At 72.6% G+C, this 55,526-nt stretch carries 54 protein-coding genes and 1 riboswitch (2 of these 55 running past the window's edge); of the genes, 13 read left to right on the forward strand and 41 right to left on the reverse strand.

Translation table 11 applies throughout. From position 1 onward, the window contains the following. The 9 genes from ACFY0O_RS28585 to ribD form a co-directional block, all read right to left on the reverse strand. Positions 1-785, reverse strand: partial view of a hemolysin family protein gene (locus ACFY0O_RS28585; RefSeq protein WP_388951771.1) — the 5' portion only. 628 nt of this gene lie to the left of the window's left edge; only the first 785 of its 1,413 coding nucleotides appear in the window; it begins with the start codon at positions 783-785; the stop codon falls past the left edge of the window. Positions 786-985: 200 nt separating this feature from the next. Further along, on the reverse strand, positions 986-1,450 hold the full coding sequence (locus tag ACFY0O_RS28590; protein WP_358894473.1) for a PH domain-containing protein: 465 nt from the start codon (positions 1,448-1,450) through the stop codon (positions 986-988). A 34-nt stretch (positions 1,451-1,484) separates the two neighbouring features. Further along, entirely contained in the window at positions 1,485-2,333 is an 849-nt protein-coding gene (gene hisG, locus ACFY0O_RS28595) for an ATP phosphoribosyltransferase (RefSeq protein WP_358894474.1), read from the reverse strand. Positions 2,334-2,400: 67 nt separating this feature from the next. Further along, entirely contained in the window at positions 2,401-2,673 is a 273-nt protein-coding gene (locus ACFY0O_RS28600; protein WP_344159636.1) for a phosphoribosyl-ATP diphosphatase, read from the reverse strand. A 78-nt stretch (positions 2,674-2,751) separates the two neighbouring features. Further along, positions 2,752-3,237 (reverse strand): 6,7-dimethyl-8-ribityllumazine synthase, encoded by a 486-nt coding sequence (gene ribH / locus ACFY0O_RS28605; RefSeq protein ID WP_042817356.1) that lies wholly within the window; start codon positions 3,235-3,237, stop codon positions 2,752-2,754. 82 nt (positions 3,238-3,319) lie between these two features. Continuing rightward, complete coding sequence (locus ACFY0O_RS28610; protein ID WP_388951774.1) at positions 3,320-4,624, reverse strand: bifunctional 3,4-dihydroxy-2-butanone-4-phosphate synthase/GTP cyclohydrolase II; 1,305 nt, start codon at positions 4,622-4,624, stop codon at positions 3,320-3,322. Continuing rightward, a complete protein-coding gene (locus tag ACFY0O_RS28615; protein ID WP_358894476.1) occupies positions 4,621-5,274 on the reverse strand; it encodes a nicotinamide mononucleotide transporter family protein in 654 nt (217 codons plus the stop codon). Before ACFY0O_RS28615 ends, ACFY0O_RS28610 begins: the two co-directional genes overlap by 4 nt. Further along, a complete protein-coding gene (locus ACFY0O_RS28620) occupies positions 5,271-5,894 on the reverse strand; it encodes a riboflavin synthase (protein ID WP_358894477.1) in 624 nt (207 codons plus the stop codon). The genes ACFY0O_RS28615 and ACFY0O_RS28620 overlap by 4 nt, the downstream gene beginning before the upstream one ends. Next, positions 5,895-7,025: a bifunctional diaminohydroxyphosphoribosylaminopyrimidine deaminase/5-amino-6-(5-phosphoribosylamino)uracil reductase RibD gene (gene ribD / locus ACFY0O_RS28625; protein WP_388951777.1), complete on the reverse strand. Its 1,131-nt coding sequence runs from the start codon at positions 7,023-7,025 to the stop codon at positions 5,895-5,897. A gap of 151 nt (positions 7,026-7,176) precedes the next feature. After that, positions 7,177-7,306, reverse strand: a riboswitch (FMN riboswitch). 306 nt (positions 7,307-7,612) lie between these two features. On the opposite strand from ribD, the gene ACFY0O_RS28630 reads away from it, so the two are divergent. Both ACFY0O_RS28630 and ACFY0O_RS28635 read left to right on the forward strand, forming a co-directional pair. Then, positions 7,613-9,982, forward strand: a complete 2,370-nt coding sequence (locus tag ACFY0O_RS28630; RefSeq protein ID WP_388951779.1) for a chitinase C-terminal domain-containing protein — start codon at positions 7,613-7,615, stop codon at positions 9,980-9,982. A 152-nt stretch (positions 9,983-10,134) separates the two neighbouring features. Continuing rightward, positions 10,135-10,890: an SDR family oxidoreductase gene (locus tag ACFY0O_RS28635; protein ID WP_388951781.1), complete on the forward strand. Its 756-nt coding sequence runs from the start codon at positions 10,135-10,137 to the stop codon at positions 10,888-10,890. 527 nt (positions 10,891-11,417) lie between these two features. On the opposite strand, the gene ACFY0O_RS28640 is transcribed toward ACFY0O_RS28635, so the two are convergent. Further along, positions 11,418-12,503: an ROK family transcriptional regulator gene (locus ACFY0O_RS28640; protein ID WP_388952034.1), complete on the reverse strand. Its 1,086-nt coding sequence runs from the start codon at positions 12,501-12,503 to the stop codon at positions 11,418-11,420. Between the two features lie 172 nt (positions 12,504-12,675). Here ACFY0O_RS28640 and ACFY0O_RS28645 point away from each other — a divergent pair, with 172 nt between their 5' ends. The 4 genes from ACFY0O_RS28645 (at position 12,676) to ACFY0O_RS28660 (ending at position 16,748) form a co-directional block, all read left to right on the forward strand. After that, positions 12,676-13,905, forward strand: a complete 1,230-nt coding sequence (locus ACFY0O_RS28645; protein WP_388951784.1) for an MFS transporter — start codon at positions 12,676-12,678, stop codon at positions 13,903-13,905. Positions 13,906-13,968: 63 nt separating this feature from the next. Further along, on the forward strand, positions 13,969-15,369 hold the full coding sequence (locus ACFY0O_RS28650) for a uracil-xanthine permease family protein (protein ID WP_388952037.1): 1,401 nt from the start codon (positions 13,969-13,971) through the stop codon (positions 15,367-15,369). A 76-nt stretch (positions 15,370-15,445) separates the two neighbouring features. Then, positions 15,446-16,087 carry a DUF5995 family protein gene (locus ACFY0O_RS28655; RefSeq protein ID WP_388951786.1) on the forward strand — a complete coding sequence of 214 codons (642 nt, stop codon included), beginning with the start codon at positions 15,446-15,448 and terminating at the stop codon, positions 16,085-16,087. 43 nt (positions 16,088-16,130) lie between these two features. Further along, positions 16,131-16,748 (forward strand): hypothetical protein, encoded by a 618-nt coding sequence (locus ACFY0O_RS28660; protein WP_388951789.1) that lies wholly within the window; start codon positions 16,131-16,133, stop codon positions 16,746-16,748. A 173-nt stretch (positions 16,749-16,921) separates the two neighbouring features. Here ACFY0O_RS28660 and ACFY0O_RS28665 read toward each other — a convergent pair whose 3' ends face one another. Then, positions 16,922-18,622 (reverse strand): flavin monoamine oxidase family protein, encoded by a 1,701-nt coding sequence (locus ACFY0O_RS28665; RefSeq protein WP_388951791.1) that lies wholly within the window; start codon positions 18,620-18,622, stop codon positions 16,922-16,924. Between the two features lie 58 nt (positions 18,623-18,680). Continuing rightward, positions 18,681-19,481 carry a carbon-nitrogen hydrolase family protein gene (locus ACFY0O_RS28670; RefSeq protein ID WP_388951793.1) on the reverse strand — a complete coding sequence of 267 codons (801 nt, stop codon included), beginning with the start codon at positions 19,479-19,481 and terminating at the stop codon, positions 18,681-18,683. A 297-nt stretch (positions 19,482-19,778) separates the two neighbouring features. On the opposite strand from ACFY0O_RS28670, the gene ACFY0O_RS28675 reads away from it, so the two are divergent. Then, entirely contained in the window at positions 19,779-20,498 is a 720-nt protein-coding gene (locus tag ACFY0O_RS28675) for a GNAT family N-acetyltransferase (RefSeq protein WP_388951795.1), read from the forward strand. 101 nt (positions 20,499-20,599) lie between these two features. On the opposite strand, the gene ACFY0O_RS28680 is transcribed toward ACFY0O_RS28675, so the two are convergent. Beyond that, the gene (locus ACFY0O_RS28680; RefSeq protein ID WP_007262967.1) at positions 20,600-21,055 is read right to left on the reverse strand and encodes an Lrp/AsnC family transcriptional regulator; all 456 of its coding nucleotides are present in this window, start codon (positions 21,053-21,055) and stop codon (positions 20,600-20,602) included. Positions 21,056-21,065: 10 nt separating this feature from the next. Then, positions 21,066-22,544, reverse strand: a complete 1,479-nt coding sequence (locus ACFY0O_RS28685; protein ID WP_388951798.1) for an amino acid permease — start codon at positions 22,542-22,544, stop codon at positions 21,066-21,068. 320 nt (positions 22,545-22,864) lie between these two features. Here ACFY0O_RS28685 and ACFY0O_RS28690 point away from each other — a divergent pair, with 320 nt between their 5' ends. The 6 genes from ACFY0O_RS28690 (at position 22,865) to ACFY0O_RS28715 (ending at position 29,569) form a co-directional block, all read left to right on the forward strand. Next, positions 22,865-23,878 (forward strand): GDSL-type esterase/lipase family protein, encoded by a 1,014-nt coding sequence (locus ACFY0O_RS28690; protein ID WP_388951801.1) that lies wholly within the window; start codon positions 22,865-22,867, stop codon positions 23,876-23,878. Between the two features lie 126 nt (positions 23,879-24,004). Next, positions 24,005-24,940 carry an SCO0930 family lipoprotein gene (locus tag ACFY0O_RS28695; protein ID WP_388951803.1) on the forward strand — a complete coding sequence of 312 codons (936 nt, stop codon included), beginning with the start codon at positions 24,005-24,007 and terminating at the stop codon, positions 24,938-24,940. 76 nt (positions 24,941-25,016) lie between these two features. Continuing rightward, positions 25,017-25,823: a LytR/AlgR family response regulator transcription factor gene (locus tag ACFY0O_RS28700; RefSeq protein ID WP_388951806.1), complete on the forward strand. Its 807-nt coding sequence runs from the start codon at positions 25,017-25,019 to the stop codon at positions 25,821-25,823. Between the two features lie 265 nt (positions 25,824-26,088). After that, positions 26,089-26,364, forward strand: a complete 276-nt coding sequence (locus tag ACFY0O_RS28705) for a hypothetical protein (RefSeq protein WP_358894490.1) — start codon at positions 26,089-26,091, stop codon at positions 26,362-26,364. A 105-nt stretch (positions 26,365-26,469) separates the two neighbouring features. Continuing rightward, the gene (locus ACFY0O_RS28710) at positions 26,470-28,209 is read left to right on the forward strand and encodes a cation acetate symporter (RefSeq protein ID WP_388951809.1); all 1,740 of its coding nucleotides are present in this window, start codon (positions 26,470-26,472) and stop codon (positions 28,207-28,209) included. Positions 28,210-28,297: 88 nt separating this feature from the next. After that, complete coding sequence (locus tag ACFY0O_RS28715; RefSeq protein ID WP_388951812.1) at positions 28,298-29,569, forward strand: sensor histidine kinase; 1,272 nt, start codon at positions 28,298-28,300, stop codon at positions 29,567-29,569. Here ACFY0O_RS28715 and ACFY0O_RS28720 read toward each other — a convergent pair. The 27 genes from ACFY0O_RS28720 to ACFY0O_RS28850 all read right to left on the reverse strand — a co-directional run. Then, positions 29,566-31,008, reverse strand: coding sequence for a GuaB1 family IMP dehydrogenase-related protein (locus tag ACFY0O_RS28720; RefSeq protein WP_388951813.1), 1,443 nt, complete (start codon positions 31,006-31,008; stop codon positions 29,566-29,568). The two genes, ACFY0O_RS28715 and ACFY0O_RS28720, sit on opposite strands and share 4 nt — an antisense overlap. Positions 31,009-31,072: 64 nt before the next feature. After that, entirely contained in the window at positions 31,073-32,299 is a 1,227-nt protein-coding gene (locus ACFY0O_RS28725; RefSeq protein ID WP_388951816.1) for an XdhC family protein, read from the reverse strand. Next, positions 32,299-33,582 carry a transposase gene (locus ACFY0O_RS28730; protein WP_358894495.1) on the reverse strand — a complete coding sequence of 428 codons (1,284 nt, stop codon included), beginning with the start codon at positions 33,580-33,582 and terminating at the stop codon, positions 32,299-32,301. Before ACFY0O_RS28730 ends, ACFY0O_RS28725 begins: the two co-directional genes overlap by 1 nt. 73 nt (positions 33,583-33,655) lie before the next feature. Next, positions 33,656-34,300 carry a TMEM175 family protein gene (locus tag ACFY0O_RS28735; RefSeq protein ID WP_358894496.1) on the reverse strand — a complete coding sequence of 215 codons (645 nt, stop codon included), beginning with the start codon at positions 34,298-34,300 and terminating at the stop codon, positions 33,656-33,658. Between the two features lie 81 nt (positions 34,301-34,381). Further along, entirely contained in the window at positions 34,382-34,723 is a 342-nt protein-coding gene (locus tag ACFY0O_RS28740; protein WP_045946207.1) for a nuclear transport factor 2 family protein, read from the reverse strand. Between the two features lie 49 nt (positions 34,724-34,772). Beyond that, a complete protein-coding gene (locus tag ACFY0O_RS28745) occupies positions 34,773-36,224 on the reverse strand; it encodes an ATP-binding protein (RefSeq protein WP_358894497.1) in 1,452 nt (483 codons plus the stop codon). Next, positions 36,221-37,480, reverse strand: a complete 1,260-nt coding sequence (locus tag ACFY0O_RS28750) for an MFS transporter (protein ID WP_388951821.1) — start codon at positions 37,478-37,480, stop codon at positions 36,221-36,223. Before ACFY0O_RS28750 ends, ACFY0O_RS28745 begins: the two co-directional genes overlap by 4 nt. Before the next feature lie 42 nt (positions 37,481-37,522). Continuing rightward, positions 37,523-38,350, reverse strand: coding sequence for an FAD binding domain-containing protein (locus tag ACFY0O_RS28755; protein WP_388951824.1), 828 nt, complete (start codon positions 38,348-38,350; stop codon positions 37,523-37,525). Continuing rightward, a complete protein-coding gene (locus tag ACFY0O_RS28760) occupies positions 38,347-40,749 on the reverse strand; it encodes a xanthine dehydrogenase family protein molybdopterin-binding subunit (protein WP_388951827.1) in 2,403 nt (800 codons plus the stop codon). Before ACFY0O_RS28760 ends, ACFY0O_RS28755 begins: the two co-directional genes overlap by 4 nt. Positions 40,750-40,754: 5 nt before the next feature. Beyond that, positions 40,755-41,291 (reverse strand): (2Fe-2S)-binding protein, encoded by a 537-nt coding sequence (locus ACFY0O_RS28765; protein ID WP_358894501.1) that lies wholly within the window; start codon positions 41,289-41,291, stop codon positions 40,755-40,757. Continuing rightward, entirely contained in the window at positions 41,282-41,893 is a 612-nt protein-coding gene (locus ACFY0O_RS28770; RefSeq protein ID WP_358894502.1) for an NAD(P)-binding domain-containing protein, read from the reverse strand. Before ACFY0O_RS28770 ends, ACFY0O_RS28765 begins: the two co-directional genes overlap by 10 nt. Before the next feature lie 48 nt (positions 41,894-41,941). Beyond that, positions 41,942-43,426: an aldehyde dehydrogenase family protein gene (locus ACFY0O_RS28775; protein WP_388951831.1), complete on the reverse strand. Its 1,485-nt coding sequence runs from the start codon at positions 43,424-43,426 to the stop codon at positions 41,942-41,944. A gap of 32 nt (positions 43,427-43,458) precedes the next feature. Further along, positions 43,459-44,199, reverse strand: a complete 741-nt coding sequence (locus tag ACFY0O_RS28780) for a type 1 glutamine amidotransferase domain-containing protein (RefSeq protein WP_358894504.1) — start codon at positions 44,197-44,199, stop codon at positions 43,459-43,461. Positions 44,200-44,269: 70 nt separating this feature from the next. Then, positions 44,270-45,016 (reverse strand): AAA family ATPase, encoded by a 747-nt coding sequence (locus tag ACFY0O_RS28785; protein ID WP_388951834.1) that lies wholly within the window; start codon positions 45,014-45,016, stop codon positions 44,270-44,272. Next, positions 45,016-46,275 carry a PP2C family protein-serine/threonine phosphatase gene (locus tag ACFY0O_RS28790; protein WP_388951837.1) on the reverse strand — a complete coding sequence of 420 codons (1,260 nt, stop codon included), beginning with the start codon at positions 46,273-46,275 and terminating at the stop codon, positions 45,016-45,018. Before ACFY0O_RS28790 ends, ACFY0O_RS28785 begins: the two co-directional genes overlap by 1 nt. Continuing rightward, positions 46,257-46,721 carry an ATP-binding protein gene (locus ACFY0O_RS28795; RefSeq protein ID WP_388951839.1) on the reverse strand — a complete coding sequence of 155 codons (465 nt, stop codon included), beginning with the start codon at positions 46,719-46,721 and terminating at the stop codon, positions 46,257-46,259. The genes ACFY0O_RS28790 and ACFY0O_RS28795 overlap by 19 nt, the downstream gene beginning before the upstream one ends. A gap of 32 nt (positions 46,722-46,753) precedes the next feature. Beyond that, on the reverse strand, positions 46,754-47,065 hold the full coding sequence (locus ACFY0O_RS28800; protein WP_358894508.1) for an STAS domain-containing protein: 312 nt from the start codon (positions 47,063-47,065) through the stop codon (positions 46,754-46,756). Between the two features lie 16 nt (positions 47,066-47,081). Then, positions 47,082-49,214 carry a glycogen debranching protein GlgX gene (glgX, locus tag ACFY0O_RS28805; RefSeq protein ID WP_388951842.1) on the reverse strand — a complete coding sequence of 711 codons (2,133 nt, stop codon included), beginning with the start codon at positions 49,212-49,214 and terminating at the stop codon, positions 47,082-47,084. Beyond that, complete coding sequence (locus ACFY0O_RS28810; protein ID WP_358894510.1) at positions 49,211-49,555, reverse strand: STAS domain-containing protein; 345 nt, start codon at positions 49,553-49,555, stop codon at positions 49,211-49,213. The genes glgX and ACFY0O_RS28810 overlap by 4 nt, the downstream gene beginning before the upstream one ends. 40 nt (positions 49,556-49,595) lie before the next feature. Next, positions 49,596-51,419: an AGE family epimerase/isomerase gene (locus tag ACFY0O_RS28815; RefSeq protein WP_388951845.1), complete on the reverse strand. Its 1,824-nt coding sequence runs from the start codon at positions 51,417-51,419 to the stop codon at positions 49,596-49,598. Position 51,420: 1 nt separating this feature from the next. Continuing rightward, a complete protein-coding gene (locus ACFY0O_RS28820; protein ID WP_388951847.1) occupies positions 51,421-51,828 on the reverse strand; it encodes a VOC family protein in 408 nt (135 codons plus the stop codon). Between the two features lie 23 nt (positions 51,829-51,851). Then, positions 51,852-52,457 (reverse strand): DJ-1/PfpI family protein, encoded by a 606-nt coding sequence (locus ACFY0O_RS28825; RefSeq protein WP_388951849.1) that lies wholly within the window; start codon positions 52,455-52,457, stop codon positions 51,852-51,854. Continuing rightward, entirely contained in the window at positions 52,450-54,054 is a 1,605-nt protein-coding gene (locus ACFY0O_RS28830; RefSeq protein WP_388951852.1) for a GMC family oxidoreductase, read from the reverse strand. Before ACFY0O_RS28830 ends, ACFY0O_RS28825 begins: the two co-directional genes overlap by 8 nt. A 13-nt stretch (positions 54,055-54,067) precedes the next feature. Beyond that, positions 54,068-54,439, reverse strand: a complete 372-nt coding sequence (locus ACFY0O_RS28835; RefSeq protein ID WP_388951854.1) for a nuclear transport factor 2 family protein — start codon at positions 54,437-54,439, stop codon at positions 54,068-54,070. 16 nt (positions 54,440-54,455) lie between these two features. After that, positions 54,456-54,911 (reverse strand): nuclear transport factor 2 family protein, encoded by a 456-nt coding sequence (locus ACFY0O_RS28840; protein ID WP_358894516.1) that lies wholly within the window; start codon positions 54,909-54,911, stop codon positions 54,456-54,458. Between the two features lie 13 nt (positions 54,912-54,924). After that, a complete protein-coding gene (locus ACFY0O_RS28845) occupies positions 54,925-55,356 on the reverse strand; it encodes a nuclear transport factor 2 family protein (protein WP_388951856.1) in 432 nt (143 codons plus the stop codon). A 34-nt stretch (positions 55,357-55,390) separates the two neighbouring features. Further along, a protein-coding gene (locus ACFY0O_RS28850; RefSeq protein ID WP_388951859.1) for a thiamine pyrophosphate-binding protein crosses the window boundary here: on the reverse strand, positions 55,391-55,526 show its 3' end. It continues 1,511 nt past the right edge of the window; 136 of the gene's 1,647 nt are visible here — the last part of the coding sequence; its start codon lies beyond the right edge, outside the window; its stop codon occupies positions 55,391-55,393.

Below are 55,526 nucleotides of genomic sequence, written 5' to 3' on the forward strand. Positions count from 1 at the left end.
ATCTCGTCGATGCGCTCGCGGTAGACCGGGAAGCGGGACAGGCCGGTGGCGCGGGTCAGGTTCAGGACGTCGGCCGCGGTGGCCGAGTCCTGGAGGGCGCTGACCTTCACCCGGGGGGTCATGACGTGCTGGGCGGTGAGCTCGCCCAGCGAGAGGGTGCGGACGAAGAGGTCGGCGGTGTCCTGTTCGAGGGCGCCGGCCTGGGCCGAATGGCGGACCAGGGAGACCAGTTCGCCGGGGGTGCGGGCGGAGGCCATCTCCTCGGCGGGTTCGACGCCGAGCGCCCGCACGAGGCGGTTCGCGACGGAGTTGAGACCGGCGATGACGGGCCGCAGGGCCCGGGAGAAGGCCTGCTGCGGGCCGGCCACGACACGGGCGACCTGGAGCGGCTTGGAGACGGCCCAGTTCTTCGGGACGAGCTCGCCGACGACCATCTGGACGGCGGAGGCGAGCAGCATGCCGATGAGGACGGCGGCTCCGGGGACGGCCCCGTCGGGCAGGCCGGTCGCGGCGAGCGGCCTGGACAGCAGCGCGGCGAGGGCCGGTTCGGCGAGCATGCCGACGACGAGGGAGGTGATGGTGATGCCGAGCTGGGTGCCGGAGAGCTGGAAGGACAGCTCCCGCAGGGCTTCGACCACCGTGCGGGCACGGCGGTCGCCGTCGGCTGCGGCCCGTTCCGCCTCGGGCTTCTCGACCGTGACGAGGCCGAACTCGGCCGCCACGAAGAAACCGTTGGCGAGGATCAGGGCGAATGCCGCCACGAGCAGCAGTAGCGGGATGGTCATGCCGCCGCCTCCACGGGGAGGGCGGCGTGGGTACTACCGGACGATCCGTCCATTGCTGGAGGGAGTCACTCCTCTGGTCGTAGGTGCCCACGGGCCACGGGGTCCCGGGGCGGGTGGGTGGGCGCAGTGGTGCGCCGCCCCACCAGGGTAGTCATTGAGATCGTCGCCGCAATGGGACGCAGCGGCCGGGTGTGCCGGGCTCAGTGGCCGGCGGCGCCGGTCCCGCGGGCTTCGGCGAGGGCGCGCAGCGCGCGGGCGTCGCCGATGGCGCGGGCCTTGGCGATGCCGGGCTGGATGCCGAGGGCGGGCAGGCTGGTGCCGTCGTTGAGGTCGAGGAACACCCACGGATCGCCGGGGCGGAGGTTGACGCGCAGGATCTGCGCCCACTCCAGGCGGCGGGTGGTGGTGAGGTTGACCACGGTGACCCCGGCCTCGTCCGCGACCACCTTGGGGCGGCTGAGCAGGACGAGGACGGAGCCCATCAGGACGGCGGTGACCACGAAGCTGGCCCGCTCGCCGGGGCTGAGGTTCTCCAGCAGCAGGGCGATCGCCGTGATGGTGGCGAACATGACGGAGCCGACGCCCAGCAGGACCGCCCGGGTGCGGTTCGGCCGGAAGGTGACCGGCAGGGCGGGCGGTGCGGGCTGGGCGGCGGACTCGCTCATGGTGCGCTGATGCCTTCTGGGACGGGCCGGCCGGTCAGAGGCGGCAGGCGTGGATCGAGGTGGTGAGGATCGCGCGCGCGCCGAGCTCGTACAGGTCGTCCATGATCCGCTGGGCCTCCTTGGCGGGGACCATGGCGCGGACGGCGACCCAGCCCTCGTTGTGGAGGGGGGAGATGGTCGGCGACTCCAGGCCCGGGGTGAGGGCGACCGCGCGCTCCAGGTGCTCGGCGCGGCAGTCGTAGTCCATCATCACGTAGCTGCGGGCCACCAGGACGCCCTGGAGGCGGCGCAGGAACTGCGCGACCTTCGGGTCGTCGTCGCCGGCGCCGGTGCGGCGGATGACGGTCGCCTCGGACTTGAGGATCGGCTCGCCGATGACCTCCAGGCCGGCGTTGCGCAGGCTGGTGCCGGTCTCGACGACGTCGGCGATGATCTGCGCGACGCCGAGCTCGATGGCGGTCTCGACGGCGCCGTCCAGGTGGACGACGGAGGCGTCGACGCCGAGGTCGGCCAGGTGCTTGGCGACGATGCCCTCGTAGGAGGTGGCGATCGTCATGCCGCCGAAGTCCTCGGGGCCCTTGGCCGTGCCGGGCTTGGTGGCGTAGCGGAAGGTGGAGCGGCCGAAGTTCAGCGGAAGGATCTCCTCGGCGTTGGCGCCGGAGTCCAGGAGCAGGTCGCGGCCGGTGATGCCGATGTCGAGCTTGCCCGACGCGACGTAGATCGCGATGTCCTTGGGGCGGAGGTAGAAGAACTCGACCTCGTTGTCGGGGTCGACCGTGACGAGTTCCTTGGACTCCTTGCGCTGGCGGTAGCCGGCCTCATGGAGCATCTCCGACGCCGGTCCGGAGAGCGAACCCTTGTTGGGGACGGCGATGCGCAGCATGGGGCTTCCTTCTGTGCTGGGTGTGTACGGGGTGGGTGGGCGGGGGCCCGCGGCGGAGTGCTCCGGCCTAGAGGTGGGAGTAGACGTCGTCGAGGGAGATCCCGCGCGCCACCATCATCACCTGGACGTGGTAGAGCAGCTGGGAGATCTCCTCGGCGGCGGCTTCCTTGCCCTCGTACTCGGCGGCCATCCAGACCTCGGCGGCCTCCTCGACGATCTTCTTGCCGATGGCATGGACGCCCTTGCCGACGAGCTCGGCGGTGCGGGAGGTGCTGGGGTCGCCGTCGGCGGCCTTGAGCTGGAGCTCGCTGAAGAGCTCTTCGAAGGTCTTGTTCGCCATGATGCCCTTAGGGTACGGGTTCACCCGGCTCCCCCGGTGCCGGGGTTCACTCCGTGGACGGGGGGCCGGACGTGCCCGCTAGCGCCAGGGTTCGCTGACGGTGCGGAGGGTCATGGCGGTGGAGACGGCGGCGGTGACCGCTTCGTGGCCCTTGTCCTCGTTCGAGCCCTCCAGGCCGGCGCGGTCCAGCGCCTGCTCGTCGTTGTCGCAGGTCAGGACGCCGAAGCCGACGGGGACTCCGGTGTCGATGGAGACCTGGACCAGGCCCTGGGTGACGCCCTGGCAGACGTAGTCGAAGTGCGGGGTGCCGCCGCGGATGACCACGCCGAGGGCGACGATGGCGTCGTAGCCGCGTCCGGCGAGGACCTTGGCGACGACCGGGAGCTCGAAGCTGCCCGGGACGCGCAGCAGGGTGGGCTCGTCGATGCCCAGCTCGTGCAGGGCCCGCAGGGCGCCGTCGACCAGGCCGTCCATGACCTTCTCGTGCCACTGGGCCGCGATGACGGCCACCCGGAGGTCGCCGCAGTTCTTCACGCTCAGTACGGGTGCGCCCTTGCCGCTCACAGCTCTGCTCCTCGGGGGGGTTCCGGTCCATTGCCGGGTTGACGGGTGTGGTGGGTGGTGCGGGTGGTGCGGGTGTGCGGGGTTACTGGTTGCCGCAGGCGGAGGTGGGCACGGCCCCCTCCAGCCAGGGGAGGTCGTGGCCCATGCGGTCCCGCTTGGTGCGCAGGTACCGCAGGTTGTGCTCGCCCGCCTGGACGGGCATGGGCTCGCGGCCGGCGACGGAGATGCCGTGGTCCTCCAGGGCGGCGGCCTTGTCGGGGTTGTTGGTCAGCAGCCGGACGGTGCGCACGCCGAGGTCGGCGAGGATCTGCGCGCCGGCGCCGTAGTCGCGGGCGTCGGCGGGCAGGCCCAGCTCCAGGTTGGCGTCCAGGGTGTCGCGGCCGCGCTCCTGGAGCTCGTAGGCGCGCATCTTGGACAGCAGTCCGATGCCGCGGCCCTCGTGTCCGCGCAGGTAGACGATGACCCCGCGGCCCTCGGCCTGCACCCGGGCCATGGCGGCCTGGAGCTGGGGGCCGCAGTCGCAGCGCTGGGACTGGAAGATGTCGCCGGTCAGGCACTCGGAGTGCATCCGGACCAGGACGTCCTCGCCGGTGCCGATCTCGCCGTGGACGAGGGCGACGTGCTCGACCCCGTCCACGGTGGAGCGGTACCCGTACGCGGTGAACTCGCCGGCGGCGGTCGGCAGGCTGACCTCGGCCTCGCGCCGGACGGTGGGCTCGGCGGAACGGCGGTAGGCGATCAGGTCCTCGATGGAGATGATCGTCAGGCCGTGCTTGCGGGCGAAGGGGATCAGCTCGGGGAGCCGCAGCATGACCCCGTCCTCGCCGGCGATCTCCACGATGGCGCCGGCGGGGCGCAGGCCCGCGAGGCGGGCGAGGTCGACGGCGGCCTCGGTGTGGCCGTTGCGGACCAGGACGCCGCCGGGCTTGGCGCGCAGCGGGAAGATGTGGCCGGGGCGGACGAAGTCGCCGGGCTCGGAGGTGCCGCCGGCGAGCAGGCGCAGGGTGGTGGCGCGGTCGGCGGCGGAGATGCCGGTGGTGACGCCGTGCGCGGCGCTCGCGTCGACGGAGACGGTGAAGGCGGTCTTCATCGACTCGGTGTTGTGCTGGACCATCTGCGGGAGTTCCAGGCGGTCGAGCTCGGGGCCCTCCATCGGCGCGCAGATCAGGCCCCGGCACTCGCTCATCATGAACGCGATGATCTCGGGGGTGGCCTTCTCGGCGGCGACGACGAGGTCGCCCTCGTTCTCGCGGTCCTCGTCGTCGACGACGACCACGGGGCGGCCGGCGGCGATGTCGCGGATGGCCTGTTCGACGGGGTCGAGGCGGAAGGACTCCTCGGCGCCGGAGTCGGCCGGGTCGGGCACGGGCTTGAGGAGGGGGGTCATGCCGTTGCTCCTTCGAGGGCCGGGGCGGGGGTGGTGCGCGAGCGCTGGTACCAGTCGTAGGCACCCCAGAGCACGAGGGCTCCGTAGATCACGTAGACGAAGGCGGAGAAGGCGTAGCCGCTGGTGAAGGCGAGGGGCACGCCGACGGCGTCGACGAGCAGCCAGGCGAACCAGAACTCGACGAGCCCCTTGGCCTGGGCGTACATGGCGACGATGGTGCCGACGAAGATGTAGGCGTCCGGCAGCGGGTTCCAGGACATCCACGGGTAGAGGGTGAACAGCCCGGTGACGGCGAGGGTGCCGACGGCGGCGGCGCCGAGCAGCAGGCCGCGCTCGCGCCAGGTGGCGAAGCGGACGGCGAGGGAGGCGTCCTGGGCCTGCCGCTTGCCGCGGGTCCACTGGGCCCAGCCCCACAGGGCGACCAGCATGACCACGATCTGCTTGCCGGCGTTGCCGGAGAGGTGCCCGGCGGCGAAGGCGACGAAGAGGATGACGCCGGAGAGGAACTGGGTCGGCCAGGTCCATATCGAGCGCTTCCAGCCGAGGGCCAGGGCGATCAGGCCCATGGTGTTGCCGATGGCGTCGGACCAGATGATCTTCTGGCCGAAGGCGGTGAAGGCCTCGGAGTTCAGCCAGGTCAGGGCGCTCACTTCTGCCCCTCCTCGGCGTGCAGCGGGTTCACGCCGGCGGCGAGCAGGCGCTCGACGTACTTGGCGAGGACGTCGACCTCCAGGTTGACCGGGTCGCCGGGCTGCTTGATGCCCAGGGTGGTCAGGGCGAGGGTGGTGGGGATGAGGCTGATGGTGAAGTAGTCGGCAGCGGCCTCGACGACGGTGAGGCTGACGCCGTCGACCGTGATGGAGCCCTTCTCCACGACGTAGCGGGCCAGGTGGCCCGGGAGCGCGATCTTGACGAGCTCCCAGTGCTCGGAGGGGGTGCGGGAGAGGATCTCGCCGGTGCCGTCGACGTGGCCCTGGACCAGGTGTCCGCCGAGCCGGCCGCCGAGGGCCATGGGGCGTTCCAGGTTGACCCGGGAGCCCGCGTCGAGGGCGCCGAGGCTGGAGCGGTCAAGGGTCTCCTGCATGACGTCGGCGGTGAACTCGCCGTCGGCGGTCTCCACGACGGTCAGGCAGACGCCGTTGACGGCGATCGAGTCGCCGTGCTTGGCGCCCTCGGTGACGACCGGGCCGCGCAGGCGGAAGCGGGAGGCCTCGGCGAGCTGCTCGACGGCGGTGACCTCGCCCAGTTCTTCGACGATTCCGGTGAACACTCAGTGCTCCTTGGGGGCGTTGGCGGGAACGGCGGTGATGCGCAGATCGGTGCCACTGCGGACGGCCTCGGTGATGTCGAGGCGTACGGCGTGGGCGATGTTCGTGATGCCGGCTCCGGCGAGGGCGGCGGGGCCGGCGCCGAGGAGGGCCGGGGCGAGGTAGCCGACGACGCGGTCGACGGCGCCGGCCTCCAGGAAGGCTCCGGCGAGGGTGGGTCCGCCTTCGAGGAGGACGGAGCGCACCCCGCGGGCGTACAGCTCGGTGAGCAGGGCGGCGACGGGGACGCGGCCGTCCTGGAGGGGCAGGCGCAGGACATCGGCGCCGGGCAGGTGGCGGGTGTCGGCGTCCTCGCCGGTGACGATCAGGGTGGGGCCCGCGTCGTCGAGGATGCGGGCGGTGGGCAGCAGTCCGGCGCGGGTGTCGAGGGCGACGCGCAGCGGCTGGGTGGCGCCCTCGATCCCGCGGACGGCCAGGTGGGGGTCGTCGGCGCGCAGGGTGCCGCCGCCGACGAGGACGGCGTCGGCCTCGGCGCGCAGCCGGTGGACGTCGGCGCGGGACTCGGCGGAGGTGATCCAGCGGCTGCTGCCGTCCTCGGCCGCGCTGCGGCCGTCGAGGGTGGCGGCGTACTTCCAGGTGACGTGGGGGCGGCCGAGGCGGACGGAGGTGAGCCAGGCGGCGTTGCCCTGTTCGGCTTCGTCGGCGAGGAGGCCCGCCTCGGTGGCGATCCCGGCGGCGCGCAGGGTGGCGCCGCCCCCGCTGGCCTGCGGGTTCGGGTCGGAGACGGCGTAGACCACGCGGGCGATGCCGGCGTCGATGAGCGCCTGCGCGCAGGGGCCGGTGCGGCCGGTGTGGTTGCAGGGTTCGAGGGTGACGTAGGCGGTGGCGCCGCGGGCGGCGGCTCCGGCCGCGCGCAGGGCGTGGACCTCGGCGTGCGGGCCGCCGGCCCTCTGGTGCCAGCCCTCGCCGACGACGGCGCCCGTGGGGTCGGTGATGACGCAGCCGACGACCGGGTTGGGGCTGGTGGAGCCGAGTCCGCGGGAGGCCAGCTCGACGGCCCGGCGCATCGCGGTGATGCTCGGGTCGGCTGCTGCCTGCGCGGTGTGTGTCGCCACCGGGTCCTCCTGCCTCATCGGGCACGGACTCCGGGGCCTGTCGGGATACGACAGATGAAGCGGGACGGCACACGCGGGAACGCCGGGGGCCGGAAGAACGGTCCGTCCGACACGTATCCCGGGGGATACGGTGGTGGACCGCCGGCGGCGGCGTACCGGTGACTGCCCGCCGCGCACTGCCTCCCATCCGGACTTTAACCGTCGGTCCAGGAATTTCACCTGGTCAACCGGCCGCTGGCTGCGGACGGGTCGCGGACTATACCGCCGGTTCGGAATTACACCGACCCCGGAGTGCGCTGCTACTGGTACTAGGGCCAGTGTGCCACGGGGGATCGGCGGCCATGCGGGTGAAGCGCTGTGGCCTGGCTCACAAGGGGGCCGTTCCGGGCCGTTCTCGAGCGCTCCTCGTGCGCGGGCGGTGGCGCGGACGCCCCGGATCCGAGGTTGGTCCAGACCTATTGACGGGTTGGTCTAGTCCTCTTAACGTTCCCTTCATCTTCCCGGGAGCCGGCCTGCCGACGTGCGCACGTCACGGGCCAACCAGCGCCACCTCCATGCCTGTTGCCGCACTTGGCCCTGCCATCCTCCCCTCCCCAGGAGGCACCATGCCGTCCCCCACACGCACGAGAGCGATGCTGCTGGCATCCGGCGCCGCGATCGCCGGCCTGCTGGTCGGCGGACTCTCCGCGGGCGTCTCACACGCCGCCGACAACGAAGGCTGTCGCCCCGACGGGCTGTACAAGACGCCCGGAGTGGACGTCCCCTACTGCTCGGTCTACGACTCCGAGGGCCGCGAGAAGATGGGCGCGGACCACCAGCGACGCGTCATCGGCTACTTCACCGGCTGGCGCACGGGCAAGGACGGCACCCCCGCCTACCTGGCCAACAACGTCCCGTGGTCCAAGGTCACCCACCTGAACTACGCCTTCGCCCACGTCGGCCCCGACAACAGGATCTCGGTCGGCTCGGACGGCCCGAACAACGCCGCCACCGGGATGACCTGGCCGGGCGTGGCGGGCGCCGAGATGGACCCGGCCCTCCCCTACAAGGGCCACTTCAACCTGCTGAACAAGTTCAAGAAGCAGTACCCGAACGTGAAGACGCTGATCTCGGTCGGCGGCTGGGCCGAGACGGGCGGCTACTTCGGCGACGACGGCAACCGGGTGGCCTCCGGCGGCTTCTACTCGATGGCCACCAACGCCGACGGCTCCGTCAACCAGGCGGGCATCGACACCTTCGCGGACTCCTCGGTGGACTTCGTCCGCAAGTACGGGTTCAACGGCGTCGACATCGACTACGAGTACCCGACCACCATGAAGGACGCGGGCAACCCGCTGGACTGGCCGCTGTCCAACACCCGCCGGGCCGGCCTGGTCCAGGGCTACGCGGCCCTGATGAAGTCGCTGCGCGAGAAGCTCGACCGCGCGGGCGCCGCCGACGGCAAGCACTACCTGCTCTCCGTCGCCGCCCCCTCCTCCGGCTACCTGCTGCGGGGCATGGAGACGTTCCAGATGCAGAAGTACCTGGACTACGTCAATATCATGTCCTACGACCTGCACGGGGCCTGGAACGAGTACGTCGGCCCCAACGCCTCCCTCTTCGACGACGGCAAGGACGCCGAGCTGGCGGCCGCGGGCGTCTACTCCACCTCCCAGTACGGCGGCGTCGGCTACCTCAACACCGACTGGGCCTACCACTACTTCCGCGGCTCCATGCCGTCGGGCCGGATCAACATCGGCCTGCCGTACTACACCCGCGGCTTCAAGAACGTGCAGGGCGGCACCGACGGCCTGTGGGGCAAGGCGGCGGCCACCAGCTGCCCGGCGGGCGCCGGTCTGACCAAGTGCGGTGACGGTGCGGTCGGCATCGACAACCTTTGGCACGACCTGGACGCGAACGGCGTCGAGTCCCCGGCGGGATCCAACCCGATGTGGCACGCCAAGAACCTGGAGAAGGGCGTCGTCGGCGACTACGTCACGAAGTACGGATTCCCGGCGAACACCACGCTGACCGGCACCTACGCCCGCAAGTACGACTCCACGCTGGTGGCGCCGTGGCTGTGGAACGCGCAGAAGAAGGTCTTCCTGTCCACGGAGGACGAGCAGTCCGTCGCCGCCAAGGCCGACTACGTCGTGAACAAGGGCATCGGCGGCACCATGGTCTGGGAGCTGGCCGGCGACTACTCCTACAACGCGGCCAAGGGCCAGTACGAGATGGGCGACACCCTCACCTCCCTGATGTACGACAGGTTCAAGGCCGCCTCCCCCTACGGGGCGAAGAAGGCCGGGAGCGCCCTGCCCGCCCAGGCGGTGGACATCAAGACCGAGTTCACCGACTTCAAGCTGGGTGACTCCAACTACCCGATCACCCCGAAGCTGAAGATCACCAACAACACGAAGAGCACCCTGCCCGGCGGCACCGAGTTCCAGTTCGACTACGGCACCTCCGCCCCGAACAACGCCTCCGACCAGTCCGGCTTCGGTACGAAGGTGATCAGCAGCGGGCACACCGGCAGCAACGTCGGCGGCCTGAAGGGCGACTTCCAGCGGGTCTCGCTGAAGCTCCCGGCCTGGCAGTCGCTGGCCCCGGGCGCCACGGTCGACCTGGCGTTCAACTACTACCTGCCGGTTTCCACCCCCTCCAACTGGACGGTGAACATCTCCGGCACCGCCTACGCCCTCGCCGGGGACCTGGCGCGCGGCACCACGGTGGCGGAGCCGGGCGGCAGCCAGCCGCCGACCACCCCGCCCACCACGCCTCCCACCACCCCGCCGACCACTCCCCCGACGACGCCGCCGACCACGCCTCCGGGCGGGACCTGCGCCAACCCGGCGTACGTGGCGGGCACGGTCTACAACGGCGGGACCGTCGTCTCGCACAAGGGCCACAACTGGAAGGCCCAGTGGTGGACGCAGAACGAGGAGCCCGGCACCACCGGGCAGTGGGGCGTCTGGCAGGATCTGGGCGCCTGCTGACACCCTGCGGGTGACGTCGACGTGAGGACCCGGTGGCCCGGCGGCCACCGGGTCCTCGCACGTCCGCGGAGGGCCCCCGCGCGCCGGTGTCACATTCCGGGACTCCGGTCTGTCCCCTGGGAACAGGCACTCCCGTGGAAGGACACCCCACCATGAGCACCATCCTCGTCACCGGCGGCACCGGCAACCTCGGCGCCCTCGTCGTCCGCACACTGCGGGAGCGGGGCCACGAGGTCCGGGCGCTGAGCCGCTCCTCCACCGAGTACCCGGTCGACCTGCGCGACGGCAGCGGGCTGGACGCGGCGACGGCGGGCGCGCAGGTGGTCGTCCACTGCGCCAGCTCCCCGCGCGGGGGCGACGACGCGGCCGCCGGGCACCTGATCGACGCGGCCCGGCGGGCCGGTACGGTCACGAACCTCGTCTACATCTCGATCGTCGGGGTGGACGTGGTGCCGTTCGGCTACTACCGGACCAAGCGGCGGGTGGAGCGGATGCTGGAGGACTCCGGGCTCGGGGTCACGATCCTGCGGACCACCCAGTTCCACGACCTGGTGGCCCAGGGGACCGCCTCCCTGGCGAAGCTGCCGGTGGTGCCGCTGCCCAAGGGGGTACCGGTGCAGCCGATCGCGGTGGAGGAGGTCGCGGACCGGCTCGCGGAGCTGGCGGTGCCGGAGCCGGCGGGGCGGGTGGCGGACATGGGCGGGCCGGAGGTCCGCACGCTGGAGGAGTGGGGGCGGGCGTACCTCGCGGCGACGGGCAGCCGGCGGCGGGTCCTGCCGGTCCCGCTCGCGGGGCGGACGTACGCCGCGTTCCGGCGCGGGGGGATCCTGGCCGCGCCCGATCGTGCGGTCGGCCGGATCACCTTCGGCGAGTACCTGGAGCGGCGGCGGGGGGCGGGCCCGCGCTGAGGGCCGCGCCCGGACAGACCGGGGAATGTCAAGGGCCGCAGGCCACAAGGACCGGGGCGGGATCCACGTGACCGGCCGTCACCCGACCGCTACGGAAGGCTGGTTAGGCTCCGTGGGAACGGACGGCGGGACCGTGGCCCGGCCCCCGGGCGGGGCGGTCACGCCCCTCGAGACCCGGACATCCCCGAACGGAACGGACATCTCGTGAGCCTTCGTCAGATCGAGCCCAAACAGTGCGGGTTCCTCATCGTCAACTCCCACCCCGAAGGCGCCGCACGCACCGTCCGCGACCAGTGGGAGTCGATCCCGGCCCGCACCGACGGCCGCCGGCCCGTCGCGCTCGTCCTCGGCCCTGGACGCCGCCCGCTCCGGCGCCGACTGGTTCATGGGCCAGGTCAGGGCCCTGTACGGCTGGGACGTCCCCGGCGTCGACTACGCCCGGCCGGCCGAGACCGACGCCCCCTGGCCCGTACGGCCGTAGGCCGGGCCGGCCGGGCCGCCGTAGGACGGGCCGGGCCGGCGCCGGGTCAGCCGGCGAACAGCTCCGCCTGGGCCGCCTCGCGCGCCGCGAGGCGGGCACCCTCCAGGACCGCCGGGTCGCCCAGCACCGTGGCGCGGACCTCGGTGGGGACGGGGCTCAGGGCGGCGAGGCGGCGGGCGACCCGGGCGGCCAGGGCCTCGCCGCCCGCGCGGCCGAGCCCCCCGCCGAGGACCACGCAGCCCGGGTCCAGGACGGCGGCCACGGCCGCCGCGCCGAGGGCCAGCCGCTGCGCCAGCACCTCAAGGAAGGCCTCCCCGGCGCCGCCCGCGACGGCCTCCTCCACGGAGCCCGCGAAGCCGTGCTCCGCCGCCAGCGCCGCCACCGCCGCCGCACCGGCCAGGGCGTGGAAGCCGGCGCTGCAGTCGGTGGCGGAGGGCAGTCCGGCGGTGCCCGGCACCGGCAGGAAGCCGATCTCTCCCGCACCGCCCGAGGCTCCCCGTCTCAGCCGTCCGTCGAGCACCACCGCGGCCCCGACACCGGCGCCGAGCCACAGCAGGACGAAGGACTCCAGGTCCCGGGCGGCGCCGACCCGCTGTTCGGCCAGGGCCGCCAGGTTGGTCTCGTTCTCCACCACCACCTCGGCGGGCAGCCGCCGCTGGAGGGCGGCCACCAGGTCCCGGTGCCAGGCGGGCAGGCCCGAGGTGTCGCGCAGCTCCCCGGAGGCGGGGGCGACCAGGCCGGGCGCGCCGACGACCACCGTGTGCAGCGCCTGCGCGCCGGCCTCCCGGGCCAGTGCCTCCAGCCGGTCGACGGCCTCGTCCACGGCGTCGACGGGGAGCTCCGCGCGGGCCAGCGGATGCCCGAGGAGGTCCGTGACCACGGCTGTGGCGCTGTCGGTGCGGACGTCCAGGGCGGCCAGGTGGGCCCGGCGGGCGACGATCCCGTAGAGGCGGGCGTTGGGGCCGCGCCGCTGTTCGCCGGACTCCCCCACGACCTCGACCAGCCCGGCGGCACCGAGCCGTTCGAGGAGGTCGGCGACGGAGGGGCGGGAGAGTCCGGTGAGCTGCTTGAGCCGGGTCGCCGTCAGCGGCCCCTCCGACTGGAGGAGTTCGAGCGCGAGCCGGTCGTTCATCGCGCGGGCCGTGCTCGGCGAGGCGGGCGACGGGGCCGGGGCGGCGGCAGGGCCGGGCGCGGCGGGAGCGGCTGGGGGCGCGGCGGGGGACATCGCCTTCACGGGGGTCACGGAGCCCATCCTAGGGAAGAGGTCTTAATTATCAGGCAGGCTCCCTGATAGTTTTGAGCCCATGACGACCGTGACGGCCGGGGACCCCGGCACCGGCCCGGCGCGGCTGCGCCGCGCCCGCTTCTCCATAGCCGCCGTCTTCTGCGCCCACGGGGCCGTGACCGGCTCCTTCGCCACCCGCATCCCGTGGATCCAGGAGCACGCCCAGGCCGGCGCGGGCACCCTGGGCCTGGCCCTGGCCTTCCCCGCCCTCGGCGCGGCCGTCGCCATGCCGCTGGCCGGCCGGGTCAACCACCGCTTCGGCGCCCGCGCGGCCCTGCGCGGGCTGCTCTGCCTGTGGACGCTGTCCCTGGTGCTGCCGGGGCTCGCCCCGAACCTGGCGACCCTGTGCTGCGCCCTCTTCGCCTACGGGGCCGCGTCCGGCATGTCGGACGTGGCCATGAACGCGCTCGGGGTGGAGACCGAGAACCGGCTCGGCCGTTCGATCATGTCCTCGCTGCACGGGATGTGGAGCGTGGGCGCGCTGCTCGGCTCGGCCGCCGGCACGGTCGCCGCGCACACCGGGACCGACGCCCGGCTGCACCACGTGGTGGCCGCCCTCGCCCTGACCGCGGCCGGGCTGGTCGCCGTGCGCGGGGTGCTGGACCTGCGCAGCGAGCCGCAGGAGCAGGCGCCGCCGCGGTTCGCCCGGCCGCCGAGGGCGGCGGTGGTGATCGGGGCCGTGGGCTTCTGCGCGGTGTTCGCCGAGGGGGCGAGCCTGGACTGGTCGGCGGTGTTCCTGCGGGACGTGCTGGGCACCGAGGCCGGTGTGGCGGCCGCCTCCACCACCGCCTTCGCGCTGACCATGGCGGTGGCCCGGCTGGCCGGGGACCGGGTGGTGGACCGGTTCGGGGCGGTGCGCACCGTGCGGGCGGGCGGGGTGCTCGCCACGGCGGGCGGGCTGCTGGTGGTAGCGGTGCGCCAGCCGGCGGCGGCCATGGCCGGGTTCGGGATGATCGGGCTGGGCATCGCGGTGGTGGTGCCGCTGGCCTTCGCGGCGGCGGCGCGCAGCGGGCCGGCCCCGGCGCAGGCCATCGCGGGGGTCGCGACGATCACGTACACGTCGGGGCTGATCGCCCCGTCGGCGATCGGGGCGGTGGCGGACGCGTCCTCGCTGGTGGTCTCGTTCGGCCTGGTCACGCTGTTGGCGTGCGCGCTGGTCGCGGGCGCGGCGGTCCTGCGGCCGAAGCCCGCGCCGGGGGGCGGCGTGCACCCCGTCAATCGGGACGAACCCACTGCTATCCGGCCGTAATATATCGCTGGCCGCCCTGCGGTCATGATCCTTGACCTCTCGGCGGAACGGAAGTGGTGGAACATGGGCTTCGGCCTGCGCTGGACCCTGCACGGAGACGGGCGGACCCCCGCCCCCGGTGCGGTGGTGCGGCCGGACGAGCGGCTTTCGTGGCCGCGCACCGCCGGGCTGGGCGCCCAGCACGTGGTCGCGATGTTCGGGGCGAGCTTCGTCTCCCCGGTGCTCATGGGCCTGGACCCGAACCTGGCCATCATGATGTCGGGCATCGCCACCGCCGTCTTCCTGCTCGCCACGCGTGGGCGGGTCCCCTCCTACCTGGGCTGTTCGCTGTCCTTCGTGGGCGTGGCGGCGGCGATCCGGGCCGGCGGCGGGGACAGCTCGGTGGTCACGGGCGCGGTGTTCGTGGTCGGCGCGGCGCTGTTCCTGGCGGGTCTGGCCGTGCAGCGGTTCGGGGCGCGGATCATCCACGCGGCGATGCCGCCGGTGGTGACGGGCGCGGTGGTGATGCTGATCGGGTTCAACCTGGCTCCGGTGACGGCGGCCACGTACTGGCCGCAGGACCAGTGGACGGCGTTGCTGACGATGCTGTTCACCGGGCTGGCGGTGGTGTGCCTGCGCGGGTTCTGGTCGCGGATCGCGATCTTCCTGGGACTGGTGTTCGGGTACGGGATCTCCTGGGTCTTCGACCTGGTCTTCGGCAAGATCCACTCCCCGGCGGGCGGGACCGGGGCCGTGGACCACTGGCGGCTGGACCTCTCGGGCGTGGGCAAGGCCGACTGGATCGGGCTGCCGTCCCTGCACGGGCCGTCCTTCGAATGGTCGGCGATCCTGATCGCGCTGCCCGTGGTGATCGCGCTGATCGCCGAGAACGCCGGACACATCAAGGCGGTCGGGGAGATGACGGGCGACCCGCTCGACGACAAGCTCGGCACGGCCATCGCCGCCGACGGCGCGGCGTCCATGCTGTCCACGGCGGTCGGCGGCCCCCCGAACACCACGTACTCCGAGAACATCGGGGTCATGGCCGCCACCCGCGTCTACTCCACGGCGGCCTACTGGGCGGCGGCCGGCTTCGCGCTGCTGTTCGGCCTGTGCCCGAAGTTCGGCGCGGTCGTCGCCGCGATCCCGGGCGGGGTGCTGGGCGGCATCACCGTGATCCTGTACGGCATGATCGGCCTGCTCGGCGCGCAGATCTGGCTCAACGGGCGGGTGGACCTGCGCAATCCGCTGAACCTGGTCCCGGCCGCCGCGGGCATCATCATCGGCGTCGGCGGGGTCAAGCTGCACTTCAGCGACAGCTTCGAGCTGGGCGGCATCGCACTGGGCACGCTCGTGGTGATCACCGGCTACCACGCGCTGCGCTACTTCGCGCCGGAGCACCTCAAGCGGCAGGAGCCGCTGCTGGACTCGGGGACCTCGGCGTACGACGACAGCACCGAGGAGCCCGGGGACAAGCGGGGTTGACGGCGTTTCGCCCGAACCGGCGAAGCCTGCGGCCAAGTTCCCCGCCCCGGCCGCCGCGGCTGTGACGCTGTCCTCCATGGAAGCGGTACTCGCGCGGATGCGCGTCCTCGACGAGCGGCTGCCCGCGCAGGACGGCGTGGCCGTCTTCAACCGGGTGTACCTCACCGTCACGCAGAACCTGCACGAGCGGATCGAGCACGGGGCCTTCCCCGAGCCCCGGCGGGCGGAGACGCTGAGCGTGCGGTTCGCGGAGCGGTACCTGTCGGCGGTGGAGTCGGAGCGGGCCCCGGCGTGCTGGCGCCCCCTCCTGCAGTACCGCCGCCACCCCGGGGTGCGCCCGCTCCAGCACGCGCTGGCGGGGATCAACGCCCACATCGGGCACGACCTGGCCCTGGCGGTGGTGTCCACCTGCCGGGTGCTGAACTGCGCCCCGGCGGCCCTGGAGGCCGACTTCCACCGGGTCGGCGACACCCTGGTCTCCCTGGAGGAACGCATCCGGGAGGACCTGATGCCGGGCCCGGACCTGCTGGAGATCGCCGACCCGCTGACCCACCTGCTGGGCTCCTGGAGCCTGGAACGCGCCCGCGCCGGCGCCTGGGCGGCCGCCCGCCTCCTGTGGACCCTGCGCCGCTCCCCCGACCTGGCGGAGGAGTTCGAGGAGTCCCTGGACGCGGGCGTCGGCCTGGTCGGCCGCTGCCTGCTGACCCCGACGGGCTGAAACCCCGGTGCGGGCGGGGCGCCCGCCTTCCTAGGGTGTGCGGATGCCCAGCTTCGCCACGCACCGGCTCCGGGTGCACGACGCCTCGCTCCCGCCCCACCGGCGGCTGTCGGCGCTGCGCACCTGCCTGACGGTGTTCAGCCCGTACGGCTTCTACGCCACCTACCACCACCTGTGCCGCAGCGCCGGGATCCCCCGGGACCTGGGCGAGGATCCGGAGTCACTGGTGCGGGCCGTCGACGAGCTGCACGAGGCACGGCTGCTGTGGCTGGACGCCGCGGCGGTGTGGCGGGTGGGCCGGCGGGCGCAGAAGCGGGCCGGGGTGCGCCGGCCGGAGCCGCCGGAGCCCGCGCAGTGGCTGTTCTGGCCCGACCCGGAGTTCCATCCCGGGGGCCGCCTCGCGGAGGTGCTGCCCGGGGTGATGCGGGGCCGCCCGGACGTCGAGGGCGATCAGCGCCGGGACGGGGTGTGCCCCGTGTGCGCGTGCGACCGGGGGACGGTGGAGTGGGACGGCAGCGGCCACGGCCGGTACACCCTGTGCGCGGGGTGCGGCCTCGGGCTGGGCCGGCGGCCGCACCCGCTGCCGCCCGGCCCGGAGCGCGGCGAGGTCCGCGCGGACTTCCGGCACCGGCGGCGGCTGATCTGGGCGCGGGCCGTGTGAGCCCGCGCGGGGGGCGTACCCCGGCATGAGAACGGGCCGCCGCCGCGTGGGGAACGCGGGGGCGGCCCGTGGTCATGGGGCAGCCGGCGGGCCGACAGCCGGAGGCTGTCGAGGCGGCGCGAAGCCGGGGAGGCCCGCCGGGGCCGAGCCGTGCGAGCGGCCCGTGGAGAGGATCAGTCCTCCGGGAGTTCGACCGGGGCGATCTCGTCGTAGACGTCGCCCGGGCCGGGGTTGGTGGCGTCCGTGGAGCCGCCGAGGTGGTGCATGACGCCCCAGACCGCGTTCAGGGCGGTCTGGACGGCGCCCTCGGCCCAGCCGGCCGTCCAGGAGATGTCGTCGCCCGCGAGGAAGATGCCGCGCTTGTCCTCGGGGAGGCGGTCCTGCATGAAGTGGGTGAACAGGCGCCGCTGGTAGCGGTAGTGGCCCGGCAGGTTGGCCTTGAAGGCGCCCATGAAGTAGGGCTCGTTCTCCCACGACACGGTCACCGGGTTGCCGATGATGTGGCGGCGGATGTCGACCTTGGGGTAGATCTCGCCGAGGGACTTCAGCATGACCTCCATCCGCTCGTTCGCGGACAGCGGCAGCCACTTGAGGCTGTCGTCGCACCAGGTGTACGAGAGGCAGATGACGGCCGGCTGGTCGGGGCCGTTGTCCAGCAGGTAGGTGCCGCGGGTCATGCGGTCGGTGAGGGTCATCGACATGACGTCGCGGCCCGTCTCCTCGTCCTTGTCCAGCCAGAACGGGCGGTCCACGGGGATGAAGAGCTTCGAGCTCTCCATGTAGTGGGTGCGCTCGATCGCAGTCCAGTGGTCGATCGGGAAGAGCGTGTCGTCGCAGGCGATCTTGGACAGCAGCATCCAGGACTGCGCGGTGAAGATCGCGGCGCGGTAGGTGCGGATGTCGCCGTCGGCGTCGGTGACCGTGATGCGGTTGCCGGCGGTGCGGTGCAGGCGGGTCACGGCCGGGCGGGGGGCGCCGTCGTGCAGGGAGGACAGCGAGGTGCCCTGGGCCCAGTGGACGATCTTCTCGGGCTCGCGCTCCCACAGGCGCAGCGGCAGCTGCTGCGAGCCGCCGACGATGCCGCGGTGGTGGTCGTCGGCCTCGGTGTAGACGACGCGCAGGATCTCCAGGATGGAGTTCGGGAAGTCGGTGTCCCAGCCGCCGGTGCCGAAGCCGACCTGGCCGAAGATCTCGCGCTTGCGGAAGGACTGGAAGGCCTCGGACTTGCAGAGGAAGCCGTAGAAGGTCTCGTCGTCGAGCTTCTCGACGAGCTTGGCCCAGATCTCGCGGATGCGCGGGACGTCCCGCTCGCGCATCGCCTGGTTCATGTCGGAGAAGTCGGCGCCCTCGTCGAGGCAGGCGTTCCACGCGGCGGCGACGTCGCGGTAGACCTGCGGGAGGTCGGCGATGGTCTCGGCGTAGTGGGTCTCGCCCTTGAGGTCCACGACCGTCGAGGGGGTGGCCTCGGCGAGCGGGTTCGGGAAGGGCTGGGTCTGCAGGCCCACCAGGTCGATGTAGTGCTGGAGCGCCGTGGAGGAGGGCGGGAAGCGCATGGCGCCCATCTCCGCCGTCAGGCCCTCGGTGCCGGCGCCCTCGAAGCCGACGGTGCGCAGGCGGCCGCCGATCTGGTCCGCCTCGTAGACGACGGGCTTGAGGCCCATCTTCATCAGCTCGTACGCGGAGATGATGCCGGACAGGCCGCCGCCGATGACGGCGACCTCGGTGCCGAACTCGGTCGCCGGTATCTGGCCCAGGCCCGCCGGGTGGGCGAGGAAGTCGTCGTACGCGTACGGGAAGTCCGGGCCGAACATGGTGATCGGCGGGAGCTGTCCGTCGCCGTGCGGGACGGCGGTGGTGGGCACCGTGGACGTCATGGGGGTACGTCTCCTTGCGGCAGAGCAGGCGGGGGAGGGGGTTTGGGCGGGGCGGGGCTCAGACGAGGGAGGCGTAGAGCCCGGGGCGGCGGTCGCGCAGGTACGGGTTGGTCTCGCGCGAGGCCCGCAGGAGCTCGGGGTCGACCTCGCCGAGGACCATCTCCTCGCCGCGGCCGGCGCGGGTGCGGGTGGCCCCGTCCGGGCCGGCGAGGCAGCTGAGGCCGACGAACTCGAACTCGCCCTCGGGGCCGGTCCGGTTGACGTACGCGATGTACATCTGGTTCTCGAAGGCCCGTACCGGGACCAGCTGTTCGGCGACGAACTGGAACGGGTGCATCTGCGCGGTCGGGACCAGGAGGAGGTCGGTCCCGGCGAGCGCGTGGGCGCGTACGTTCTCCGGGAACTCCACGTCGTAGCAGATCATGATGCCGACGCGGAGGCCGTTCAGGTCGGCCTGGACGACGGGGGTGTCGCCGGGGGTGAAGGCCTCCTGCTCGAAGCAGCCGAACAGGTGGGTCTTGCGGTAGTTCGCCAGCCGGGCCCCGTCGGGGCCGACGAGCTGGGCCGAGTTGTAGACCGCGTCGCCGTCGCGCTCGGGGTAGCCGTACAGGACGGCGATCCCGTGGCGGCGGGCGATGCCCCCGATGGCGTGGGCGGACTCGCCGTCGGCCGGCTCGGCCAGGCCCGCGATGTCCCCGGTCTCCAGCGCGTAGCCGGTCAGGTACATCTCCGAGGTCACGAGGAGCCCGGCCCCGCCCTGTGCGGCGCGCGCCGCGGCCTCGTCGAGCCGCTTCAGGTTCTCGGCGGTGTCGCCGAGCCGTCCGGAGCTCTGGAGGAGTGCGGTGCGCAGCGGGGGCATGGGCGTACCTCTGTGACAGGTGGGGTGGGGGTCGTAAAACGGTACGTTCTGGCGTTCGACCGGGACAAGCCGTCAGCGTTGCGCCGCCCTCATCGATTCGTTGCGCTTTCTGCCGCTCGGGCGGCGAATCGTTGCGCGGGGGTCGCTGTGGCGGGTGGGACGGGGGTGGCGGGCCACGCCCGTAAATCCGCTGCTCCCGGCGGCTGCGGGGACATACCCTTCGGCCGTCGCCGCAGTCCCGCGCCCGCCGCGCGGGGAAGCCGAGGGCGGCCGTCTCCGAGGAAGGACCCGTACCGCATGTCCACCGAGAACCCCGCCGCCCCGCTGGACAACCCGGTCTGGGCCGCGCTGACGGGCCCGCACCGCGCCTTCGCCGAGTACTCCGGGCGCGGGGCCGCCCGCTACCTCCCGGCGGCGAACCCGTTCGCGGCCGTCGCCGACCCGGCCGACCCGGCCGCCTGGGCGGACCTGGCCGCGCTGGTGGGGCCGGGCCGGGAGGTGTGGCTGACCGGGCTGCCGACGCCGCCGGCCGGCTGGGAGACGGTGCGGTGCATCCCGGGGGTGCAGCTGGAGGGGTCGGCGGTACGGGCCGAGGCCGCGCCGGAGGCGGTGCGGCTGGGGGCGGCCGACGTGGCGGAGATGACCGCGCTGGTGGAGCTGACCGAGCCGGGCCCCTTCCTGCCGCGCACGGTCGAGCTGGGCACGTATCTGGGGATCCGCCGCGAGGGCCGGCTGGTGGCGATGGCCGGTGAGCGGATGCGGCCGCCGGGCTGGACGGAGATCAGCGCGGTGTGCACCCACCCCGACCACCGCGGCCAGGGGCTGGCGGCGCTGCTGATCCGCGCGGTGGCGGCGGAGATCCGGGAGCGCGGGGACGTCCCGTTCCTGCACGCGGCCGCGGACAACACCCAGGCGATCCGGCTGTACGAGTCGATGGGCTTCACCCTGCGCCGGCAGCCGGTCTTCATCGGTCTGCGCACGCCCGGCGCGCCCGGATCAGGCCGTGACCCGGTTTGACACGCGGTTCACTGAGTGCCGCCCGGGCCTCCCGTAGCGTCGGCCTCCGCCGCCGATACGACGAAGCCCCCGCCGGGTGGGGCGGGGGCTTCGGGGGCGTCCTACGCGGGTGCTCCGGAGGTGAAGCGGCGCAGCAGGGGCGAGAGGACGAGGACGGACTTGGTCCGCTCCACGAAGGGCTCGCCCGCGATGCGCTCCAGGACCCGCTCGAAGTGGCGCATGTCGGAGGCGAAGACCTGGACGAGGGCGTCCGCGTCACCGGTGACGGTCGACGCGGACACCACCTCGGGGTACCGCTCCAGCCCCCGCCGGATGTCGTCCGGCGAGGTGTTGTGGCGGCAGTAGATCTCGATGAAGCCCTCGGTCTCCCAGCCCATGGCCGCCGGGTCCACGCGGACGGTGAATCCGGTGATGGCGCCTTCGGCGCGCAGCCGGTCCACGCGCCGCTTGACGGCGGGGGCGGAGAGGCCGACCTCGGAGCCGATGTCCGCGTAGGAGCGGCGGGCGTCCTCGGCGAGGGCGTGCACGATGCGTTCGTCGAGATCGTTCAGTCGCACTGCGGATGGATCACTTCTCTGCTGTGGCCACTTCTTCTTCGGTTTCCGTGGCCAGACGGGAGCGGCGGATGCCGTAGGTGAAGTAGACCACGAGGCCGACGGCCATCCAGCCACCGAAGACGAGCCAGGTGGGGGTATCGAGGCTGAACATCATGTAACCGCAGGCGAGGAAGCCGAGGATCGGCGTGACCGGGAAGAGGGCCACCTTGAAGGTGCGCGGCATGTCCGGGCGCTTCACGCGCAGGATGATCACGGCGATGTTGACCAGGCCGAAGGCGAAGAGGGTGCCGATGCTGGTGGCGTCGGCGAGCTTGCCGAGCGGGATGAAGGCGGCGAGGACGCCGCAGAAGAGGGAGACGATGACCACGTTGGCGCGGGGGGCGCCGGTCTTCTCGTCGACCTTGGCGAAGACCTTGGGGACGAGTCCGTCGCGGGACATCGCGAAGAGGATGCGGGTCTGGCCGTAGAGGACGGCGAAGACGACGGAGAAGATCGCGATCACGGCGCCGGCGGCGAGGACGACGCCCCAGACGCTGGTGCCGGTGACGTCGGTCATGATCTGGGCGAGCGCGGCCTCGGTGCCCTCGAAGTCCTTCCACGGCATGGCGCCGACGGCGACGAAGGCGACGAGCACGTAGAGGACGGTGACGATGCCCAGCGAGAGCATGATCGCGCGCGGCAGGTCCTTCTTCGGGTTCTTGGCTTCCTCACCGGCGGTGGAGGCGGCGTCGAAGCCGATGTAGGAGAAGAAGAGGGTGGAGGCGGCGGCGCTGATACCGGTGACGCCGAGCGGGGCGAGCGGGGTGTAGTTGCCGGACTTGATGCCCATGACGCCGATGCCGATGAAGAGGAGCAGGGTGACGATCTTCACCGCGACCATGATCGAGTTGACCGTGGCGCTCTCCTTGGCGCCGCGCATCAGGAAGACCATGGAGAGCAGGACGACGACCAGCGCGGGGAGGTTGATGAACCCGCCGTCGCCCAGCGGCGCGGAGACCGAGCCGGGGATGGTGACGCCTATGGTCCCGTCGAGGAGCTCGTTGAGGTACTGGCCCCAGCCGACGGCCACGGCCGCGACGGAGACGGCGTACTCCAGGACCAGGCACCAGCCGCAGATCCAGGCGATGAGCTCGCCCATGGTGGCGTACGCGTAGGAGTACGAGGAGCCGGAGACCGGGACGGAGCCGGCCAGCTCGGCGTAGGAGAGGGCCGAGAACAGGGCGGTCAGGCCCGCGAGGATGAAGGAGATCGTCACGGCGGGGCCGGCCTTGGGGGCGGCGGTGCCGAGGACGACGAAGATGCCGGTGCCCAGGGTGGCACCGATGCTGATCATGGTCAGCTGCCACATGGTGAGCGAGCGGCGCAGCGTGCCGCCCTCGCCCTGCCCGCCCTCGGAGACGAGCCGCTCGACCGGCTTGCGGCGCAGCAGCGGGTTCACGGGCTTGCGCGTCTCCGGGGAGAGCGGGGGTGCCTGGCCCTGATCGAGCACGAGGGGACTCCTTTGACACTGCGGGATGGGGACGGTTCGGGCGTCGACCGCAGCGGTCCGGAGCAGTTGACAGACGGATGGGAGCCCGTCTGGGCATGGGGGGACCGCCGAGCAGGCGGTCCGCGCCACTCCACGTACAGGGGGTGAGCCTACGAGCTGAGTGATACCGCCCGTAATGCACCATCCTTGCACATTGGCGCACGATCGTTGCGCGGATCTGTCCTGGATGGTCCTTTGTTGCACGCGGATGTTCGATCAGTGCGCGACCTCCCTTCACCCCTGTTCTTGACAGCCTGTCAGAATTGCCGCAGCGTGCCGCCATGGACGCCGACAGCAAGGCCACTGCCTGGCTCGATCCGGGCCCCTACCTGCGCGGAATCGCCTGGCTGGACCAGGACCGGCCGGTCCGGGCCGACCCGGACGACACCGAGCGGCTGCCCTGGGACACCGGAGAGCGGGCCACCCTGCCCATCGGGGTCCGCCTGGAGTTCCTCGCCCTGGGGGCGCGGGCGGTGGAGATCCGCTACCGGGCCGCCGTCCCCGGCCCCACGGACGCCCTGCGCGACCTCGCCCACGGCTTCTCGCTGTGGGACCGCCACGGGATGGTCCGCGAGGTCTTCACCGACCCCGCCGCCGAGGCCGTCGTCCGCGTCCCCCTGCCGGGCGGGCCCGGGCCCTTCACCGTCCACCCGCCCGAGGCGCAGTCCCCGCGGTTCCTGGGGGTGCGCGGGATCGGCGGAGACCTCGCCCCGGCCCCGCCCGCCCCGCGCTGGGTGGTGCACGGGGACTCGATCACCGAGGGCTGGTGGTCCACCCGCCCCGCCCACGGCTGGCCCGCCGTCGCCGGGCGGGAGCTCGGCTGGGACACCGTGAACCTCGGGTACGCGGGCGCCGCGCGCGGGGAGCTGGCCACCGCCGAGCAGCTCGCGGCCCTGCCCGCCGACGCCCTCACCCTCGCCTTCGGCACCAACTGCTGGACCCGCGTCCCCTACACCCCCGCCCTGCTGTACGAGACCACCCGCGTCTTCCTCGACCTGGTCCGCCAGGGCCACCCCCGGACCCCGCTGCTGCTGGTCTCCCCCGTGCTGCGCCCGGAGGCCGAACGCACCCCGAACCGGCTCGGCGCCACCCTGGGCGCCCTGCGCGACGCCATGGAGCGCGCCGCCCGCGAGCGGATGGCCGCCGGGGACGGACGCCTGGCCCTGCTGCCCGGCCGGGACCTGCTGGGGCCCGAGCACCTCGCCGACGGGCTCCACCCCAACGACGCCGGACACCGGATCCTCGGCCTCGCTGTGGCCACGGCCCTGCGGCGGGCCGGGTTCGACGGCGGCTGAGTGAAACACGCCATACCGCCCCCGGTGAACGCCGCGCTCCCCCGGGGCCGTGTTCCGCACGAGTTGACGGGTCCGGCGGCGAGCAGCCCCCCGGACCCGGCGGAAACACACACGGGAGAGATCACCATGGGCATCAAGCGCGGAACCACCCTGGCCGCGGTCGCGGTCGTCGTCGTGCTGGCGGCGACCGCCTGCAACGGGGACGACACGGCCGGCAAGGCCGACGCGGCCAAGCCGGCCGGGGCCGCCGCCGCCGCTCCCGCCGCCGACCCCTACGCCGGCGACAAGCCCGCCGGGGATGCCGGGGCCAAGCCCGCGGGCGCACTCGCCGTCTCCACCACCGGCGAGCTCGGGCCGGTGCTCACCGACGGCGCCGGGTTCACCCTGTACCGCTTCGACAAGGACACCGCGAAGCCCCCGGCCTCGAACTGCGACGGGGACTGCGCCAAGGCCTGGCCGGTGGTCCCGGCGGGCGGCGCGAGCGCCGCGGCGGGCATGGACCCCTCCGTGCTGGGCGAGGTGGTCCGCAAGGACGGGACCAAGCAGCTGACGGTGGGCGGCTGGCCCGCGTACCGCTTCGCCAAGGACACCAAGCCCGGCGAGGTCAACGGGCAGGGCGTAGGCGGCACCTGGTTCGCCCTCGCGCCCGACGGCAAGAAGGCGGCCAAGGGTGCGGCCCCCGCCCCGGCCGGGACCCCGGGCCGGGCCGCCGGCGCGCTGACGGTGGCCAAGGACCCCAAGCTCGGCGACCACGTCGTCGACGCCAACGGCATGACCGTCTACCGCTTCAAGCCCGACACCGCCTGGCCGATGGTCTCCAAGTGCACCGGCGACTGCCTCGCCAAGTGGCCGGCCGTCGCCCCGGCGGAGCGGGGCGAGGGGATCGTCGAGAAGAACTACCTGGTCCTCGACCGCCCCGACGGCAAGAAGCAGCAGACCGTCAACTGCTGGCCCGTCTACACCTTCACCGGGGACAAGGCGCCCGGCGAGACCAACGGCCAGGGCGTGGGCGGCACCTGGTACGCCGTCGCCCCCGACGGCAAGCTCATCGGCGCCCAGTAGCCCCCGCCCCCCACGCACGGACCGCACGGCCCCCGCCCTCCTCCCCCCGGGCGGGGGCCGTGCCTAGACTCGGCCCATGCTGCGCGTACTGGCCGTCGACGACGAGTTGCCCCTGCTGGAGGAACTCCTCTACCTGCTGCGCTCCGACGAGCGGGTGCTCAGCGCGGAGGGGGCCTCGGACGCCACCGAGGCGCTGCGCCGGATCACCCGGGCGGTGGAGAGCGGGCCCGACGGCCCCGACGCCATCGACGTGGTCTTCCTGGACATCCAGATGGCCGGGCTGACCGGACTGGACGTCGCCCGGCTGCTGGCCGGGTTCGCGCGGCCGCCGCTGATCGTGTTCGTCACCGCGCACGAGGGCTTCGCCGTCCAGGCCTTCGACCTCAAGGCCGTGGACTACGTGCTCAAGCCGGTGCGTCCGGAGCGGCTGGCCGAGGCCGTCCGGCGGGCCCGGGCCCTGCTCGGCGGCCCGGAGGGGACGGCGGCCCCGGCGGCCGTCCCGGAGCAGCAGCGCGGACCCGCTCCCGAGGGGGGCGCCGCCGAGCGGGCGGCCGAGCAGATAGCCGTCGAACTGGGCGGGGTCACCCGGTTCGTGGCCATCGCGGACATCGCGTACGTGGAGGCCCAGGGCGACTACGCCCGGCTGCACACCGACGAGGGCAGCCATCTCGTCCGCATCCCCCTGTCCACGCTGGAGGAACGTTGGGCGGCCCGCGGGTTCGTCCGCATCCACCGGCGCCATCTGGTGGCGCTGGCCCGGATAGACGAACTCCGCGTGGACGCCGGCACCACCAGCGTCCGCGTCGGCGCGGCCGAACTCCAGGTCAGCCGCCGCCACGCCCGCCAGCTCCGCGACCTCCTGATGCGCCAGGCGACGGGCTGAGCCGCCCGGCGACCGGCTGAGCCGCCCGGCGCGCGTCCGGACCCCTGCGGCGGGTCCGGACGGCCCCTCGCGCCGTGCGCCCGGCCGTGCCACCGGCTCGCGCCCCCGCGGCCGGACGACCGTCCGGCGTACCAAGGCGCCGTTCGTCGCTCGCGGAAGGGCGTACGGCGATCCACCGGGCCCGTCGGCCGCAGCGGCGGACCGTTCGGACCCGCCATCACCCGGCCCGCCGTATCGTGGATCTTCCGGCCCCGGGAGGAGCGATATGTCCGAGATCGAGGCGCTGCTGGAGGCGCTCACCGGACTGCCCCGCACCCGGGCCGCCGGCCCCGCGGAGGCCGAGGCACTGCTGGCCCGGCTGCGCAGCGCGGCCGCCCGCTGGGCGGACGTGCTGGACGAGGCCCGCGAGGGCACCTGCGGGCAGCTGCCGCCGAGCGCGGAGGCCGCCCTGACGCTGGCCTTCCGCCGGGCCGAGGAGTCGTACGTGGAACTGGAGATCGCCCTCCGCGACTGCGCGGAACACCGCGACCCGGCGCTCTGACCACGCACCGACCGGCCAGGTCAGGGGCCGGAACCGGGCTGTCCCGGGAGCGGAGGGGCTGCGTAGACTCCCAAGTCCCCTCCCCCCGCCCGCCGAAGGACCCCCGTGAACCAGACGTACGCGCTGACCGCGGTCACCGTGGTCGTCCTGGCGACGGTGCTCGTCGGCGCGCTCGGACTGCGGATATCCCGGACCACCTCCGACTTCTACGTCGCCTCCCGCACCGTGGGCCCCCGGCTCAACGCGGCCGCCATCGGCGGGGAGTACCTCTCCGCCGCCTCCTTCCTCGGGGTCGCCGGGCTGGTGCTGCTCCAGGGCCCGGAGATGCTCTGGTACCCGGTCGGGTACACCGCCGGCTACCTCGTCCTGCTGGTGTTCGTCGCGGCCCCGCTGCGCCGCTCCGGGGCGTACACCCTGCCCGACTTCGCCGAGGGGCGGCTCGGGTCCCGGGCGGTGCGGCGCATCGCGGTGCTGTTCGTGCTCGGCGTCGGCTGGCTGTACCTGCTGCCGCAGCTCCAGGGGGCCGGGCTGACCCTGGAGGTGCTGACCGGGGCCCCGCCCTGGGCGGGCGGCCTGGTCGTCGCCTGCGTGGTCACGGCGGCGGTCGCGGCGGGCGGGATGCGCAGCATCACCTTCGTGCAGGCCTTCCAGTACTGGCTCAAGCTGACCGCCCTGCTGGTGCCCGCCTTCTTCCTGGTCGCCGCCTGGGCGGGCGACGGCGCGCCCCGCGCCTCCTTCGACGCCCCGGCCGTCTTCCGCGAGCACACCGCCGTCACCGTCGGGGAGGACGTGCGGCTGTCGGTGCGCGAGCCGCTGACCCTGGAGGTGACGGGCCGGGTGGACGGGCGCGCGTATCGGGACGCCCCGCTGACGCTGGAGCCCGGCCGGCACTCCGTCCAGGCCCGCACCCGGCTGGAGTTCACCGCCGGTTCGACCGTCCCCGACTCCCCGGCGGCCGGGACCGTCCGGGACACCCCGGGCTGGTCGAAGCCGCTGTCCGGGGGTGAGCGCGAGCACCGGCTGTACGCCACGTACGGGCTGATCCTGGCCACCTTCCTCGGCACCATGGGGCTGCCGCACGTCGCCGTCCGCTTCTACACCAGCCCCGACGGGCGGGCCGCCCGCCGCACCACCCTGGTCGTGCTCGGACTGCTCGGGGTGTTCTACCTGCTGCCGCAGGTGTACGGGGCCCTGGGCCGGATCTACGCGCCCGAGCTGGCGCTGACCGGGGACGCGGACGCGGCGGTGCTGGTGCTGCCGGAGCGGATGCTGGGCGGGCTGCTCGGGGACCTGTTGGGGGCGCTGCTGGCCGGGGGCGCGTTCGCGGCGTTCCTCTCGACGGCCTCGGGGCTGACGATGGCGGTGGCCGGGGTGCTGCACCAGGACGTGCTGCCGCGGCACGGGGTGGGCAGCTTCCGGGTCGCGGTCGCCGTGGCGATGGCGGTGCCGCTGGCGGGCGGGTTCGTGACCACCCAGGTGCCCGTCGCGGACGCGGTCGGGCTGGCCTTCGCGGTGTCGGCGTCCTCCTTCTGCCCGCTGCTCGTGCTCGGCATCTGGTGGCGGGGGCTGACCCCGCCGGGCGCGGTGGCGGGGCTGCTGACCGGCGGCGGGGCGGCGCTGGGCGCGGTGGTGGCCACCCGCAGCGGGCTGGTCCCGCAGGGGTGGGCGCACGCGCTGCTGGCCTGGCCGGCGGTGTGGTCCGTGCCGCTGGGCTTCCTGACGATGGTGTCGGTGTCGCTGGCCACCCGGTCCCGGGTCCCGGCGGGAGCGGCTGCGGCACTGGCCCGGCTGCACCTGCCCGAGGACGTGGCCGGGGGCCGGCCGGCGGGCGGGGGTGCCCGGTGACCGGCGCGGAACGGGCGCCTGCGCGGCGGCCCGTGGGCCCGGCGGCGGGGGCCGGGCGGACGGACCCCGCGGCAGCCCGGGGTGCCCGGTGACCGGGGCGGCGCAGGCGGTGCTCGGCGCGGCCGGGGCGGTGCTGCTGGTGGGGCTGGGCTGGGCGGGCGGCCGGTGGCAGGCCGGGCGCGGGGAGCGGGCGGCGGGGCTGGGAACCCCGGTGGAACGGGCGACGTTCCACACCCTCCACACCGCCTCGCTGGCGGCGCCCCCGCTGCGCGCCGGGCTGACGCGGGACGCCGCCCGCAAGGCGGCCCGGCGGCTGCGTTCGCTGCTGGGCACGGAGGCGCTGTGCCTGACGGACCGGGAGGCGGTGCTGGCCTGGGACGGTCCGGGCGCCGACCACCACCAGCGGCGGGCGATGGCCCGGGTGGCGGTGATGCTGGAGTCGGGGCGCAGCCAGAGCGTGCGCACGGAGTGCCAGCGGCCGGGCTGCCCGTTGAAGTGGGCGGTGTTCGCCCCGCTGACGGGTGAGGACGGGGTGCTGGGGGCGCTCGTCGCTTACGGGTCGCGGGAGTCGGCGGTGCTGGTGCGGGCGGCGACGGAGGTGGCGCGCTGGGTCTCCGTACAGCTGGAGCTGTCGGAGCTGGACCGGGCGCGGACCCGGCTGATGGAGGCGGAGATCAAGGCGCTGCGGGCGCAGATCTCCCCGCACTTCATCTTCAACTCCCTCGCGGCGATCGCCTCGTTCGTGCGGACCGACCCGGAGCGGGCGCGGGAATTGCTGCTGGAGTTCGCGGACTTCACCCGCTACTCCTTCCGCCGGCACGGGGAGTTCACCACCCTGGCCGAGGAACTGCGTTCCATCGAGCGCTATCTGGCGCTGGCCGGGGCCCGGTTCGGGAACCGGCTGAAGGTGACGTTGCAGGTGGCTCCGGAGGTGCTGCCGGTGGCGCTGCCGTTCCTGTGTCTGCAGCCGCTGGTGGAGAACGCCGTCAAGCACGGGGTGGAGGACTCGGCCGGGGAGTGCCTGATCACGATCGCGGCCCGGGACGCGGGCGCGGAGGCGGTGCTGACCATCGAGGACAACGGGGTGGGCATGGACCCGGCCCTGCTGCGCCGGATCCTGGCCGGGGAGCGGGCGGGTTCCTCGTCGGGCATCGGGCTGCCGAACGTGGACGAGCGGATGCGGCAGGTGTACGGCGACGACTACGGCCTGGTCGTCGAGACGGGCGTGGGCGCGGGCATGAAGGTCACGGTCCGGATCCCGAAGTACCGGGCGGGCGTGCACACGACGACGCCCCGCCCCCCGGCCGGTCCGGCGGGGGACGGGGCGTCGTCGGAAGCCCGGGAGGACTGGGCCGGCTAGCTCCAGCTGGCGTGCAGCGGCTTGCCCTCGGCGTAGCCGGCGGCGGACTGGATGCCGACGACGGCCTTCTCCTCGAACTCGGCCAGGGATCCGGCGCCCGCGTAGGTGCAGGAGGAGCGGACACCGGCGATGATCGAGTCGATCAGGTCCTCGACGCCCGGACGGGCCGGGTCGAGGAACATGCGGGAGGTGGAGATGCCCTCTTCGAACAGCGCCTTGCGGGCGCGGTCGTAGGCGGACTCCTCCGAGGTGCGGTTGCGCACGGCGCGGGCGGAGGCCATGCCGAAGGACTCCTTGTAGGCGCGGCCCTGGGCGTCGTGCTGGAGGTCGCCGGGGGACTCGTACGTGCCGGCGAACCAGGAGCCGATCATGACGTTGGAGGCGCCGGCCGCGAGGGCCATGGCCACGTCGCGCGGGTGGCGGACGCCGCCGTCGGCCCAGACGTGCTTGCCGTACTTCTTCGCCTCGGCGGCGCACTCCAGCACCGCGGAGAACTGCGGGCGGCCCACGCCGGTCATCATGCGGGTGGTGCACATGGCGCCGGGGCCCACGCCGACCTTGATGATGTCGGCGCCGGCGTCGATGAGGTCCTTGACGCCCTCGGCGGCGACGATGTTGCCGGCCACGATCGGGACCTGCGGGTCCAGCGCGCGGACGGCCTTGATCGCGTTGATCATCGACTCCTGGTGGCCGTGGGCCGTGTCGATGACGAGGGTGTCCACGCCGGCGTCGAGGAGCTGCTTGGCCTTGCCGACGAAGTCGCCGTTGATGCCGACGGCGGCGGCGACGCGCAGCTTGCCGTCGGCGTCGGTGGCCGGGGTGTAGAGGGTGGCGCGCAGGGCGGCCTTGCGGGTCAGGATGCCGACCAGCCTGCCGTCCTTGTCGACGGCCGGGGCCAGCTTGCGGTGGCCGGCGTCGAGCTTGTTGAAGGCCTCGCGGGGGTCGATGTCGGCGTCGATGAGCAGCAGCTCCTTCGACATGACCTCGGAGAGCTGGGTGAAGCGGTCCACGCCGGTGAGGTCGTGGTCGGTGACCACGCCGACGGGGCGGTGGTCGGCGTCCACGACGACGCCCGCGCCGTGGGCGCGCTTGGGCAGCAGGGACAGCGCGTCGGCGACGGTCTGGGTGGGCGCCAGCGTGATCGGGGTGTCGAGCACGAGGTGGCGGGTCTTGACCCAGGAGATGACGTCGGTGACGACCTCGATCGGGATGTCCTGCGGGATGACGACGATGCCGCCGCGGCGGGCGACGGTCTCGGCCATGCGCCGGCCGGCGATCGCGGTCATGTTGGCGACCACGAGCGGAATGGTGGTGCCGGTGCCGTCGGGCGAGGAGAGGTCCACGCCCTGGCGGGAGCCGACCGCGGAGCGGCTCGGCACCATGAACACATCGTCGTACGTCAGGTCGTACGGCGGCTTCAGGTCATTGAGGAAACGCACGTGCTGAACATCCCAGTCGATCGGAGGTACCTCGACAGAAGGCAGCCGAGGAAACGCACGTACTTCATTCTCCCACGACCCGGCGTTCATGCCGCCCGGGCTGATCGTCCAGGACATTCCGGGCCGTGTGGTCTTTTCCTACGGAGACCTTGGTCCCGAAAGGCGCGAAAGGGTGGTGCAGGGGGCTCAGGCCCCCGGTGAGCGGGACGGCGCTGGCCCCGTGGCGGACGGCGGTGAGCTCGGCGGCGATGGCGACGGCGGTCTCCTCGGGGGTGCGGCCGCCCAGGTCCAGGCCGATGGGCGATCTGAGGCGGGCCAGCTCGGCCTCGGTCACCCCCTCGGCCCGCAGCCGTCCGGTGCGCTCGGCGTGGGTGCGGCGCGATCCCATGGCCCCGACGTAGGCGAGGGGGAGCCGCAGGGCCAGGGCCAGGACGGGGACGTCGAACTTGGCGTCGTGGGTCAGGACGCACACGGCCGTACGGGGGTCCAGGCGCCCGGCGTCGCGTTCGGCGGCGAGGTGGCGGTGCGGCCAGTCGACGACCACCTCGTCGGCGCCGGGGAAGCGCTCGGGGGTGGCGAAGACGGGCCGGGCGTCGCAGACGGTGACCCGGTGGCCGAGGAAGGCGCCGATCCGGGCCAGGGCGGAGGCGAAGTCGATGGCCCCGTAGACGATCAGCCGGGGCGGTTCCGCGGCGGATTCGACCAGCAGGGTGAGGGGCTCGCCGCACAGCCCTCCGGCGGTGCCCAGCTCGGCGGTGCCGGTGCGGCCGGCGAGCAGCATGGCCCGGACCCGTTCGGCGGCGGCCCGGTCCAGGGCGGCTCCGCCGCCGAGCCCGCCTTCCCAGGAGCCGCCGGCGTGCACGGCGAGGGCCCGGCCGAGCTGGCCGGGCGGTCCGGAGACCACCCGGGCCAGCGCGGCCCGGCCCCCGCCGGCTGCGGCGTCGAGCACCGAGCCGAGGACGGGCCGTACGGGGTCCTGCCCGCGCACCGGGGTGACCAGCACGTCCAGGATCCCGCCGCAGGTCAGGCCCACCGCGAAGGCGTCGTCGTCGCTGTAGCCGAAGCGGTGGACGCCGCCGCGGCCCGAGGCGAGGGCGTCCAGGCAGAGCTCGTGGACGGCGGACTCCACGCAGCCCCCGGAGAGGGAGCCGAGCGCGGTGCCGCCGGCGTCCACGGCCAGGCTGGCGCCCGGGCCCCGGGGTGCGCTGCCGCTGACGGCGACCACGGTGGCCAGGGCGAACTCGCGGCGTTCGGCGCACCAGCCGCGCAGCGGTCCGGCGATGTCGAGCATCAGCGGATGTACGCGCGGCGCGCGGACTGGCCCGGGATCAGGGGCCGCGGCGGGAGGACGGCGGCGGGCCGGCCGGGAGGGCGTCCGCCCGGGTAGCGGGCGGGTGAGGCGAGGGACACGGGGTCGGGGTGCCGTCCGCCGGTGCCCAGGAGCCGGGCCGCGTGGGCCACGCTGGCGAGGGTGGCGTGGTGGTGCCAGCCGCGGAAGGAGCGGCCCTCGAAGTCGCGGATGCCGACGGGTTCGCAGGTCTCGGTGAAGTCCAGGGCGACCCGGTCGGTGAGTTTGGCGAGCAGGAAGAGCTGGGCGAGCGGCCGGTCCCCGATGTTGGTGATCCAGAACTCGGAGGGCAGCAGGGAGGCCTCGGTCCAGGCCCCCATCAGGAGCAGCGGGGCGGGCGCGGGCCGGTCCTCGGCGGGGGTGGCGAGGATGTGGGCCGAGGTGAGCAGGGTGACCGATCCCTCGGCCCGGCCGTGCCGGGTCCATTCGACGACGCGGCGCTGGGAGCGCAGCGAGTCGATCAGTTCGCGGGCGGGTGCGGTGTACGGGCCGGGCTTGTGGCGGCCCGCGCCGCCGAAGGAGACGGGCAGGGAGCCGTCGACCTTCAGGACGAAGGGGATGTCCTGGAGCGTGAAGGCGTCGAGGACGGGAGGGAGATCGGAGTTGGAGACCTCCATGACGACCGGGCGGCGCTGGAGCTGCCAGGTGGCGGCCATGCGCTGGACGGCGTGGACGGCGTCCAGCGCGGGTGTCTGGGAACGTGCGGTGTCCGGGATGCCGGCCCGGCGGCGGCGCAGCAGTTCGCTGGTCCAGGGGCCGGGCAGGGTGAGGGTCCATTCGACGGGGAAGCTGGCCTCGCTGGAGGCGAGCCAGATCCCGCCGGCCTGCTGACAGTTGGCGGTGCGGCCGAGCTGGGGCACGAACTGCCGGCCGACCCCTACGGAGCGGTCGCCGGCCTTCTCGATGACCATGGGCTGCACGACCCAGGCCAGCGGTCGCTGCGCGGTGCGTTCGAGGTGCTGGGCGAGGGACCGGCGTACCGGGGTCCAATCCCAGGGCGACTTGCTGATGAACTGCTGGAGGCTCTGTTCCACGGAACTGGCCCCCGTTCCCGCGATGTTGCGGATCGTTTTCTTCCCGTTGGTCCGCACCAGACCGTCGAGATAAACGCGGGCCCAGTTTCGCTGGTCCCGCCGCGGTAATGACTCGAAGAATAGCGAGATCAATTCGTCGATCAATTCGGAGATTTCCGTGGCGGAATCGTCCGGGAGCACTGCGCGAACCATCTGGAGCCTCCCCCGCGACCAGATCAGACCTTGACCCTACTTGACGGCCGAGAACGGCCGTAGGGCGCTGCGGCTACTTCCTGAGGTCGCTGCCAGATTCGAGCCGCTCCTCTTCTACCACGAGCGGGATGGGGATCTGGTTCGCCGCGTAGTAGAGGGCGATCAGAAAGTGTGCGACGAGAGTGAGTGGTGCGGAGAAGAAGGACAGAATCACGGTCAAGGGGTAGGCGACCGCGCCCAGTCCGAATCGGACGCGGGTGGCCCGCGCCCCGTCCTTGTCCACCGCTTCGTGGAAGAGGTGGCCGACCTTGGTCACGTACCACCAGAAGGCCAGGAATGCGAGGGCGTACACGACGGTCCACGCACTGTAGAGGATCGCCGCCACATTGGCCGAATCCCCGTCCATGAGGTGCTCGGCGAGGATGTTGGTGGTGTAGGGAATCACCGATACCACCATCAGCACCAGCAGATTCAGGAACAACAGGGGCCGGTCGACCCGCTTGAGGTGACTGAAGATGGTGTGGTGGTTCACCCACATCACGCCGATGATGAGAAAACTCACCAGATACGCGGCATAGTGCGGCCATTGCTCCAGGAGTCCGTGCCACAGGGCCGACCCCTGCTCTTCCGGAACCTTTAACTCCAGCACCAGAATGGTGATCACGATGGCGAATACGCCGTCGCTGAACGCTTCCACCCGGTTCGTTTCCTGCTCCATGACCTCCCCTTCGCCATTTCCTCACGTGGGCGGGGAGGGCCGCCCGCGCCCTCCCCGCCCACGCTACCCATGAACGGGCGGTCAGCTGCCGAAGCCGGCCGTCTGGCGCCAGATCCGGCCATCGCGGACGACGAGTGTCCCGAACGCGTGCTCCGGAGCGCCGTTCAGGTTCATGATCGCCCGGTAGAAGATGGTGTCGTCGGTCTCGATGTACTCCTGGAGTTCGACCAGCGTGGGCTTCAGGGTGAGATAGCCGGTGAACGTCTCACGAACGGCCTCGATCCCCACCGAGGCCCCCTCGAAGCGGACCAGGACGGCGTCCTCGGTGTAGTTCTTCATCACCGCCTCGATGTCCAGCGCGGCCAGGGCGTCCATCTGGCGGACGAAGACCGGGTGCAGCGCGGAGATGTCGTACTTGGCCATGTTCGACTTCCTTTCGGTGGGAGTGGGTGACGGCGTACGGGATGACGGCTCAGCCGGCCAGGGGCAGGCGGACGAGCATCCGGGTCTCGCCCGGACGGGAGCGGGCCGAGATCGACCCGCGGTGGCGCTGGGTGACGATCCGGTAGCTGAGGTGCAGCCCCAGACCGGTGCCCTTGCCCACGTCCTTGGTCGTGTAGAAGGGCTCGAAGATGCGCGGCAGGACGTCCTCGGGGATGCCCCGGCCGGTGTCGGTGACCTCCACGACCATGCAGACGCCCTCGGCGTGGCAGCGCAGGGTCAGCGTGCCCGCGCCCTCCATGGCCTCGGCCGCGTTGTCGACCAGGTTGGTCCACACCTGGTTGAGCTCCCCCGGGTAGCCGGTCAGCTCCGGCAGGTCGGGCTCGTAGGCGCGGACGATGGTGATCCCGGCGAGCTTGGAGCGGAGCACGACCAGGGTGTTCTCCAGGCCGTCGGTCACCGCGAACCGCTGCTCGGGAGCCCGGTCGAGGTTGGCGTAGTCCCGGGTGGCCGCGACCAGCTGGGAGATCCGGGGGCCGGCCGCGCGCAGCTCGGCGGCCAGCGAACGGGCCTCCAGCAGCGCCGCCAGGTGGTCCAGGGCGGCGGGCAGGGCGGCCTCGCCGATCCCCTCCAGCCACTCCAGCAGCCGGTCCAGCTCCAGCCCGAGGTCGGAGGCCCCGGAGCCGAGCAGCCCCGGCCGGGCGGCGCCGGCCTCCTCGGCCCAGTCGGTGATCTCCTCCTCGGCGTCGGCCTGGGCCAGCGGATCGGTGGTCTCGGGCGGCGGGAGCCGGTCCAGCTCCCCGGCCAGGCGCTCCAGTACGCCCCGTTCCGCGTCGGTCGCGGCCGCCCCCCACCCGTACGCGGTGGCGGTCAGCCGCTCCAGGGCGGGCACCAGCTCCTGCGCGGCGCGGGCCACGGCGGCGGCCGGGTTGTTGAGCTCGTGCGCGAGGCCGGCGGCCAGGGTGCCGAGGGCCTCGACGGTGGCCCGCTTGCGGGCCTGGACCTCGGAGGACTTGATCCGCCAGGCCAGTACGGGGATCAGGACGGCGGCCACCCCGTTGCAGCGGGTCAGCATCTCGAAGAAGACCGGTTTGGGGTAGGCCACGACGGTGGTCGCCGGGCCGCTGGCGGAGGCCGTGGCGACGTAGGAGCCGTCGGTGAGCAGGGGGAGCTCCCCGGTGAAGCGGTGGGCGGCGGTCGGCTTGCCGTCGTGCTCGTCCGCGGCGGCGCTCTCCTGCTCGGTGGAGTGCCGGGTCAGGACCTCCTCCCGGCCGTCGACGACCTTGGTGACGACCAGCCCGCCGGAGACCAGGACGTGGAAGCAGGTGGCCTCGTCCCCGTCGTGGAAGAGGACCTCCCCGTCGGCCAGGACCCGCAGGTGGGAGACCGAGACCAGCCAGTCCAGCTGGTCCTCGGTGAGGGCCGCGAAGATCTCCAGCCCCTGCAGGGTGGTCCGCAGCTCCTTGGTGCTCACAGTGGTCACAGGGTGCTCCCCTCGGCCCTGGTGCGCGCCGCCAGCCGCAGGGTCGTGAACAGGGCCAGCGCGCACACCGCGGCGACGGCGGCCATGAAGCCGACGGAGGTGCGCTGCAGGCCGTGGATGTTGGTCAGGAGTCCGGCGAGGACCGCCGGGACGCTCATGGCGAGGTACGCGAAGACGTAGACGGCGGCGGTCAGTTCGCCGCGGTGTTCGGGTTCGGCGAGGGTGCTGATCGCGCGGAAGGAGCCGAGGAAGGCCGCTCCCCAGCCGCTGCCGAGGACGGCGGTGGCGACGAGGAACAGGGGCGCCGAGCCCAGGCCGAGGGCCAGCAGCACCAGGGCCAGCCCGGCCAGCAGCCCGAGCAGCCCGAGGACGGCGGTGCGCAGCGGTGCGGTGCGGCCCAGCAGCAGCTGGGCGGCGGTGGCGCAGCCGGCGAGCAGGGCCACGGTGGCCCCGCCGGCCAGGTAGTTGGTGGTGTGGAGCAGGGACAGGGCCAGGTGCGGCCCGAGCGAGAGGTAGAAGCCGCCGACGGTCCAGACGGCCACGATCGTCAGCACCAGCACGGCGAACCTGCGCCGTACGGCGGCCGGGACCCGGATCCGGTGCGGTGCCACCCGTGGCCGTCCCCCGGCCCCGGGCGCGCTCTCGCCCATCCGGACCACGCCGACCAGGGTCACCGCGAAGGCGACGACCAGCAGCAGGTAGCTCAGCACGGTCGGGGCGGGCGCGTACTGGACGAGCAGCCCGGCCCCGAGTCCGCCGAGGCCGATGCCGACGGTCGGTCCCGCGCTGTTGACCTGCGCCCCCAGGGCGGGCCGTGAGCGCGGGCTGAGTTCCAGCAGGGCGGCGCCCATCGCCCCGGTGGCCAGGCCCACCGCCAGCCCCTGTACGGCGCGGGCGGCGAGCAGCAGGCCGAGCCCGCCGGCCGCGGCGAACAGGCCCATGGAGACGATCGCGAGGACCAGCCCGGCCCCGAGGACGGGCCGGCGCCCCAGGGTGTCGGAGAGCGAGCCGAACAGCAGCAGTCCGGCGAGGACGGTGACGGCGTACACGGCGAAGACCACCGTGACGACGCCCGGGGACAGCCCCCAGCGCTGCTGGTAGAGCACGTAGAGGGCGGATGGAACGGAGGAGGAGAGCATCAGCAGGACGAGGACCGCGCCCACCACCCAGAAGCCGGATGGTCTCGGCCCGGCCGCCGCGCGGCCGGCTGGGTGCAGGACGTCTCCCGTGGTCGTCGTCTCGGTCGGTTCGGGCACGCTCGTCAACTCCACTCCCCCGCCCTGCCCCGGCGGGCCGTCTCAGGCGCTGCTGTGGGCCGCCGCCCGGGCCAGCGCGCGGGCGGTGAGCACGCCCGCGAGATGGCCGAGGTACTCGGCCGAGGTACCGCGCCCGGGGACGAACAGCTCCCTGGGCTCGGCGCGGAACGCCGCGAGCACCGCCCCGGTCGTGAACGGGCCCCCGCGCAGCCGGTCCTCGACCCCGCGCAGGCGCAGGGCGCGGGGGGTGGCTCCGGTGACCGCGATCCGCGGTCCGTCGGGGGTGATCCGCACGGCGGCGGCGCACAGCGGGTAGCGGGTGGCCCGGTCGGCGGTCTTCTCGAAGGCGGCCGCCCCTCCGGCGGCGGGCACCAGCAGGGCGGTCAGCACCTCCCCGGCGGGCACCCCGGAGGCGGCCAGCTCCTCGGCCGGGACCGTACGGGTTCCGCCGCGTCCGGCCAGTTCGGCCCGTGCGCCGGCGGCGATGGCGGCGACGGGCAGGTCGGTGGGACGCTCGGTGGCGGCCAGGTTGCCGCCGACGGTGCCGAGGTTGCGCACCTGCGGGTCTCCGTTGGCGCGGGCCGCGGCGGCCAGCTCCGGGGCCCCGGCCAGCACCCGCGGGTCCGCGGCGAGCTCGGCGAGGGTGGTCAGCGCCCCGATCCTCAGCTCCCCGGCGTCCCGTGCGACCCCGCGCAGCCGGGCGAGGTGGCGCACGTCGACCAGCAGGCGGGCCCGGTCGGCTCCGGTGCGCAGGCCGGGCAGCAGGCTCTGGCCGCCGGCCAGCACCCGGGCCCCGTCGGTGCCGGCGAGGAGGGCGAGGGCCTCTTCGAGGGAGTCGGGCCGGACGTAGTCGAAGTCGGCGAGGATCACCGGTCTCCTCCTTCCAGGACGCGCCAGACCTTCTCGGGGGTCAGCGGCATGTCGATGTGCCGGACGCCGAGGTCGGCGAGGGCGTCGACCACGGCGTTGACGACGGCGGCGGCGGGCGGCACGGTGGCGATCTCGCCGGCGCCCTTGGCCCCGAGCGGGTTGTGCGGGGAGGGGGTGACGGTCCGGTCGAGGGTGAAGAAGGGCACGTCGGCGGCGCGCGGCAGGGCGTAGCGGGTCAGGTCGGAGCTGAGGAGGATGCCGTTCTCGTCGTACTCGGCGGCCTCCATCAGGGCCTGGCCCAGGCCGTGCACGATGCTGCCCTCGATCTGGCCGTGGACGATCTTCGGGTTGCCGATGTTCCCGGCGTCGTCGACGGCGGTGTAGCCGACCACCTCGGTCTCGCCGGTGAGTTCGTCCACCTCGACCACCGCGACGTGCGTGCCGAAGGGGTAGTTGAAGTCCGGCGGGTCGAAGTGGGTGGTCTCGTCCAGGGCCGGTTCGATCTCGGGGGGCAGGCCCCAGCCGTACCACATGGCCATGGCCAGCTCGGAGAAGGTCTTGGCGTTCTCCGGATTGCCGGCCTCGTGGACGCCGCCGTTCTCGTAGACGACCTTGTCCTCGGGAACGTTCAGGAAGACGGCCCCCGCCTTGATCAGCTTGGCCTTGATCTTGCGGGCGGTGAGGGCGACGGCGGGGGCGGCCATGCTGTAGGAGCGGGAGCCGTAGGTGCCCTGGCCGTACGGGGCCTTGAGCGTGTCCCCCTCGTACACCTGGACCTGCGCCGGGTCGATGCCGAGTTCGTCGGCGGCGACCATCGCGAAGACGGTGCCGTGGCTCTGGCCGGTGGAGGCGGAGCCGACGGTGACGGCGACCTCGCCGGTGGGGTGGACGCGGATGTTCGCGCTCTCCCAGGTGCCGCCGAGCATGCCCTCCTTGGACATCCGGGTGGAGGGGCCGACCCCGCAGATGGCCACGTAGGTGGCGATGCCGACGCCCAGCCGCTTGCCGCGGGCGCGGGCGGCCGCCTTGCGGGCGGGCAGGTCGGCGTAGCCGGCCAGTTCCAGGGCGCGCTCGAAGTTGGGGGCGTAGTTCCCCGAGTCGTAGGTCCAGCCGAGGCCGTTGTCGTACGGGAACTTCTCCTGGGGCACGAGGTTGCGGCGGCGGACCTCCGCGGGGTCCATGCCGATCTCGGCGGCGTACCGGTCGACGAGGCGCTCCATCAGGAAGGCGGCCTCGGCGCGGCCGCTGCCGCGCTGGGCGCCCAGGGAGACCGTGTTGGTGAAGGCCGCGTAGACCTCGCAGAAGGCGGCGGGGATCTCGTACATGCCGGTGATGGACCGGCCCATCAGGGCGGTGGCGACGCCGGGTCCGATGGTGGAGGGGTAGGCGCCGAGGTTGGCGTAGCTGGTGCAGCGCACGGCGGTGATCCGGCCGTCGCGGGTGCCGGCCAGGGTGACGTGCTGGCGGTGGTCGCGGCCCTGGACGGTGGAGTTCATCAGCCCGGTGCGGGTGTCGACCCATTTGACGGGCCGGCCGAGGGCCTTGGAGAGCAGCAGGACCAGCGCCATGTCGGGGTAGAGGTAGCCCTTGGTGCCGAAGCTCCCGCCGACGGTCGGGGCGATCACCCGCAGCTTGTTGAACGGGATGCCGAGGACCAGCGCGGAGAGCAGGAAGCGGTGGTTGTGCGGGCCCTGGGTGGAGGCGTAGAGGGTGTACTCGCCGGTGGCGGCGTTGTAGTCGCCGACGGCCCCGCGCGGTTCGATGGGGCTGTTGATGGTGCGCTGGTTGACGAGGTCCAGCTCGACGGTGACCTCGGCGCGGGAGATGGCCGCGTCGGTGCGGTCCTTGTCGCCGCAGGTCCAGTACGCGTTGAGGTTGCCGGGGACGGCCTCGTGCAGCTGCGGCGCGCCCTCGGCGAGGGCCTCGTCGGCCCGGGTGACCACGGGCAGCGGCTCGTAGGCCACGTCGATCGCGGCGAGGGCGGCGGCGGCCTGGCGCGGGGTCTCGGCGACGACCACGGCGACGGGGTCGCCGACGTGGCGGACGGCGTCGCCGGTGAGGACCGGGCGGGCGCCGGGCAGTCCGTAGGGGTGGGGCGGGAAGTGGCTCTCCACCCCGCCGGGTATCCAGATGCAGGGCAGCGGCATGACGTCGGTGAAGTCGGCGGCGGTGGCCACCTTCAGGACGCCGGGCATCCGCTCGGCCGCCGAGGTGTCGACGGAGAGGATCCTCGCGTGGGCGACCGGGCTGCCGAGGATGGCCATGTGCGCGGTGCCGGGCAGGTCGATGTCCGCCACGTACACGGCTTCGCCGCGCAGGAGTTGCGGGTCCTCACGGCTGTCGAGCGGCTGTCCGAGGACGCCGCCCGCGGTGGTGCTCTCCCCCGTCACGGTGGTCATCCCCCTCACCGCCCCTCGGCCGCGGGCACGGCGGACTCGGCACCGTCGGACGGCGCGGGCGCGGCGCAGGCGCGCTGCACGCCGCGGACCACGCTGTGGTAGCCGGTGCAGCGGCAGAGGTTTCCGGTGAGCCACTCGCGGATCTCGGGCTCGGTGGGCGCCTGCCCCGGGGCGGTGTTCTCCACGAGCTCACCGAGGGCCATCACCATCCCGGGGGTGCAGAACCCGCACTGGGTGCCGTGCTCCTGGCGCAGGGCCTCCTGGAGGCCGGTCAGCTCACCGCCCCGGTCGGACACCCCTTCGATGGTGGTGACCTCGGAGCCGGCGGCGGAGGCGGTCAGGACCAGGCAGCTCTTGACGGACCTGCCGTCGAGGCGGACCACGCAGGTGCCGCACTGGCCGGTGTCGCAGCCGACCTTGGTGCCGGTCAGCCCGAGTCCGTCGCGGAGCCGCTCCACGAGGAGTTCGCTCGGCCGGGCCGCGAACTCCTCGGGTCTTCCGTTCACGTGGAGGGTCAGGGTGGGGGCGGGTGTCAGATCCATGCGAGCGCCTGCGCTTCCGTGAGCGACCGGTTGAAGAGGGGGCCGCCGGGCTGCTGGAGAATTCCTCCGGAGTGCAGCGGTCCGGTGTCGACGGCGGCGAATCCGAGATCGGTGATGATTCCCGCGACGATTTCCTTCGCCTTCGGGTCGTCGCCCGCCGTGTAATGCGCGAGGCGTTCCCCTGCGGTTTTTCCCGCGACGGCCAGGGTTTCGAAATGCATGGTGTTCAGGGACTTCACGACCCGGGCGCCGGGATACCACTCGGCGACCAGTTCGCTGGAGGTGCGCCCGCCCAGGTCGGCGGGGGTGCCGGGGCCGCTGAACGCGTTGGTGGCGTCCACCAGCACCTTGTCCTGCACGACGTGCGGGGGCAGCAGCCCGCGCACGCTCGGGTACGGCACCATCAGCACCAGGAGGTCGGCCCGTCCGGCGGCCTCGACGGGGCGTGCCGCGGCGGCCGCGGCGGGGCCCAGTTCGGCCAGCAGGGGGGCGAGTGACTCCGGCCCGGTGGCGTTGGCGAGGACCACCTCGTGGCCTGCGGCCACCAGGATCCTCGCGAGGGTCGAGCCGATCCGCCCGGTGCCGATGACGCCTGTCCGCATGGGGGCTCCTTGATCGCTCGGTCCGGCGGCGCCGGACGTCGGGTCCGTTCAGTCCATGCCGATCCAGACCGACTTGGTCTGGGTGTAGCTCTCCAGGGACTCCGGGCCGCACTCGCGGCCGTAGCCGGAGGCCTTGTAGCCGCCGTAGGGGACGGAGGGGTCGTACTGGTTGTAGCAGTTGACCCAGACGGTGCCGGCCTTGATCTGGGAGGCGACCCGGTGGGCCCGGCGCAGGTCCCTGGTGTGGACCCCGGCGGCGAGGCCGTACGCGCTGTCGTTGGCGATGCGCACGGCGTCCTCCTCGGTGTCGAAGGGGATGACCGACAGGACGGGGCCGAAGATCTCCTCCTGGGCGATCCGCATCCCGTTGTCGACGCCGGTGAAGACGGTGGGCAGGAAGTACAGGCCCTGGCTGGAGGCCCCCTCGGGGGTCCAGCCGGTGCCGCCGGTGCGCAGCACCGCACCTTCCTTCTCGCCCACCTCGATGTAGGAGCTGACCTTGTCGAACTGGGCGCGGTGGGCCAGCGGCCCGAAGAGGGTCTCCGGGTCGCGGGGGTCGCCGGGCTTGAGGGCGGCGGCCCGGCGGACCAGGCGTTCGACCAGTTCGTCGTGGATCGGGCGCTGGAGCAGCAGCCGGGAGCCGGCCGTGCAGATCTCGCCCTTGTTGTAGTAGATGCCGAAGAAGGCGAGTTCCTCGGCGGCGTCGAGGTCGGCGTCGGCGAAGACGATGTTGGCGGACTTGCCGCCGAGTTCCATCGTGACCTTCTTCAGGGTGCCGGCCGACTTGCGGATGATCGACTGTCCGACGGCGGTGGAGCCGGTGAAGGCGATCTTGTCGATGCCGGGGTGGCCGGTGAGGGTCTCCCCCAGCTCCACTCCCGGTCCGGTGACCACGTTCAGCACTCCGTCGGGGATCTCCGCCTCCTGGAACAGCTCGGCGATCTTCAGGGCGGTGAGCGGGGTGGCCGGGGAGGGCTTGTGGACGACCGTGTTCCCGGCCGCCAGGGCCGGGGCGATCTTGGTCATCGACAGCAGCAGCGGGAAGTTGAACGGGGTGATGGCGCAGACCACGCCCAGCGGCTCGCGCAGGGTGTAGGCGAGCTGACCGCCGGCGGGAGCCCTGGAGGAGCCGTCGACCCGGGTGACCGCGCCCGCGTAGTAGTGCATCAGCTGGGCGGCCATGGGTGCGTCGACGGTGCTGGAGAAGGCGAACGGCTTGCCCATGTCCACCGTCTCCAGCAGGGCGATCTCCTCCAGGTCCCGTTCGATCAGCTCACCCACGCGGTTGAGCCGCAGCGCGCGCTCCTGGGCGGACAGCCCGCTCCACGGGCCCTCCTCGTACGCCGTGCGGGCGGCCGCGACGGCGGCGTCCGCGTCGGTCGCGGCGGCCTGGGCCACCGGTACGATCTCCTGTCCGTCGATCGGGCTGATGTCCGGTTCCGTACGGCCGTCCCGGGCCGGGACCCACTGGCCGCCGATGAACAGCTTCCCGGGGTGGGCCAGCGGGTGGCCGCTGAGCTCGCGCTTGGTCATGGCTGCACCTTCCGGTGTCGCGGGGAAAGGCCCTACACCTCTTCGAGCTGTCGCAGAAACGTCTCGGCGAGGGCCTTGGACGAATAGGGGTTCTGGCCGGTGGTGAGCTTGCGGTCGACGACGACGTGGGAGTCCCAGATGGCGTCGGCCTTCTCGTAGCGGGCGCCGAGTCTGGTCAGCTCGGCCTCCAGGATCAGCGGGAGCCGGCCGGCCATGTTGGTGACCAGTTCCTCCTCGTGGGAGAACGCCGTCATCCGGTACCCCTCGAAGGGCCAGCGGCCCTCTCCGTCGCGCAGGGCGAGGAGGGAGGTGTGGCCGTGGCAGACGGTGGCGATCGGCTTGTCCTGCGCGATGGCCCAGCGCAGCACCTGCGCCAGTTCGTCGGACTTGGGCAGGTCGCCGATGGCCCCGTGGCCGCCGCTGATGTAGAGGGCGTCGTACCCGGCGACGTCCTTCTCGCCGAGGGACTCGATGGCGAGCGGGCTGCGCAACTGGGGGGCGGACTCGATGACGCGGACGTACTCGGCCGCGTTGGCGGCGTCCTCGTCGGCCGAGCCCGCCGGGCGCACGTACCGCAGGAACTGGGGGTCGATGCTGGTCTGGTCGACCGTGGGGGTGGCGCCCCCGATCGTCGCCACGTCGACGGTGTGGCCGGCGGCCTGGAAGAGGGTGTAGGGGACCACGAATTCCTCGGCCCAGAAGCCCGAGGGGTGCTGCTCCCCGTCCAGGAGGTGGAGGGTGGCCTTTGCCGTCAAGACGACGAGAATCCTCATGATTCTCTCCTTGTTCTGGATTCGGTGCCGATTCAACACGCCACCGGAGGAGGGGCGTAAGGGGGTGACGTCAGGCACGCGATACTTCGTCACGTGCGTCCAACGCCGTGAGGATCGTGCGGAATTCACCGACCAGGGGGTGGTCGGGGAACGCTTCGGCGAATATGCGTTCGCCGTACAGGGCCGCCATTTCCGGTACGTACGGGAGGATTCCGGCCAGGGGGGTGCCGTATACCTCCTCGGCGCGCCGGCGGACGGCTTCGTGGTCGACGCCCGCGGGCGCCATGCTCAGGACCAGGGCGCGCCGGCAGGCCAGCCGCCCGGCGAGGGCGATGGTCTCCTCGACCCCGGAGAGGTCGATCCGGTCGGCCCTCGTCATGATCAGGACGACGTCGGCGCTGCCCATGGCGGTCACCGACTCGTTGTTGAGCCCGGCGTGCGTGTCGAGCAGCAGGACGTCCAGCGCGTGGCTGCGCGCCAGCCGCTCGAAGCCCTCCGGGAGCAGTCCCACGTCGTACCCGGTGGCCATCAGCTCCCGCAGGGCCGCCGTCCCGGTCCGGGCCGGTACGACGTACAGGCCGGGCACCGAGGTCCGCCGGGCGGCGGCCTCGATCTCGCAGCGGCCGAGCAGGTAGTCGGCCAGCGAGCCGGTGCCGGGTGCGACGCCGAACAACAGGTCCAGGGTGGGCGACTGGAGGTCCGTGTCCACCACCCCGACCCGCCGTCCGGCGGCCGCCAGCAGCAGCGCCAGGTTGGCCAGCACCGAGGACTTGCCGGTGCCGCCGCGGTGCGAGTGCACCACGATGGTCCGGGTCATCACGCCACCACCCGGTACGCCGTGCCGTCCGCATGCGGCCCCCGCGCCGCACGTGGCCGGTGCAGGGCCAGCATGGTGACGTCGTCGTGCTGTTCGGCGGTGCCGGTGTGCTCGCGCACCGCCCGGTCCATCAGGTCGACCAGGTCCCGGCCGTTCGCCGGGGGGCCGGCGAGCAGTTCGAGCATCCTGTCGTCACCGAGGAAGTAGCCTTCGGGGCAGCGCGCCTCGGGCACTCCGTCGGTGAACACGAAAAGGGTGTCGCCCGGATCCAGCTGGGCGTAGCCGAGGGTGTAGACGCAGTCGGGCAGGACCCCGACCGCCGGTCCCGTGACCTCCAGGGCCCGGGTTCCGGAGCCGTCGCCGGAGAGCAGCAGCGGCGGGTTGTGGCCGCCGTTGACGTAGACGAGGCTGCCGGTGCGGGGGTCCAGGACGCCGAAGAAGAGAGTGGCGAAGTACCCCTGCCTGAGGTGGTTGCGGGTGAGGTAGCCGTTGGTGGCGGTGACCGCGTTGAGCAGCGGCGTGGCGCCGACCACCGGGGTGCGTCGGCTGCCGCCGGTGCGGCCGGCGGCCATCAGGTGCTGCAGGCCGCTGTTCTCGGCGGTGTGCCGCAGCAGGGAGCGGATGAGCGCCATGAAGAGGGCGGCACCCACCCCCTTGTCGCAGACGTCGGCGACCACGAGGGCCAGTCTGCGGCCCCGGGAGAGCTCGAAGACGTCGTAGAAGTCCCCGGCGACCTGCCGGGCCGGCCGGAAGCGGACGTCGATCTCCCAGCCGGCGGGGACGGGCAGCGATTCGGGCAGGAAGCCGGCCTGGATCTCCCGGCCGATCTCCAGTTCCTTCTCGTAGCCCATGAGTTCGGCGCGGGCGTCGGCCTCCTGCACGGTACGGCCGAGCCCGGCCCGTTCCGTGCAGCTGGTCAGCCGGGCTCCGACGAGGGCGGGCAGGAAGGGTGGGACGAGGTAGTCGTGGCCCAGGCGGACGTGCCGCTCCAGGGCGGCGAAGTCCCCCACGGTCCAGGCGACCACGATCGGGGCCCCGGCCCAGCGGCGCAGCCGGCGCACGACCGAGCGCACGGTGTCGGCGTCGGCTTCGGCGGGGACGAGCAGCACGTCCCCGACGGGCAGCGCGTCCAGGCTGCCGCGCAGCAGGTGCGAGAGGTTCGGGGTGACGAGTTCCGCGTCCATCAGCCGGAGCGATTCGAGCAGTTCGGCCGGCGGCAGCGGTTCCACGTCGAGGATGATCACGGTTGTGGAGGGCATGCGTCCGTCCCCTCGGCCTTGACGGTCAGCGTGCTGATGTTGCGGCCGTCCCGGCGGGCATAGGTGTACGAATCCACACTGGTCAGGGCCAGGTGGATGCCGAGGCCGCCGACCCGCCGCCGCTCCGGGGGGACCCCGGGATCCGGCGGCAGGCGGCCCGCGACGGGGTCGAACGCGGGGGCGGCGTCCTCGATGGTGATCCGCACCCCGTCGGGCCCGGAGCGGCCCAGGACGGTGATCCGTCCCTCGCCGCCCCGGTACCCGTGCATCACGATGTTGGTGGCCAGTTCGTCGACGGCCAGCCGGATCCGGTAGGTCGCCCCGGTGCCGAGGCGGGCCCGGGCGGCGAGCCGCAGGACGAACGCGGCGATCTCGCCCAGTGCCCCCAGCGTCGCGGGCACCTCCAGTACGGCGGGCTTCCTCGCCAGTTCGACCACGTCACCCACCGGCCCGGGCGCCCCGCACGGTCGTCGGCGACTCAGTCATCGGAGAGCTGGATGCTGCGGTCGAGTCCGGCCGTGCGGATGGTCCGTGAGACGGGCTCGATGGCGCCGACCACCCTGATGGTGACGTGGTCCGCCACCTTCTGCTGGGCGAAGACCAGGGAGCGCAGCCCGGCGCTGGCCATGTAGCCGACGCCCGCCATCCGGATCTCGACGGTGCTGGTGCCGTGACCGGCGGCCTTCTCGATGGTCTGGTGGAAGTCCGGTGCGGTCTTGGCGTCCAGCTCGCCCGCCAGTTCGATCACGGTGGTGTCGCCCTCGATGCTCAGGGACACGGAAAGCGGCATGTCAGGTCTCCTTCGGTCACTCGGGGTCGTTGGCGCGGCCGACCAGGATCACGACCGAGCGCGGGCCGATCAGGTACTTGCCGGCGTTGTCGAGCTCCTGCTCCGTGCCCGGCGTGCGGATGTCGTACGGGGCCTCCGCACCGGTGTCGGCGAACAGGTGCCAGCTGCGGCCGTGGGGCAGGGCGGGCAGTTCCAGGTCGTGCGCCTCCCAGTGCGAGTTCATGGCGACGTACACCACGTCCTCGTCGGCGGTGCCGCAGCGGGCCACCGCGATCAGGCGGCTCTCCGGCGACCAGTCGGGCTGCCAGGCCCGCTCTCCGTGCCAGCTGATGTCCGGCAGCCCCAGGCCGTCGCGGAGCTTGCCGGTGGCGTGGGTGGTGGAGCGCAGCTCGCGGTGGCGGCCCCGGAAGGCGATCATCTCGCGGGTGAAGCGGAGCAGTTCGGCGCTGTCGTCGACCTGGTCCCAGTCGAACCAGGACAGCTCGTTGTCCTGGCAGTAGGTGTTGTTGTTGCCCTGCTGGGTGCGGGCGACCTCGTCCCCGGACAGCAGCATCGGGATGCCCTGGCTGGTGAGGAGGATGGCCATGGCGTTCTTCATCTGCCGCAGCCGCAGGGCGTTGACCTCGGGATCGTCCGTGGGGCCCTCGGCCCCGCAGTTCCAGCTGTTGTTGTCGTTGGCCCCGTCGTTGTTGCCCTCGCCGTTGGCCTCGTTGTGCTTGTCGTTGTACGAGACCAGGTCGGCCAGGGTGAAGCCGTCGTGGGCCGTCAGGAAGTTGACGGAGGCGGTGGTGCCGCGGCTGGAGTAGAGGTCGGGCGAGCCCGCGATCCGGGTGGCCAGCTCGCCGGTGACCCCCGGGTCGCCCTTGAGGAAGCGGCGGACGGTGTCGCGGTACTTGCCGTTCCACTCGGCCCAGCGGCCGTAGGCCGGGAAGTTGCCGACCTCGTAGAGGCCGCCGGCGTCCCAGGCCTCGGCGATGAGCTTGGTGTGCCGCAGGACGGGGTCGAAGGCGAGCATCTCCAGCAGCGGCGGGTTGGGCAGCGGGGTGCCGTCCAGGTCCCGGCCGAGGATGGCCGCGAGGTCGAAGCGGAAGCCGTCGACGTGGTAGTCGGCGACCCAGTGGCGCAGGCAGTCGAGCACGTAGTTGCGCACGACGGGGTGGTTGCAGTTGACCGTGTTGCCGGTGCCGCTGAAGTTGAAGTAGTACCCCTCGGGCGTGAGCATGTAGTACGTGGCGTTGTCGAGCCCCTTGAAGGAGATGGTGGGGCCCTGCTCGTTGCCCTCGGCGGTGTGGTTGAAGACGACGTCGAGGATGACCTCGATGCCGGCCGCGTGCAGGTCCTTGATCAGGGTGCGGAACTCGTCGCCCTGCATCCCGTAGCGTCCGGTGGCCGCGTAGCCGGCCTTGGGCGCGAAGAAGGAGACGGTGTTGTAGCCCCAGTAGTCGTAGAGCTTCTCCCCGGTCTCCGGATTGCTGCGCGGGTTGTCGCTCTCGTCGAACTCGAAGACGGGCAGCAGCTCGACGCAGTTGACCCCGAGCTCCTTGAGGTACGGGATCTTCTCCCGCAGCCCCGCGAAGGTGCCGGGGGCGGTGACCTGCGAGGAGGGGTGCCGGGTGAAGCCGCGCACGTGGGCCTCGTACACGACGAGGTCCTCGGCGGGGATCCCCAGCGGGGTGTCGTCGCCCCAGTCGAAGTCCTGGAGGCAGACCCGCGAGCGGTACTGGTAGCCGCGGCTGCGGTCCGGCTCCACGCCCCACACGTCGCGGCCGGCGATCAGCCGGGCGTAGGGGTCGGAGAGGACCTGGCGGGCGTCGAAGCGGTGTCCGGTGACCGGGTCGTAGGGGCCGTCGGCCCGGTAGCCGTACTCGATGTTCTCGTGGTCGAGGCCGAAGACCGTCATGGAGAAGACGCTGCCGGTGCGGAACTCCTCGGGGAATTCCAGCTCGGCCATCGGCTCGGGCTCTCCGCGCTTGTAGAGGACCAGGGTCATGGAGGTGGCCTGGTCGGAGAAGACGGAGAAGCTGACCCCGCCGGGGACCACGTTGGCCCCGAAGGGGAACGGCTTGCCCGCGCGGACGCGGTACCCGCCCACCTCGTGGGTCGGGTACGCGTCCACGCGCAGCACTCGTTCGGAGCGGGCCTCGCTCATCGCACGGCCTTGGCCCGGCCGGCGGCGGCCGCGGCCTCGCCGGTGGAGAAGAAGTCGAGGAATCCGGTGGCCGACATGACGAACCGGACTTCCTCGCTCACCCCGTACAGGGTGACGGCGACGCCGGCGTGCTGGGCCTCGCGGTAGACGACCAGCAGGGTGCGCAGGCCGGCGCTGGAGACGTAGGTGACGGCGGTCAGGTCGATGCGCAGCGGCCGGTCCTCGCGGACGAGCGGCAGCAGGGTCTCCAGCAGGGTGCCGGAGGTCTCGCTGTTGATCTCGCCGGTGGCGACGAGCACGGTGCCCGTCTTGTTCCGGCGTTCCTTCAGGTTCAGGCTCATGTCGTGCTTCCCCTCTGGTTGGGGCGCCCCCCGTTGGGCATTACTTCTGGGCCACCGGCCGGAGCCGGACCTTGACCTTGACCCGCCCCTGGACGTCGGGGAGGTGGACGGTCAGCTCGTCCGCGTCGAACTCCTCGTACGGCTTCTCGTCGATCTCCACGGACGCGATCCGCACCGAGCCCGCGGGCAGCAGGTCGGGCGAGACGCGCAGGGTCCGGCCCGGCAGGTCGGCCGGGTCGGGCTGGAAGTGGAAGTCCATCTCCCGGCCGTTGATGAGCAGGTTGTTGTAGACGGCGGCGAGGTAGCACAGCTCCGCCGAGTGGTACATGGACATCGAGTGGCTGCCCTTGAGCCGCTCGGTGCCGAGCAGGTACGGCGTGCCGCTGGCGAGCACGTTGAAGTACACGGCTCCCTCGTCGTGGTCGAGGAAGAAGGTGTTGTAGAAGGCCTGCGCCTGGCGGGCCTCGCGCAGGTTCGCCTCGCCGCCGACGGTGCCGTGCAGGATGAGGTAGGCGAGGATCGCCTGCTCCTGCTGCCACCAGGCCTTGCGGTCGTGCCAGGCGAAACGGTACGTCTCCTGGTCCCCGTCCTTCACGCGCTCCACGACGTCGTACCAGCCGCCGCGCTGCCGGTCGCTGCCGACGGCCGGCATGATCTCGCCGATCTTGCGGGCGAGCTCCTGGTAGGCGGGCTTGGCCTTCAGCGAGTTCATCCGCATCAGGTTCCAGGCGATCTTCAGGTTGTGCCCGACGACCGCACGGTTCTGCTGCCAGCTGTGCGCGGTGTCGTGGGACCAGTCGCGGAAGAAGCGTTCCTGGACGAACGGGCTGTTCTTGTAGTCCGGGAACTTGTCCGCGATGGTGTCGAAGGTGTACTCGAGGAAGTCGGCGTACTTCTGGTCGCCGGTCGCCAGGTACAGGTTGATCAGGTACGCGGGCGCGTGGTCGCCGACCGAGTTCCAGTTCTTGCGTTCGGCGTTCTCGCCGAGGGACTCGTGGTCGGGGCTGAAGAGGATCGGGTCGATGTGCGAGAAGTATCCGCCCTGCTCCGGGTCGTGGAAGAACTTGTCGAACAGCCGGATGGTGGCGTCGGCGTCGTTCTTGATCCGGACGTCGCCGGTGACCCGGTAGGTCTGGATCGGGCCGGCCAGGGCGTAGATCTGCTCGTACATCGGGATCGCGTCGTAGTCGTCGGAGAACTCCGAGGTGAACAGCTTGCGTTCGCTGTCCCCGTCGACGCTGATGCCGTGGTACCAGTAGACGACGTCTTCCTCGCTGTCGACGACCCGCATGTGCTTGCGCAGGTACTCGGTGCCGCGCTCGGCGATCTCCAGGTACTCGTCCTTGCCGGTCAGCAGGTAGGCCGAGGCCATGCCGTAGACCAGGCGGGAGATGGTGTCGGTCTCCTGGACGTGGCTGGCGGTCTTGTCGCCGCCGAGCCGGATCTCGGTGCGGTACTGGTCGAAGTCCACCGGCCCGTCACCGAACTGGGCGCGCTTGTAGAAGTCGGCGAGGGACTCGATCTGCTTCACCCACCAGCCGGCCTCCTCGAAGCGGAAGTCCTCGGCGCTGCGGCCCAGGAACACCAGCCGCTTGGCGTCGAAGCGCCCGCCCTGCTCGGGGTAGTGGACCCCGTAGGCGAAGAGGAACCGGCCGGCCGAGAGCATCTCGTCGACGTGCCCGGAGGCGTCGACGTACGGCTCGTCCAGGTTGCGCACCAGTTCGGCGCTGGGACCCGAGGCGAGCGAGACGTCGAACTCCCGGTCGTCGGCGGTCCGCAGGCGCAGTGTCCGCGTCGCGGAGTCGAAGCGGACGACGTAGCCCGCGATCGTGTCGGAGAAGGAGAAACCGGGCGTGCCCGCCATGTCATGCACCGTCCTTGTCGTGTGAGCGGTCGTCCTCGAATCCCTGACTGACCTCGACGATCACCCCGTCGGGATCGCGGACCCACACGGTCCGCCAGCCGCAGATGAAGTCGTCGAAGTCCAGCGGCCCCAGGGTCACGTCGGCCGCGTCGCCCAGTTCGGCGAGGAACGCGTCGACGTCGTCCGTCTGGAAGGCCAGGTGCCGGATCCGGCCGGGGGCCGGCGGTCCGTCGTCGTGGGCCGGGCCGGCCGGGCCCACCGGCGACTCGAAGAGTTCCAGGTACGCGTCCCCCTTGCGCAGGAACACGATCCGGGCCTCCCCGAGGTCGACCACCCGGGCCCGGCTGAAGCCGAAGTACCGGGTGTAGAACTCCTCGGTGCTCTTCTGGTCGGCGCAGTTGAGTCCCACGTGCGACCAGACCATCCGCCCCGTCACCGGTTCCCCCGGCCCGCGGCGATCAGCTCGATGATCCGGCGGGCGAAGAGGTGGTGGTGGGCGCCGGTGCGGCCGGTGACCAGGTCGCCGTCGACCACCACGTCCTCGTCGACGTACTCGGCGCCCATGTTGCGGACGTCGCCGATGAGGTTGTTGTGGCAGACCACCTTGCGGCCGCGGACCTTGTCCGGGATGGAGGAGGCCAGCCACATGCCGTGGCAGATGATCCCCTTGAGGACGGTCGGCTCCTCGAAGGCCCGGCGCAGGAACTCGGTCGCGGGCGCCAGCACGTCCACGTCCTCGGTGTAGCGCAGCCGGTCGGCCACCATGCCGGAGGGCACGATGACGGCGGCGTAGCGGCGCAGTTCCTCGTCGCCCAGCCCCTCCAGGGACTTGTCGGCGGTGAACGGCGCCCGGTACTCGTGCCCGGAGAAGGTGATGGAGCCGTTGCCCCACAGCCGGGTCAGGAAGTCGACCTCGGCGCCCTCCTCCGCGAACCGGCGCTGGTAGTAGAAGATCTCCGGCTCGTAGAAGTCGCTCTCGACCAGGACCGCGATCCGGGTCCCGCTCAGCGCGCCCTCGCGCAGTACGGCGTCAGGCACGGGACACCCCCCTCAGGAAGTCCGCCGCGCGCTCGGCGATCATCGCGATGGCGGTGTGGCAGTTGCCCGACGGGACGGCGGGCATGACGCTGGCGTCGACGACGCGCAGGTTCCGTACTCCGTGCACCCGCAGCTCGGGGTCGACCACGGCGAGGTCGTCGACGCCCATGCGGCAGGAGCCGGCCTGGTGGTGGTAGCTCTCCGCCTTCTGCCGGACGAAGGTCCGCAGCTCCTCGTCGGTGACGGCGCCGGGCCCCGGCTGGAGCTCCTGCTTGTACCAGGGCGAGAAGGCGGAGGTGGCGAAGATCTCCCGGGCGACCTTGACGCCCTGGACCATGCGCTCCAGGTCCCAGCGGTCACCCAGGTAGTTCGGGTCGATCAGCGGGTGGGCGAGCGGGTCCGCGCTCGCCAGGCGGATCGAGCCGCGCGAGACCGGGCGGACGACGCCGGGGAGGATGGACACCGTGTTGGGGTGGTTCCGGCCGACGATCACGTCGAAGGGGACGTGGACGAAGGCGATCTGCAGGTCCGGGGCGGGCAGTCCGGGCCGGGAGGACAGGAACAGCGCGCTCTCCGAGAGGTTCTGCGCCGGCGCCGGGAGTTCCTGGGTGACCTCGGCCATCAGCCCGGTCAGGACGTGGTTGTGGAAGTTCTCGCCGACCCCGGGCAGGGCGGCGGTGACCTCGATGCCGTGCTCGCGCAGCTGCTCGGGGTGGCCGATGCCGGAGAGCAGCAGCAGCTTCGGGGACTCGATCGCCCCGGCGGCCACGATCACCTCGCGGCGGGCCCGTACGGTGTGCGGCCCGGGGGCCGCGGCGGTGCTGTGGCCGTCGCGTACCGTCCGGCCGGGGATCTCGGCCGGGGGCCGCAGCTGGACGTACTCGACGCCCGTGCAGGTGTCCCCGTCCAGCAGCAGCCGGGTGGTCTGCGCGTGGGTGCGCAGGGTCAGGTTGGGGCGGGTGAGGGCCGGCTCCAGGTAGGAGGCCAGGGTGCCCTGGCGGCGGCCGTCGGCCACGTCGATGTGGTGCCAGCCGGTGCCGAAGAGGCCGCGGCGGGGGCCGTCGGTGTTGAAGTCGGCGATCTCCTGGTGGCCGAGCTCGACGGCGGCGTCGATGAAGGCGCGGGAGACCGGGTTGGGGCCGTGCCGGCCGGCGTTGGTGACCCGCTGGGGGCCGCCGGTGCCGGTGGTGGGGGCGGTGGCGTCCTCCTGGTCCTCCAGGAGCGCGAAGTAGGGGAGCACGTCCTCGTAGGCCCAGCCGGCCGCGCCCTGGTAGGCCCAGTTGTCGAAGTCCGAGGCGTGGCCCCGGATGTGCATCATGATGTAGAGGTTGCTGCTGCCGCCGGGGGCCTTGCCGCGCGGCTCGTAGGTCCGCCGGCCGCCCAGGCCGGGCTGCGGGACGCTGGTGTAGCCCCAGTCGACGGGGCCGCCGAGCAGCTTGTACCAGGAGGACGGGTCGTCCACCTCGGGCGGGATGCGGTTGCCGCCGGCCTCCAGGACCAGGACGGAGACGTCCGGGTCGGCGGAGAGGCGGTGGGCGAGGACGCTGCCGGCGGTGCCGGAGCCGACGATCACGTAGTCGTACTGCTCTGTGGCCACGGGTCCGGTCCCCTCAGTCCTGGCTCAGCGCCTGGAAGGGAACGGTGTCGTGGAAGTTCGCCATGTAGGCGATCCGGCCGTCCACGATGCGGAAGAAGTTCATCACCTCGGCCTCGATGGTCTGCCCGGAGGGGCTGACCGCGGTGATGTGGGAGACGGCCGCCGCCTTCTCCCCGTCGACCAGGAAGTGCACGGGCTCGTTGCGGAAGACCCGGTACATGGCCCCCATGCCCTTCATCATCGAGCGCAGGGTCTCCAGGCCCTCGATGTGTCCGGCGAGCTGCTCGTCCATGACCTGGTCCTCGGCGAACAGGTCGCACCAGCGGTCCCAGTCGCCGGCGTTGGCGTACTCGTAGTACTTGGTGAGGATCTCTCGGGCGTCCATCGGTCGTTCATCCCCCCTATCGGTCCCTGCGGGTGCCGTCGGGCGCGAAGGGCGCCCAGAACTGGCTGAAGGCACTGGCCGTGTCCCCGAAGAGGCCGTCGCGGCCCTCGACGATCCGCCCGTCGCGCCACTTCATGAAGTGGAAGACCGGGTAGTCCATCCGCTCGTACGGGGAGCCGCCCGCCGGGTCCGCGCCGTCGCGCAGAGCGGTGTTGCGGCAGACGTCGGCGCTGCAGTCCTCCCCGGTGAGGACGGCCTCCAGCTCCATGCGGAAGGTGCCGCCGGTGAGCTTGTGGGTCTGGCCCATCAGCTCCAGGAAGGCGTCCAGGCTCTCGTACCAGCCGGCCAGCGGGTGGTTGCCGGGCACCAGCCAGCGCAGGTCCTCGGAGTAGTACTCGAGGATGCGCGCGCGGTCTCCGGAGCCGAGGGCGCGGTAGGCGGCCTCGACCCGCTCGCGGGTCACTTCGGTCATCGCCGCGGCCCTCTCAGAGCGAGCCCGAACCGGGCATCGGCGCCAGTTCGTTGACGGTGTACTGCTTGATCAGCGGGCCGTCCGCGCCGGCCACGACGGTCCAGGTCTGGTCGGCGTCGAAGCCGAGCCACTGGCTGCGGGCGGCCGGCGGGTCCCAGATCTTGGCCTGCCAGTTGACGAGGACGCGGACGATCGCCCGGTCCCCCTCGATGACCGGCTCCACCTTGGTGACCGTGTGCACCTCGTCGAAGAAGCGGTGGGTGACGGCGTCGTACCAGCGGCCGAAGCCCTGGTGGCCGAGGAAGGTGTCCTCGGGGACCTTGAACTCCAGGTCCTCGGTGATGAGGTCCAGGACCTGCTCCAGCGGGAGGTGGCGGTCCAGGGCCACGTACCAGTTCTCGGCGAAGGTGCGGATCGCGTCCTCGGTCAGCCGCTCGGCGGGCATGCGGTCTCCTCCTGTTCGGTGTGGTCCGGTCGGTTCAGATCTGGACGTCGACGAGGAACGGGCCGGGGTGGGCCAGCATCCGGTCCACGGCGGCCGCCGCCTCGTCCGGCTTCTCCACCCGGGTCCCGTCGGCGCCCAGCGCCCGGGCCAGCCCCGCGAAGTCGATCTCG

Origin of the sequence: Streptomyces sp. NPDC001594 (assembly GCF_042893675.1) — a bacterium.
GTDB lineage: Bacteria > Actinomycetota > Actinomycetes > Streptomycetales > Streptomycetaceae > Streptomyces.

Excerpts from the sequence above, each read along its gene's own strand:
- ACFY0O_RS28590 (WP_358894473.1), bottom strand. The coding sequence starts at position 1,450 with ATGAGCGAGTCCGCCGCCCAGCCCGCACCGCCCGCCCTGCCGGTCACC.
- hisG (WP_358894474.1), bottom strand. The coding sequence starts at position 2,333 with ATGCTGCGCATCGCCGTCCCCAACAAGGGTTCGCTCTCCGGACCGGCG.
- ACFY0O_RS28600 (WP_344159636.1), bottom strand. The coding sequence starts at position 2,673 with ATGGCGAACAAGACCTTCGAAGAGCTCTTCAGCGAGCTCCAGCTCAAG.
- ACFY0O_RS28610 (WP_388951774.1), bottom strand. The coding sequence starts at position 4,624 with ATGACCCCCCTCCTCAAGCCCGTGCCCGACCCGGCCGACTCCGGCGCC.
- ribD (WP_388951777.1), bottom strand. The coding sequence starts at position 7,025 with ATGAGGCAGGAGGACCCGGTGGCGACACACACCGCGCAGGCAGCAGCC.
- ACFY0O_RS28630 (WP_388951779.1), top strand. The coding sequence starts at position 7,613 with ATGCCGTCCCCCACACGCACGAGAGCGATGCTGCTGGCATCCGGCGCC.
- ACFY0O_RS28635 (WP_388951781.1), top strand. The coding sequence starts at position 10,135 with ATGAGCACCATCCTCGTCACCGGCGGCACCGGCAACCTCGGCGCCCTC.
- ACFY0O_RS28640 (WP_388952034.1), bottom strand. The coding sequence starts at position 12,503 with ATGAACGACCGGCTCGCGCTCGAACTCCTCCAGTCGGAGGGGCCGCTG.
- ACFY0O_RS28645 (WP_388951784.1), top strand. The coding sequence starts at position 12,676 with ATGACGACCGTGACGGCCGGGGACCCCGGCACCGGCCCGGCGCGGCTG.
- ACFY0O_RS28650 (WP_388952037.1), top strand. The coding sequence starts at position 13,969 with ATGGGCTTCGGCCTGCGCTGGACCCTGCACGGAGACGGGCGGACCCCC.
- ACFY0O_RS28655 (WP_388951786.1), top strand. The coding sequence starts at position 15,446 with ATGGAAGCGGTACTCGCGCGGATGCGCGTCCTCGACGAGCGGCTGCCC.
- ACFY0O_RS28660 (WP_388951789.1), top strand. The coding sequence starts at position 16,131 with ATGCCCAGCTTCGCCACGCACCGGCTCCGGGTGCACGACGCCTCGCTC.
- ACFY0O_RS28665 (WP_388951791.1), bottom strand. The coding sequence starts at position 18,622 with ATGACGTCCACGGTGCCCACCACCGCCGTCCCGCACGGCGACGGACAG.
- ACFY0O_RS28670 (WP_388951793.1), bottom strand. The coding sequence starts at position 19,481 with ATGCCCCCGCTGCGCACCGCACTCCTCCAGAGCTCCGGACGGCTCGGC.
- ACFY0O_RS28675 (WP_388951795.1), top strand. The coding sequence starts at position 19,779 with ATGTCCACCGAGAACCCCGCCGCCCCGCTGGACAACCCGGTCTGGGCC.
- ACFY0O_RS28690 (WP_388951801.1), top strand. The coding sequence starts at position 22,865 with ATGGACGCCGACAGCAAGGCCACTGCCTGGCTCGATCCGGGCCCCTAC.
- ACFY0O_RS28695 (WP_388951803.1), top strand. The coding sequence starts at position 24,005 with ATGGGCATCAAGCGCGGAACCACCCTGGCCGCGGTCGCGGTCGTCGTC.
- ACFY0O_RS28700 (WP_388951806.1), top strand. The coding sequence starts at position 25,017 with ATGCTGCGCGTACTGGCCGTCGACGACGAGTTGCCCCTGCTGGAGGAA.
- ACFY0O_RS28705 (WP_358894490.1), top strand. The coding sequence starts at position 26,089 with ATGTCCGAGATCGAGGCGCTGCTGGAGGCGCTCACCGGACTGCCCCGC.
- ACFY0O_RS28725 (WP_388951816.1), bottom strand. The coding sequence starts at position 32,299 with ATGCTCGACATCGCCGGACCGCTGCGCGGCTGGTGCGCCGAACGCCGC.
- ACFY0O_RS28730 (WP_358894495.1), bottom strand. The coding sequence starts at position 33,582 with ATGGTTCGCGCAGTGCTCCCGGACGATTCCGCCACGGAAATCTCCGAA.
- ACFY0O_RS28735 (WP_358894496.1), bottom strand. The coding sequence starts at position 34,300 with ATGGAGCAGGAAACGAACCGGGTGGAAGCGTTCAGCGACGGCGTATTC.
- ACFY0O_RS28740 (WP_045946207.1), bottom strand. The coding sequence starts at position 34,723 with ATGGCCAAGTACGACATCTCCGCGCTGCACCCGGTCTTCGTCCGCCAG.
- ACFY0O_RS28760 (WP_388951827.1), bottom strand. The coding sequence starts at position 40,749 with ATGACCACCGTGACGGGGGAGAGCACCACCGCGGGCGGCGTCCTCGGA.
- ACFY0O_RS28765 (WP_358894501.1), bottom strand. The coding sequence starts at position 41,291 with ATGGATCTGACACCCGCCCCCACCCTGACCCTCCACGTGAACGGAAGA.
- ACFY0O_RS28770 (WP_358894502.1), bottom strand. The coding sequence starts at position 41,893 with ATGCGGACAGGCGTCATCGGCACCGGGCGGATCGGCTCGACCCTCGCG.
- ACFY0O_RS28775 (WP_388951831.1), bottom strand. The coding sequence starts at position 43,426 with ATGACCAAGCGCGAGCTCAGCGGCCACCCGCTGGCCCACCCCGGGAAG.
- ACFY0O_RS28780 (WP_358894504.1), bottom strand. The coding sequence starts at position 44,199 with ATGAGGATTCTCGTCGTCTTGACGGCAAAGGCCACCCTCCACCTCCTG.
- ACFY0O_RS28785 (WP_388951834.1), bottom strand. The coding sequence starts at position 45,016 with ATGACCCGGACCATCGTGGTGCACTCGCACCGCGGCGGCACCGGCAAG.
- ACFY0O_RS28790 (WP_388951837.1), bottom strand. The coding sequence starts at position 46,275 with ATGCCCTCCACAACCGTGATCATCCTCGACGTGGAACCGCTGCCGCCG.
- ACFY0O_RS28800 (WP_358894508.1), bottom strand. The coding sequence starts at position 47,065 with ATGCCGCTTTCCGTGTCCCTGAGCATCGAGGGCGACACCACCGTGATC.
- glgX (WP_388951842.1), bottom strand. The coding sequence starts at position 49,214 with ATGAGCGAGGCCCGCTCCGAACGAGTGCTGCGCGTGGACGCGTACCCG.
- ACFY0O_RS28810 (WP_358894510.1), bottom strand. The coding sequence starts at position 49,555 with ATGAGCCTGAACCTGAAGGAACGCCGGAACAAGACGGGCACCGTGCTC.
- ACFY0O_RS28815 (WP_388951845.1), bottom strand. The coding sequence starts at position 51,419 with ATGGCGGGCACGCCCGGTTTCTCCTTCTCCGACACGATCGCGGGCTAC.
- ACFY0O_RS28835 (WP_388951854.1), bottom strand. The coding sequence starts at position 54,439 with ATGGACGCCCGAGAGATCCTCACCAAGTACTACGAGTACGCCAACGCC.
- ACFY0O_RS28840 (WP_358894516.1), bottom strand. The coding sequence starts at position 54,911 with ATGACCGAAGTGACCCGCGAGCGGGTCGAGGCCGCCTACCGCGCCCTC.
- ACFY0O_RS28845 (WP_388951856.1), bottom strand. The coding sequence starts at position 55,356 with ATGCCCGCCGAGCGGCTGACCGAGGACGCGATCCGCACCTTCGCCGAG.